Annotated in this window: 58 protein-coding genes, 1 tRNA gene, 1 pseudogene and 1 riboswitch (2 of these 61 running past the window's edge); of the genes and pseudogenes, 30 read left to right on the plus strand and 30 right to left on the minus strand. The window is 53.3% G+C overall.

Annotated elements, in window-relative coordinates; translation table 11 throughout:
* From ETHHA_RS09640 to ETHHA_RS09650, 3 genes are all read left to right on the plus strand, one after another.
* A protein-coding gene (locus tag ETHHA_RS09640) for a type III restriction-modification system endonuclease (protein WP_013485795.1) crosses the window boundary here: on the plus strand, positions 1-337 show its end. It extends 2,792 nt beyond the left edge of the window; only the last 337 of its 3,129 coding nucleotides appear in the window; the start codon falls outside the window, past its left edge; it ends in the stop codon at positions 335-337.
* A gap of 690 nt (positions 338-1,027) precedes the next feature.
* Positions 1,028-1,486 carry a helix-turn-helix domain-containing protein gene (locus tag ETHHA_RS09645; protein WP_013485796.1) on the plus strand — a complete coding sequence of 153 codons (459 nt, stop codon included), beginning with the start codon at positions 1,028-1,030 and terminating at the stop codon, positions 1,484-1,486.
* A gap of 49 nt (positions 1,487-1,535) precedes the next feature.
* Positions 1,536-2,399, plus strand: a complete 864-nt coding sequence (locus ETHHA_RS09650; RefSeq protein WP_013485797.1) for an EamA family transporter — start codon at positions 1,536-1,538, stop codon at positions 2,397-2,399.
* Positions 2,400-2,537: 138 nt separating this feature from the next.
* On the opposite strand, the gene ETHHA_RS09655 is transcribed toward ETHHA_RS09650, so the two are convergent.
* Complete coding sequence (locus ETHHA_RS09655) at positions 2,538-3,323, minus strand: undecaprenyl-diphosphate phosphatase (protein WP_013485798.1); 786 nt, start codon at positions 3,321-3,323, stop codon at positions 2,538-2,540.
* Between the two features lie 14 nt (positions 3,324-3,337).
* Entirely contained in the window at positions 3,338-5,470 is a 2,133-nt protein-coding gene (locus ETHHA_RS09660) for an HAD-IC family P-type ATPase (RefSeq protein WP_242822066.1), read from the minus strand.
* Between the two features lie 449 nt (positions 5,471-5,919).
* Between ETHHA_RS09660 and ETHHA_RS09665 the strand changes: the two genes are divergently transcribed.
* The 7 genes and pseudogenes from ETHHA_RS09665 (at position 5,920) to ETHHA_RS09690 (ending at position 11,862) form a co-directional block, all read left to right on the plus strand.
* Positions 5,920-7,392 (plus strand): sensor histidine kinase, encoded by a 1,473-nt coding sequence (locus ETHHA_RS09665; protein ID WP_013485800.1) that lies wholly within the window; start codon positions 5,920-5,922, stop codon positions 7,390-7,392.
* A 1-nt stretch (position 7,393) separates the two neighbouring features.
* On the plus strand, positions 7,394-8,083 hold the full coding sequence (locus ETHHA_RS09670) for a response regulator transcription factor (protein WP_013485801.1): 690 nt from the start codon (positions 7,394-7,396) through the stop codon (positions 8,081-8,083).
* Between the two features lie 286 nt (positions 8,084-8,369).
* Positions 8,370-8,832 (plus strand): annotated as a pseudogene (locus ETHHA_RS15220) (phosphatase PAP2 family protein).
* Between the two features lie 495 nt (positions 8,833-9,327).
* On the plus strand, positions 9,328-9,753 hold the full coding sequence (locus tag ETHHA_RS09680) for an RNA polymerase sigma factor (protein WP_013485802.1): 426 nt from the start codon (positions 9,328-9,330) through the stop codon (positions 9,751-9,753).
* Between the two features lie 533 nt (positions 9,754-10,286).
* On the plus strand, positions 10,287-10,856 hold the full coding sequence (locus tag ETHHA_RS16135; RefSeq protein ID WP_242822067.1) for a recombinase family protein: 570 nt from the start codon (positions 10,287-10,289) through the stop codon (positions 10,854-10,856).
* 4 nt (positions 10,857-10,860) lie between these two features.
* Positions 10,861-11,193 carry a DUF4368 domain-containing protein gene (locus ETHHA_RS16140; RefSeq protein ID WP_049776596.1) on the plus strand — a complete coding sequence of 111 codons (333 nt, stop codon included), beginning with the start codon at positions 10,861-10,863 and terminating at the stop codon, positions 11,191-11,193.
* 123 nt (positions 11,194-11,316) lie between these two features.
* Positions 11,317-11,862, plus strand: a complete 546-nt coding sequence (locus tag ETHHA_RS09690; RefSeq protein ID WP_083803692.1) for a tyrosine-type recombinase/integrase — start codon at positions 11,317-11,319, stop codon at positions 11,860-11,862.
* A 246-nt stretch (positions 11,863-12,108) separates the two neighbouring features.
* Here the strand turns inward: ETHHA_RS09690 and ETHHA_RS15230 are convergent, their stop codons facing one another.
* Genes ETHHA_RS15230 through ETHHA_RS09715 form a run of 5 tightly spaced genes read right to left on the minus strand, consistent with a single transcriptional unit; the run spans position 12,109 to position 15,192 of the window.
* Positions 12,109-12,327, minus strand: coding sequence for a ferredoxin (locus ETHHA_RS15230; RefSeq protein WP_341349187.1), 219 nt, complete (start codon positions 12,325-12,327; stop codon positions 12,109-12,111).
* Positions 12,320-13,951: a hydroxylamine reductase gene (gene hcp, locus ETHHA_RS09700; protein ID WP_013485804.1), complete on the minus strand. Its 1,632-nt coding sequence runs from the start codon at positions 13,949-13,951 to the stop codon at positions 12,320-12,322. Before hcp ends, ETHHA_RS15230 begins: the two co-directional genes overlap by 8 nt.
* A 21-nt stretch (positions 13,952-13,972) precedes the next feature.
* Positions 13,973-14,137 (minus strand): rubredoxin, encoded by a 165-nt coding sequence (gene rd, locus ETHHA_RS09705; RefSeq protein ID WP_013485805.1) that lies wholly within the window; start codon positions 14,135-14,137, stop codon positions 13,973-13,975.
* 20 nt (positions 14,138-14,157) lie between these two features.
* Positions 14,158-14,472 (minus strand): cupin domain-containing protein, encoded by a 315-nt coding sequence (locus ETHHA_RS09710; RefSeq protein WP_013485806.1) that lies wholly within the window; start codon positions 14,470-14,472, stop codon positions 14,158-14,160.
* Positions 14,473-14,487: 15 nt separating this feature from the next.
* Complete coding sequence (locus ETHHA_RS09715; RefSeq protein WP_013485807.1) at positions 14,488-15,192, minus strand: 4Fe-4S binding protein; 705 nt, start codon at positions 15,190-15,192, stop codon at positions 14,488-14,490.
* Between the two features lie 98 nt (positions 15,193-15,290).
* Between ETHHA_RS09715 and ETHHA_RS09720 the strand changes: the two genes are divergently transcribed.
* Positions 15,291-15,950 carry a Crp/Fnr family transcriptional regulator gene (locus ETHHA_RS09720; RefSeq protein ID WP_013485808.1) on the plus strand — a complete coding sequence of 220 codons (660 nt, stop codon included), beginning with the start codon at positions 15,291-15,293 and terminating at the stop codon, positions 15,948-15,950.
* A gap of 120 nt (positions 15,951-16,070) precedes the next feature.
* Here ETHHA_RS09720 and ETHHA_RS09725 read toward each other — a convergent pair whose 3' ends face one another.
* Positions 16,071-16,754: a Crp/Fnr family transcriptional regulator gene (locus ETHHA_RS09725; protein WP_013485809.1), complete on the minus strand. Its 684-nt coding sequence runs from the start codon at positions 16,752-16,754 to the stop codon at positions 16,071-16,073.
* Positions 16,755-16,784: 30 nt separating this feature from the next.
* Between ETHHA_RS09725 and ETHHA_RS09730 the strand changes: the two genes are divergently transcribed.
* Genes ETHHA_RS09730 through ETHHA_RS09750 form a run of 5 tightly spaced genes read left to right on the plus strand, consistent with a single transcriptional unit; the run spans position 16,785 to position 21,238 of the window.
* On the plus strand, positions 16,785-18,035 hold the full coding sequence (locus tag ETHHA_RS09730; protein ID WP_013485810.1) for a 2-hydroxyacyl-CoA dehydratase family protein: 1,251 nt from the start codon (positions 16,785-16,787) through the stop codon (positions 18,033-18,035).
* A gap of 48 nt (positions 18,036-18,083) precedes the next feature.
* Positions 18,084-18,482, plus strand: a complete 399-nt coding sequence (locus ETHHA_RS09735; protein WP_013485811.1) for a hypothetical protein — start codon at positions 18,084-18,086, stop codon at positions 18,480-18,482.
* Positions 18,479-19,192: a 4Fe-4S binding protein gene (locus ETHHA_RS09740; protein WP_013485812.1), complete on the plus strand. Its 714-nt coding sequence runs from the start codon at positions 18,479-18,481 to the stop codon at positions 19,190-19,192. The genes ETHHA_RS09735 and ETHHA_RS09740 overlap by 4 nt, the downstream gene beginning before the upstream one ends.
* A complete protein-coding gene (locus tag ETHHA_RS09745; protein ID WP_013485813.1) occupies positions 19,192-20,424 on the plus strand; it encodes a 2-hydroxyacyl-CoA dehydratase subunit D in 1,233 nt (410 codons plus the stop codon). The genes ETHHA_RS09740 and ETHHA_RS09745 overlap by 1 nt, the downstream gene beginning before the upstream one ends.
* Positions 20,425-20,428: 4 nt before the next feature.
* The gene (locus ETHHA_RS09750; protein ID WP_013485814.1) at positions 20,429-21,238 is read left to right on the plus strand and encodes an acyl-CoA dehydratase activase; all 810 of its coding nucleotides are present in this window, start codon (positions 20,429-20,431) and stop codon (positions 21,236-21,238) included.
* Between the two features lie 19 nt (positions 21,239-21,257).
* Positions 21,258-21,346, plus strand: a riboswitch (cyclic di-GMP riboswitch).
* A gap of 83 nt (positions 21,347-21,429) precedes the next feature.
* On the opposite strand, the gene tnpC is transcribed toward ETHHA_RS09750, so the two are convergent.
* The 3 genes from tnpC to tnpA form a co-directional block, all read right to left on the minus strand.
* Positions 21,430-22,962 carry an IS66 family transposase gene (gene tnpC / locus ETHHA_RS09755; protein WP_013484564.1) on the minus strand — a complete coding sequence of 511 codons (1,533 nt, stop codon included), beginning with the start codon at positions 22,960-22,962 and terminating at the stop codon, positions 21,430-21,432.
* 65 nt (positions 22,963-23,027) lie between these two features.
* The gene (gene tnpB / locus ETHHA_RS09760) at positions 23,028-23,378 is read right to left on the minus strand and encodes an IS66 family insertion sequence element accessory protein TnpB (RefSeq protein ID WP_013484563.1); all 351 of its coding nucleotides are present in this window, start codon (positions 23,376-23,378) and stop codon (positions 23,028-23,030) included.
* Positions 23,378-23,737: an IS66 family insertion sequence element accessory protein TnpA gene (tnpA, locus tag ETHHA_RS09765; protein WP_013484562.1), complete on the minus strand. Its 360-nt coding sequence runs from the start codon at positions 23,735-23,737 to the stop codon at positions 23,378-23,380. Before tnpA ends, tnpB begins: the two co-directional genes overlap by 1 nt.
* Positions 23,738-23,863: 126 nt before the next feature.
* Between tnpA and ETHHA_RS15235 the strand changes: the two genes are divergently transcribed.
* The gene (locus ETHHA_RS15235; RefSeq protein WP_013485815.1) at positions 23,864-24,055 is read left to right on the plus strand and encodes a cysteine-rich KTR domain-containing protein; all 192 of its coding nucleotides are present in this window, start codon (positions 23,864-23,866) and stop codon (positions 24,053-24,055) included.
* A gap of 84 nt (positions 24,056-24,139) precedes the next feature.
* On the opposite strand, the gene ETHHA_RS09770 is transcribed toward ETHHA_RS15235, so the two are convergent.
* On the minus strand, positions 24,140-24,481 hold the full coding sequence (locus tag ETHHA_RS09770) for a helix-turn-helix transcriptional regulator (RefSeq protein WP_013485816.1): 342 nt from the start codon (positions 24,479-24,481) through the stop codon (positions 24,140-24,142).
* A gap of 556 nt (positions 24,482-25,037) precedes the next feature.
* Between ETHHA_RS09770 and ETHHA_RS09775 the strand changes: the two genes are divergently transcribed.
* From ETHHA_RS09775 to ETHHA_RS16155, 7 genes are all read left to right on the plus strand, one after another.
* On the plus strand, positions 25,038-25,463 hold the full coding sequence (locus ETHHA_RS09775; RefSeq protein WP_013485817.1) for a sigma factor-like helix-turn-helix DNA-binding protein: 426 nt from the start codon (positions 25,038-25,040) through the stop codon (positions 25,461-25,463).
* 537 nt (positions 25,464-26,000) lie between these two features.
* Entirely contained in the window at positions 26,001-26,186 is a 186-nt protein-coding gene (locus ETHHA_RS09780; RefSeq protein ID WP_013485818.1) for a hypothetical protein, read from the plus strand.
* A gap of 125 nt (positions 26,187-26,311) precedes the next feature.
* Positions 26,312-27,976, plus strand: a complete 1,665-nt coding sequence (locus ETHHA_RS09785; RefSeq protein WP_013485819.1) for a recombinase family protein — start codon at positions 26,312-26,314, stop codon at positions 27,974-27,976.
* Complete coding sequence (locus ETHHA_RS09790; protein WP_013485820.1) at positions 27,960-29,618, plus strand: recombinase family protein; 1,659 nt, start codon at positions 27,960-27,962, stop codon at positions 29,616-29,618. Before ETHHA_RS09785 ends, ETHHA_RS09790 begins: the two co-directional genes overlap by 17 nt.
* A 116-nt stretch (positions 29,619-29,734) precedes the next feature.
* Positions 29,735-29,929, plus strand: a complete 195-nt coding sequence (locus ETHHA_RS16145; RefSeq protein ID WP_242822069.1) for a recombinase family protein — start codon at positions 29,735-29,737, stop codon at positions 29,927-29,929.
* Positions 29,930-29,950: 21 nt separating this feature from the next.
* On the plus strand, positions 29,951-30,112 hold the full coding sequence (locus ETHHA_RS16150) for a hypothetical protein (protein ID WP_242822070.1): 162 nt from the start codon (positions 29,951-29,953) through the stop codon (positions 30,110-30,112).
* Positions 30,100-31,320, plus strand: a complete 1,221-nt coding sequence (locus ETHHA_RS16155) for a recombinase family protein (RefSeq protein ID WP_242822071.1) — start codon at positions 30,100-30,102, stop codon at positions 31,318-31,320. The genes ETHHA_RS16150 and ETHHA_RS16155 overlap by 13 nt, the downstream gene beginning before the upstream one ends.
* A 148-nt stretch (positions 31,321-31,468) precedes the next feature.
* Here the strand turns inward: ETHHA_RS16155 and ETHHA_RS09800 are convergent.
* The 3 genes from ETHHA_RS09800 to ETHHA_RS09810 form a co-directional block, all read right to left on the minus strand.
* Positions 31,469-31,544, minus strand: a tRNA-Ala gene (locus ETHHA_RS09800).
* 304 nt (positions 31,545-31,848) lie between these two features.
* Positions 31,849-33,045: a C40 family peptidase gene (locus tag ETHHA_RS09805; RefSeq protein ID WP_013485821.1), complete on the minus strand. Its 1,197-nt coding sequence runs from the start codon at positions 33,043-33,045 to the stop codon at positions 31,849-31,851.
* 393 nt (positions 33,046-33,438) lie between these two features.
* Positions 33,439-35,373 (minus strand): NAD(+) synthase, encoded by a 1,935-nt coding sequence (locus tag ETHHA_RS09810; protein ID WP_013485822.1) that lies wholly within the window; start codon positions 35,371-35,373, stop codon positions 33,439-33,441.
* A gap of 259 nt (positions 35,374-35,632) precedes the next feature.
* On the opposite strand from ETHHA_RS09810, the gene ETHHA_RS09815 reads away from it, so the two are divergent.
* Both ETHHA_RS09815 and ETHHA_RS09820 read left to right on the plus strand, forming a co-directional pair.
* On the plus strand, positions 35,633-36,391 hold the full coding sequence (locus ETHHA_RS09815) for a heparan-alpha-glucosaminide N-acetyltransferase (RefSeq protein WP_013485823.1): 759 nt from the start codon (positions 35,633-35,635) through the stop codon (positions 36,389-36,391).
* Between the two features lie 40 nt (positions 36,392-36,431).
* Positions 36,432-37,214 carry an amidohydrolase family protein gene (locus ETHHA_RS09820; protein WP_013485824.1) on the plus strand — a complete coding sequence of 261 codons (783 nt, stop codon included), beginning with the start codon at positions 36,432-36,434 and terminating at the stop codon, positions 37,212-37,214.
* Between the two features lie 156 nt (positions 37,215-37,370).
* On the opposite strand, the gene ETHHA_RS09825 is transcribed toward ETHHA_RS09820, so the two are convergent.
* Genes ETHHA_RS09825 through ETHHA_RS14655 form a run of 4 tightly spaced genes read right to left on the minus strand, consistent with a single transcriptional unit; the run spans position 37,371 to position 40,332 of the window.
* A complete protein-coding gene (locus tag ETHHA_RS09825) occupies positions 37,371-37,901 on the minus strand; it encodes a hypothetical protein (RefSeq protein WP_013485825.1) in 531 nt (176 codons plus the stop codon).
* Between the two features lie 12 nt (positions 37,902-37,913).
* Positions 37,914-39,449 (minus strand): bifunctional ADP-dependent NAD(P)H-hydrate dehydratase/NAD(P)H-hydrate epimerase, encoded by a 1,536-nt coding sequence (locus ETHHA_RS09830; RefSeq protein WP_013485826.1) that lies wholly within the window; start codon positions 39,447-39,449, stop codon positions 37,914-37,916.
* Positions 39,446-39,820, minus strand: a complete 375-nt coding sequence (acpS, locus tag ETHHA_RS09835) for a holo-ACP synthase (protein WP_013485827.1) — start codon at positions 39,818-39,820, stop codon at positions 39,446-39,448. The genes ETHHA_RS09830 and acpS overlap by 4 nt, the downstream gene beginning before the upstream one ends.
* Positions 39,817-40,332: a hypothetical protein gene (locus ETHHA_RS14655; protein WP_013485828.1), complete on the minus strand. Its 516-nt coding sequence runs from the start codon at positions 40,330-40,332 to the stop codon at positions 39,817-39,819. Before ETHHA_RS14655 ends, acpS begins: the two co-directional genes overlap by 4 nt.
* A gap of 178 nt (positions 40,333-40,510) precedes the next feature.
* Here ETHHA_RS14655 and ETHHA_RS09845 point away from each other — a divergent pair, with 178 nt between their 5' ends.
* Positions 40,511-40,825, plus strand: a complete 315-nt coding sequence (locus ETHHA_RS09845) for a demethoxyubiquinone hydroxylase family protein (protein ID WP_013485829.1) — start codon at positions 40,511-40,513, stop codon at positions 40,823-40,825.
* Positions 40,826-40,978: 153 nt separating this feature from the next.
* On the opposite strand, the gene ETHHA_RS09850 is transcribed toward ETHHA_RS09845, so the two are convergent.
* Positions 40,979-41,497 (minus strand): cob(I)yrinic acid a,c-diamide adenosyltransferase, encoded by a 519-nt coding sequence (locus ETHHA_RS09850; RefSeq protein ID WP_013485830.1) that lies wholly within the window; start codon positions 41,495-41,497, stop codon positions 40,979-40,981.
* Positions 41,498-41,702: 205 nt separating this feature from the next.
* Here ETHHA_RS09850 and ETHHA_RS09855 point away from each other — a divergent pair, with 205 nt between their 5' ends.
* Together ETHHA_RS09855 and ETHHA_RS09860 are read left to right on the plus strand one after the other, a co-directional pair.
* A complete protein-coding gene (locus ETHHA_RS09855) occupies positions 41,703-42,629 on the plus strand; it encodes a hypothetical protein (protein ID WP_013485831.1) in 927 nt (308 codons plus the stop codon).
* A 51-nt stretch (positions 42,630-42,680) separates the two neighbouring features.
* A complete protein-coding gene (locus ETHHA_RS09860) occupies positions 42,681-44,579 on the plus strand; it encodes a fructose-bisphosphatase class III (RefSeq protein ID WP_013485832.1) in 1,899 nt (632 codons plus the stop codon).
* 13 nt (positions 44,580-44,592) lie between these two features.
* On the opposite strand, the gene ETHHA_RS09865 is transcribed toward ETHHA_RS09860, so the two are convergent.
* From ETHHA_RS09865 to ETHHA_RS09895, 7 genes are all read right to left on the minus strand, one after another.
* Complete coding sequence (locus ETHHA_RS09865) at positions 44,593-45,075, minus strand: NUDIX hydrolase (RefSeq protein ID WP_013485833.1); 483 nt, start codon at positions 45,073-45,075, stop codon at positions 44,593-44,595.
* Between the two features lie 142 nt (positions 45,076-45,217).
* Entirely contained in the window at positions 45,218-45,475 is a 258-nt protein-coding gene (locus ETHHA_RS09870) for an IreB family regulatory phosphoprotein (RefSeq protein WP_013485834.1), read from the minus strand.
* Positions 45,476-45,544: 69 nt separating this feature from the next.
* On the minus strand, positions 45,545-47,929 hold the full coding sequence (gene pheT, locus ETHHA_RS09875) for a phenylalanine--tRNA ligase subunit beta (protein ID WP_013485835.1): 2,385 nt from the start codon (positions 47,927-47,929) through the stop codon (positions 45,545-45,547).
* Between the two features lie 15 nt (positions 47,930-47,944).
* Entirely contained in the window at positions 47,945-48,964 is a 1,020-nt protein-coding gene (pheS, locus tag ETHHA_RS09880; RefSeq protein WP_041687492.1) for a phenylalanine--tRNA ligase subunit alpha, read from the minus strand.
* On the minus strand, positions 48,964-49,371 hold the full coding sequence (locus ETHHA_RS09885; protein WP_137143882.1) for a hypothetical protein: 408 nt from the start codon (positions 49,369-49,371) through the stop codon (positions 48,964-48,966). Before ETHHA_RS09885 ends, pheS begins: the two co-directional genes overlap by 1 nt.
* Positions 49,343-50,932 carry a histidine kinase N-terminal 7TM domain-containing diguanylate cyclase gene (locus ETHHA_RS14660; protein WP_083803696.1) on the minus strand — a complete coding sequence of 530 codons (1,590 nt, stop codon included), beginning with the start codon at positions 50,930-50,932 and terminating at the stop codon, positions 49,343-49,345. Before ETHHA_RS14660 ends, ETHHA_RS09885 begins: the two co-directional genes overlap by 29 nt.
* 29 nt (positions 50,933-50,961) lie before the next feature.
* The gene (locus ETHHA_RS09895; RefSeq protein ID WP_013485838.1) at positions 50,962-53,352 is read right to left on the minus strand and encodes an endonuclease MutS2; all 2,391 of its coding nucleotides are present in this window, start codon (positions 53,350-53,352) and stop codon (positions 50,962-50,964) included.
* A 334-nt stretch (positions 53,353-53,686) separates the two neighbouring features.
* Here ETHHA_RS09895 and ETHHA_RS09900 point away from each other — a divergent pair, with 334 nt between their 5' ends.
* Complete coding sequence (locus tag ETHHA_RS09900; RefSeq protein WP_013485839.1) at positions 53,687-54,961, plus strand: adenylosuccinate synthase; 1,275 nt, start codon at positions 53,687-53,689, stop codon at positions 54,959-54,961.
* A 213-nt stretch (positions 54,962-55,174) separates the two neighbouring features.
* On the opposite strand, the gene rbr is transcribed toward ETHHA_RS09900, so the two are convergent.
* The 3 genes from rbr to htpG form a co-directional block, all read right to left on the minus strand.
* Positions 55,175-55,711: a rubrerythrin gene (gene rbr, locus ETHHA_RS09905; protein ID WP_013485840.1), complete on the minus strand. Its 537-nt coding sequence runs from the start codon at positions 55,709-55,711 to the stop codon at positions 55,175-55,177.
* A gap of 62 nt (positions 55,712-55,773) precedes the next feature.
* The gene (locus ETHHA_RS09910) at positions 55,774-56,193 is read right to left on the minus strand and encodes a Fur family transcriptional regulator (protein ID WP_013485841.1); all 420 of its coding nucleotides are present in this window, start codon (positions 56,191-56,193) and stop codon (positions 55,774-55,776) included.
* 171 nt (positions 56,194-56,364) lie between these two features.
* On the minus strand, positions 56,365-56,497 hold the final stretch of the coding sequence (gene htpG, locus ETHHA_RS09915) for a molecular chaperone HtpG (protein ID WP_013485842.1). It continues 1,727 nt past the right edge of the window; only the last 133 of its 1,860 coding nucleotides appear in the window; its start codon lies off the right edge, out of view; the stop codon is at positions 56,365-56,367.

The raw sequence follows: 56,497 nt of genomic DNA on the forward strand, positions 1-56,497 counted from the left end.
CGACTATATTGTCTATGACAGTAGCACTATTGAACGTCCCTTCGCCGTCGCGCTGGACAATGACCCGGATGTAAAGATGTTCTTCAAAATACCTGATCGTTTTAAGATTGAAACACCCATTGGCACCTATAATCCTGACTGGGCAGTGTATCTGACCAAAAATGGCGAAGAGAAATTATACTTTATTTTGGAGACAAAGGGTAGCACCAACTTTATGGATTTGCGGACAAAAGAACAGCTTAAAATTCACTGCGGTAAACAACACTTCAAGGCGTTGGAGGATGGTGTAGAATTGCGGGTTGCTACGAACTGGAATACGCTAAAGTCGACATTGTAAGGTAGCCAACGTTTCATTTTTTATAATGAAAAGAAGTGTTCAAATAAGCGTGAGGGACTGTTGCAAAATAGCTTTGCCGGAAAATAGTGCACAAAAAATGCGTCTTGATTGGGCTTTCAAAACCGTTTCAAGGCGCATTTTCTTGATTTTATGGCTGCTACTTTGTGCAATTTGCTATCACAAATTCATTTTGCAACAGCCCCTTTAGCATCTAAAGCGTCCGCAGGACGCGCAGCCGCACAATTTATTGTGCGATCAGAGGGGATTGGGGGCTTGCCACCAACAAGCAATTTCCCGGTTTTCGCGCAAGCGAAAAATTGGGAAATGGGCATCGTGGGTCCCACGATGCATTGCTTGCCGCTTTTGTTTCGTACCTATTTTGAGGGGTAATAAGTTACCTTTTCTCATAATGGTAAGTACTGAAAACCGCTACGTTTTTTTAAGTTTTTGCCTTGTTGCCCAATATGACCGTCATGGTCGCGCTTATAATTTTCAAGCCCTGCTGATCGCATAAAGACAATATCCGCGCGATTTCATCGGACTTGTTTTCGATCTCAGGAAAAAACCGTATCGGCTGACATTCCCAATGACAAAAAGCCGCTAAATACAGTTAAATGGCATTTAACTACTGCTATAATTGACTTTGTTCTTTATGATGACTATAATAAAAGCATGAAACGAGGTGCTTCTATGGATGAGCATATTTTAAATCTTGAACAGGCCGTTGAATTCATTGGCGTTAGTGAAAAGACTTTGATCAAGCTGCTCCGGGAAGAGCATATCCCCGCCCGTAAAATCGGGCGTGAATGGCGGTTCAGCCGGGATGCCTTGATCGGGTGGCTGGCTTCCGGAGATTCTATGGACTACGTAAACAGTGAGGAACGGTATATCGTCTCGGAAGATACTTCCGGCGTATCCCACGAGTTGTTTGGAAAAATCATGGAGTCCCTGTCAACCATAAAAAAGAATGGCGGTAATATCGCTTCCATATTACAAGGTCTGGAGAAAGACATCACCATTCCCGAAGAATCCACGCTTCGTGTCAGCTATAAGCAGCAAAGGGATGTTGAGAAGCTGGAATTTAAAATTTTCTGGGAAATGCGTGAAGAATCAAAACTGGAACCAAACCAAAAGACAAAAACTCCTTGATCATCTTCTCAACCTTATGCCTGCAAAAAACATAGATGGAGGGATATGAATGTGGCTTCTGTTTGCCTTGGGTTCTGCGCTGTTTGCTGGACTGACCAGTATCTTGGCGAAAATCGGAATTAAAAACACCGATTCAAACCTTGCGACGGCGCTCCGCACCATTATTGTGCTTTTGTTTTCTTGGCTAGTGGTTTTCGTTGTGGGTTCGCAACGTACCATCGACCTGATTTCCACACGCAGCCTTGTGTTTCTGATTCTTTCTGGAGCTGCTACCGGCGCTTCCTGGCTTTGCTATTTCAAAGCGTTGCAGCTCGGCGATGTCAATAAAGTGGCCCCGATTGATAAAAGTAGTACGATTCTAACGATCCTGCTTGCTTTTCTGTTTTTAAGAGAAACTCCCACCTTGTGGATGGGAATCGGGGTTGTGCTACTTGCTGCCGGAACCTATCTTATGATACAGCGTCAGGAAACCAAAACCCCGAATGACAAAGGGAATAAATCGTGGCTTTTTTATGCCGTACTATCCGCCGTTTTTGCTGCCCTGACCTCCATTCTCGGCAAGGTGGGAATTCAAGGAATCGAGTCCAATTTAGGAACAGCTATCCGCACGATCGTGGTATTACTCATGGCTTGGATCATCGTTTTGTTTCAGAAAAAGCTGCCCCTTGTAAAAACGATTGATAAAAAGAGTTGGATATTCATCGCACTTTCCGGCCTTGCGACCGGCCTTTCCTGGCTCTGCTATTACCGCGCACTCCAGGAAGGCAGGGCCAGTCTGGTAGTGCCCATCGATAAACTGAGCATTGTGGTAACAATTGTGTTTTCCCGCATCGTTCTAAAAGAAAGGCTTTCTAAAAAAGGCATGGTTGGCTTGCTTCTTGTGGTAACCGGAACAATGGCCTTGTTGTTTTAACAAGAATCTGATTGCATAGAAAGCAACAGTTTATTTACGAACCGCCTTCTGTTTTCTATTGTTCGTTTCATATGGGACGAAGGTTATACATATCAAGCAGTTCCGATTTAACCCCCTGTAACTGCCAGTAAAATTTTTCTAAGCTCGAATGAAGTACAATGCTATGATAAGCGCACCGAAAACGAAACGATAAATTGTAAAAACAAAAAAGCTCTTGGTTTTCAAATAATTCAAAAGAAACTTAATGCTCAATAGCCCGACAACTGCGGCAGTTACAACGGCGACAACAAAAGGCAGTACATCAATATTGACATGTGCCAAATCCTTCGCGTGAAAAAGTGCGTCGCCAAGAATGATCGGTGTCGAAAGCAGAAAAGTAAACTTTGCAATACTTTCACGGTCAAGCCCGGTGGCACGCCCAACTGACATCGTAATACCAGACCGGGAAACGCCCGGAATAATCGCAAGTACCTGTGTAACGCCAATAAAAATACTACGCTTTAGACCAATCCCATCTAAACTAATGTTATTTCGGCTGACTTTATCGCATACATACAAAACAATACCCATAATGATGAGAAGAATCCCGATTAAAAGCGGATTCGACAGCATTCCCATATATTTGTCCAAAGTAACACCGGCCAATGCTCCGGGGACGGTTGCTATGACAAGAAACCAAAACAACTTTCCGTCCTTTGTTTTTGGTTTGGTTATCCCGGCGCTAACAAGCCGGACCCAATCCTGAAAGAAAAAAGCAATTACAGCAACCGCCGTACCGAAATGCAGGGCAACATCAAAGACATTGCCCGGATTGTTCCACCCAAAAATCCATGGTATAAGCGTTAGGTGCGCGGTGCTTGAAACAGGCAAAAACTCTGTGATTCCCTGGACAATACCATAGAGGATGGCTTGAATAATACTCATACTTTCGACTCCTTTTACCGCTTCTTAACAGAATCCTGCGTCCTGCGTTTTTCTATGCTTCGTTTGATTTGGAAAAGCAGCACGAGGAGAAACGCCAGCACCACAAACGCCGCAAGCAGATAAGACCCCATGGCCGCTGTCAGAGCAGAAACTTCAAACAGCCGCGGGAGCACCCACAGCGCACCGAAAGCACCCAGCACCATTGTCACACAGATAAATGCACGCAGCTTTGTAAATGGGATGCAGCTTTTGATAACCGACAGCATCGACACGAGAATCAAAAGCAGGTACATGACCGTCTGTCTTTGCCGTGTGTCAAACGGCACGGTAAGGCTGATAAAAATGATTCCCGCTGTAATCGTCAGTGCAAACGGCGCCGCATTCTCCAACGCTGTCCTTAAGAAAGAACCCCGGATTCTCCTGGTATCCGATTCAAAGATCGTCAGGAAAGACGGATACGCTTCAATAAAGGCATCGACCAGCGTAATCTGAATGGGAATAAACGGGAAAGGCATGTTCAGCAGCAGGCAGAAGCAGGAAAGCAACAAGGAATAGATCGTCTTAATAAAGAACACGCCCGCTGTCCGAGTCACATTATGGATTACCTTTCTGCCTTCCAGCACCACCTGCGGCAGATTGGCAAAATCCGAATCCAGCAGCACAATCTGCGAAATCTGGCGGCTGGCGTCGCTGCCTTCGGCTATGGCAATGGAACAATCCGCCTCTCTAAGCGCCAACAGGTCATTCACACCGTCGCCGGTCATGGCTACCTGATGCCCACCGCGTTTCATGGCCTGCACAAGCAGTTGCTTTTGTTTTGGTGTCACCCGTGCAAACACGGTGTATTTCTGGCAGAGGCTGTCGTAATCCGCATCCTCCCCAAAGGCAGACAGATCAACTGCGTTTTCCCACGACTTCAGTCCCGTTTTCCGCGCAATCATCGATACCGTTTTGACATGATCGCCGGAAATGATTTTTACATCCACGCCCTCTTTCCGGAAATACTCCAACGTTTTCGCGGCGTTCTTCCGGATGTGATCTGCCAGAATCACAGCGCACAACGGTTCGATCCCGTCCGGCAGTTCCTTGTCGTTCTGCCAGACCCCGTTGTAAAAGCCGATTGCGACGGCACGGTAGCCTTGCGCAATCTGCTGTTCCACAGACTCCGGCAGGTTTTTGATTAACTTCTCCGCCGCGCCGACCAGCACCGTGCCAGATTCGAAGCTGACCGAGCCCCACTTGCGAAGCGAGGAAAAGGGAATCTTGTATACCGGATGATATACAGGGTTCTTTCCAAAATGTTCCTGAAGCGCTTGAAAAGTCGCATTATTATCATCGCTCGCGGCAAGATAGGATTGAATCAGGGACGACAACTTTTGATTTGGACGGTCCGTCAGCGAAAGCACTTCCCTGACCTTCATCCTGCCGTCGGTGATGGTCCCGGTTTTATCCAGACACAAAACATCCACATGCGCGAGTGTTTCCAAAGAATAAATATTCTGCACCAAAATTTTCATTTTTGCCAGACGAATGACCCCGGTCGCAAGCGATACGGCAATCAAAAGTACCAGCCCTTTGGGCAGCATTCCTAAAAGTGCCGCTGCGGAAGATATGACAGCGCCCGCTGGCAATACATGACGGAGTATTATAGCCTCCAAAAACAATAAAATTCCAAGCGGCACAATGAGAAAACTTGTAAACCGGGTTACTCGCTTCATGGAGCCAAGTAATTCGGACGATATCTGCTTTGCTTTTTTGGCTTCTTCCGTGAGCTTGACCGCATAATTTTCATTGCCAACATGCGTTACCTTTGCATAACATTTTCCCGAAACAACAAAGCTTCCGGAGTAAAGTTCGCTACCCGTTGTCTTTAAGACGGCGTCACTTTCACCGGTCAGCAGCGACTCATTGACCTCTGCCATACCATCGAGCACAATCCCGTCATTACAAATTTGGTGTCCACTTTCCAGAACCATCACATCGTCTTTAACAATGTCCTCCATCTCAACGACAAACAATTGATCATCTCTCAGCACTTTTGCCTTGGGCCTGTTTAAGACAGACAGTTCATCCACAAGCTTTTTCGCTTTTAGTTCTTGCGCAATCCCAATTACAATGTTGATCACGATGATGACAATAAAAGCCATGTTGGAATAAGCGCCGACCGCGAACAGCAGCGCCGCGATGACAAAATTGAGAAAATTGAACAGCGTGAAAATGTTTTCTTTCAGTATTTGCCCCTTGGTCTTTGTAATGGAACCCGGCTTATCTCCCGATTCTCCGCGTGCCTTCCGCTCCATTACTTCCTGTGTAGATAAACCTTTTATTGGTGCCTCCATGCTTTGCCTCCGTTAACGACTAAACTTATTTTCTAATGATTCAACCATAGCATCACAACATAAACTCCAGTCAAATAGAAGTTAAACTCTGCTTAAACTGCATAAAAAAACGGCTCTGCCAATGAGACAAAACCGTTTTACCATATGGTATTAGTAAGAACGGAAGCAAGCCTTTCTGATTGTTTATGTACAGTTTAAGATGAACCGAAAAATGTATGATATACTTTAAAATATACATCGACAAGGTGGTGTCCGGTATGAAAATAAAAGACATGCTTACAAAAAAAATGACCGTAAAAAAACGGCTTGTTATTTCCAATATTCTGATGATTCTCGTGCCGGTGGTCATCACCGCGTTCATCGGGCTTGTGTGCATAAGCATCATATGGTTCTCCGTCCAGTACGGCACGGGCCTTGGCTTTAAAGACAGCGAGGACTTTTACAAGGCCAGTCGGGGAATTTCCATGCTTGTTGAGAAATCACTGGAGGAAGGAACTCACGCAAACCTTGCGGGGAATCTATCAGGGATCAGCGGGATACTGGACAAAAGTGCCATGGCTCTATCTGTGGATTACTCCGGCAAAAATCTCTATCAATACGGGCATGCTACCGACGCTGACGAAGCTTTGCTGAAGGCCGTAGTTACATTGGGCGGTCAGGGCTTCGTTTCCAATGGAAACCGGGAACTGTATGTCCAACAAGCCGAAATTAAGGGTGTTGTCTATCGTATTTCTATTTTTTCCAGCCCTTCGCAACTGTCCTTCGGCAGTCTGAAGGTTGCGCTCGTTTTGTCCGCCATCGTTTTGATGTTTGCCATCATTTTTTCCATTTTGCTCACGAACCGTTTCCTGACCAGGTTTGTATTCCAGAAAATCGAACAACCGCTGGAGATCCTTTCGGGCGGAGTACAACAGATCAGTGAGGGAAATTTGGAGCACCGCATCAACTATACCGGTGAGGATGAATTTTCACCCGTCTGCACCGACTTTAATAAAATGGCGGCCCGTCTCAAAGCTTCTGAAGAACGGACACAGCAGCATGAGCAAAGCCGTAAAGAGCTGTTGGTCGGCATCTCCCATGATCTGCGCAGTCCGCTGACCTCGATTCGCGCCTATGTGGAAGGGCTTTTGGACGGCGTTGCCAAAACTCCCGAAGCCCAAAAAGGATACCTGGAAATTGTCAAAAGCAAAGCGGAAGACATAGATCGTATGCTGGCGAAAATCTTCCTGTTCTCCAAAATGGAGTTAGGCGAGTACCCGGACCATCCGGAACTGCTGCGGCTTGACGACGAAGTACGGCAACTTATACGGGCATTGGGTACGGAATACAAGGAAAGAGGTCTGCTTCTAACAACCGATGATCTTGTTCCGGCGACCGTTTCAGCCGACCCGGATCAGCTCCGGTGCGTACTGACCAACATTATGGAAAACAGCGTAAAGTATAAAACAAAGGACATGGGAACCTTGACCATCTCCCTCCGGGAGGAAAACGGAGAGTACCGCCTGTCCCTTTGTGACGACGGTCCCGGCGTTCCTGAGGAAGCGCTGCACCATCTGTTCGAAGTGTTTTACCGCAGTGATCCATCCCGGCAGAATCCTCAGCGCGGAAGTGGCCTTGGACTTGCCATTGCCGCTAATGCAATACAACGGATGAACGGAACGATTGAGGCAAAAGTCGGCGAAAACGGCGGTTTGAAAATTGTGATTTGCCTGCCGAAAGCGGAGGAATAACATGCAGAAAATACTGATAATAGAAGACGATACCGCCATCGCTGCCATTGAGCGGGATTACCTTTTGGTTGAACAGTTCGAGGTGGTGATTTCGCAGGACGGCAGGAGCGGTATGGAAAAAGCGTTACAAGGTAGCTTTGACCTGATCCTACTGGACCTGATGCTTCCCGGTATCGACGGTTTTACCGTCTGCCGCAGGCTGCGGGAATCGCTGGATATTCCCATCCTGATGGTTACGGCCCGGCGGGAGGATATTGATAAAATACGCGGTCTGGGCCTTGGTGCGGACGATTACATTGAGAAGCCCTTCTCACCAAGCGTATTGGTAGCGCGAGTCAAGGCGAATCTGGCGCAGTACGCCAGACTCAGGAAAACGGATAGAACTGCTCCAATACAAATCGCCATAGGCAGTATCCGCATAAACACCGATACCCACAGAGTCTATGTAAACGACACGGAAATTGAGCTGAAAAACAAGGAATATGAGCTTTTGCTGTTTATGGCGCAAAACGCCGATGTGGTGTTAAACCGAGAAACGCTTTACGAGCGTATCTGGGGCATGGACGCCATGGGAGACAACGCCACGGTCGCCGTCCACATCAACCGGCTGCGGGACAAAATTGAGGAAGATCCGGGCAATCCCCGGTATATCCAAACGGTTCGGGGAGCGGGTTATCGTTTTAAGGCGTAGATGATATTTTTGGCCCTATATTTTTTCCGATTGCTTCTGCCGCTTTGTGCCGGAAAGCAAGTGGATCTTTTATTTATAAAGACTCATGATACAGAAAACAAGCAGGGCAGAAGATTTTCTAAAAGTAGTTTATCCTCAGTTTATCTCCAAGAAAACGGTAGTTTAAATGCGGCTGATACAATCGACGCATAAGCTGGTTAAGGATGTGGCCTTCTTGTTATCAGTTGATTTTACGATCTTGAATTTCATCTATAACCACTGCCGAGCACCGTGGCTCGATGTGTTTATGCCCTTGGTCACGAAGCTGGGCAATTTCGGAGCCATTTGGATCGTTTTAGCGCTCTGTCTGCTCGTTAGTCGAAAATATCGAAAAACGGGAATCGCCCTATGCTGCGCACTGGTTCTGACAGTTATCATCTGCAATGGGATATTAAAGCCGTTTGTTGCCCGTATCCGGCCCTGTGATGTAAATAAGACAGTAAAGATGCTGATACCGCGTCCCACGGATTTTTCTTTTCCATCCGGGCATACAGCAATGGCCTTTGCGTCGGTATCCACATTGTTCTTCTGCCGCCGAAAACTGTGGACCCTCATTGGTGCTGGCGGCACTCATCGCCTTTTCACGGCTCTACCTCTATGTACATTATCCATCTGATATATTGGCCGGGATGCTGCTTGGCTGTGTTTTCGGATTTTCAGCATACAAACTGGCTAAACATATTGAATATATCATATATCAACGCCGCTGATTTTTGGGATTTTGTGGCTATTGTTTTCGGCAGGCTTTAACACGATGAATTCAAAAAGAATGCAATACCTGCCCAACAAAAAATGTGAGTTTTGGGGGCTGTTGCGATACCTGAATGATTAATATTGTACCCCTCTAAGCTCACCGTTTGGAGGGGGTACTCTATGCGTATTCGATATAACGTGAACTTCAAGCGACCGCTGCCATGTAGCGGTCGAGCGTGATGAAGCGGATTTTTATCTGGTACATACCTCTCTAATTGGTAGACTTCTCCCCAAAAGTCCGTACTATCTAACAGATAATTACGGGCAACAACAGAAACTGACAAAGTACAAAAACAGGATATATAGAATCCCTATTTGCACTAAGGTCCATTTGGTTTACATCCAAATGGACCTTTTTTGTCGTATAAAAGGAAATTTAGTCGGTTGCCGCTCACCGCCTGCCTCTGTTTCGATTTGCCGTACCCCAAAAAATCGAAACGGAGGAAAGACAAATGACAAGGATCAATCTGCGGGACTACTATCCCGATTTCTATACCACTGACTGCATCATCGAAGTGCCTGACGAAGTTGCGGTGCTCATGGATTCCTATGAACGGGCCGAAGCTGCCTACTACCTGCGGAGATACCGCCATAAGGCGTATTACTCTCTGGATCGCGGAGACAGCATTGAGCGCGACATCCTGTTTGTGTCCCTGTCCCCCTGCGAAATCTATGAGCGCAAAGTGACCATAGAGCAGCTTCACGCTGCCATTGCCGCATTGCCGGACAAGCAGGCCAAACGCATCTATGCTCATTACTTTTTGGGTATGAGCAAGAGTGTCATTGCCAGAGCCGAAGGTGTCAGCAAGACTGTGGTTGGTGAAGCTATCGACCGAGGACTAAAAAATATGGAAAAGTTTTTAAAAAAGTCTCTCTAAGCTCACTTACTTCTGCCCTAAAAATGAAAAGGTTTATGAGGGATATGTTTTTATTCTTCGCTGAACCTTGAAAATCGAATAAAGGACAAGCCGGATACATACCGCAAGCAGCGGCATACAGGGAGCCGGACGGCGGGTGCGCCACGATCTTTCCTTACGCGGGAGAGGGTGACTGATTTCAGCGTGACGGAAAGGGAGCGAAAAACACCAGCGCCGCAGGCAGAGCAGCGTCTTTCAGGCGCAAGGCAGCTCTGCGGCAATTATCTGTATGTAATGAAACTTCCGTTCAGTCACAGTCCGAGCGTGATAAAACCGTCGCAGGCAATGAGAACGGCCCGCCATCATCATGGGGGGAGGTGCGATTCCTATGGTAACAGGTACGCCGCCTGTTCGTCCGGAATGTCTGTAAATATAAAAAGCAAATCGAAACAAGGAACAGCCGCGCCGTAATTGTTTCGCGTTGCCCGTGAGGGCAGTGCCAATATGCAATAAATGGCAAGTGCAAATATGCAAAACTGTGGATGTATGCCACCGTGAAAAACGTCCTGAACAACGAAGCCTATCTCGGAAACCTGATTCAAAATCAAACCGGTTCCCTCTCTTATAAGGACAAAACCACGATACGAAAGCCGGAAACGGATTGGATCTGCCATGAGAATGCCTTTGACGCCATTATTTCACCGGAAGTATGGGACGCGGTTCAGGAAATCAACCGGCTGGCAAAGTTTCGTTCCATAAATAACGCCGCACCGCAGCCACACCTGTTTACCGGCAAGTTGATATGCGCCGACTGCAAGGGGCAGCTTTTGGCAAACAGAGAGACGCAGCATAGAAAAAACGGCGATGTCAGGAAATATGTTTCTTACTTTTGCGGGAGATATGCCAATTCCGGCCGAAGCGCGTGTTCGCGTCACGGTATTTCCGAAATCAAGCTGAAAAAACTCGTCATGGCTGAGATTAAGGCGCGCGCCGAAGCGCTGGAATTTGACGAAACCGCCGTGCTGGACATGCTGAAAAAAAAAGATGTCAGCCGACGACACCCAACGTCAGGAAGATACCCGGCAGGAGGTCGGCAGGCTGCACCGCCGTATTCAGGAGCTTGAGCACATGACTGCGAAGCTCTACGAGGATAAGGTCAGTGGCACGATCAGCGAGGCCAGTTTCACGGTGCTAATACAAAAAAATGAACAGGAGCGGCTTCAAAAGGCGGAACGCCTCGACACGCTTCTTTCCAAAATCAGAAAATCTGAACAGAATGCCGCCAACATTCAGAATTGGGCGGCGGTTATCCGAAAGCATCTGCACTTACAGGAGCTTGACCGTGAGACAGTGGACGAACTGATAGACCATATTGAAGTCGGTGAGCACACAGACGTCAACGGCCAACGCAGCCAGAATATCAGAGTGTTTTACCGCTTCATAGGGTCAATAGAAACTTAATATTGAAGAGAAGTCATTATTATTTGCAGGAGCGCAAACGATTTGCGATTGATTTCTGCCGGTCTGTCATAAAAAAGCGAGAGTGAGAAGCCCCCTTCCTAAACAGCGCATGTTCTTGATGAAATGCTTAATGCGCGGATATGCGATGTGAAAACGGGATCTCCGGCAACGATGCAGTTGTTTGGCAAAGGAAAAAAAACCAGACGTGTTCCGCTGGCGCAGAGAACCGCCAGTCATTTCAAAAAATATCTACAGAGATTTCATCCGGATGAAAACGAATACTCGCAGAAATATATTTTCTACACCATGAGATACGGTGAGCACCACAGGATGACAGCCAACAATGTTCGGGTATTCCTACGAGAATACGGACAAAAAGCAAGGAAATACTGTCCGGAGATTCCTGAGAATGTCCATCCGCATCTGTTTCGCCACAGCCGAGCGATGCATCTGTACCAGAGGGGAATGGATTTGACGCTTGTATCTCAATGGCTTGGGCACGCAAACCTACAGACAACGCTTGTATACGCTCATGCCGATACCGAGCAGAAACGCAGGGCAATTGAGCTTGCAGAAAGTTCAAGCAGTCCGGCGAAAAAGAATCCTTCAACCGGAAAATATACAGTCAGTGACGAGGAAACATTGAAAAAGCTGTACGGGCTTAGGTGAGAACAGCCTTATTGTTATCACCAATTTCCCGATTCCTGGTTTTGCGTGAATAAAAAAGAGCGTTGCCTTTGCATTATTGTTATCACCAATCCGATGCTTAAAAAGCAGGCTGAATCGTTGCTCTACGCAGCTTTTCAACCTGCTGTCACGTCCTTTAGTGATAACAATTTTTTGTTGATAACTACTTTTGTTTCTTTTTTAATCAGCGCCCATCTGAAAGCCTTTCAAATGGGCGCTGATTTATGATTATTCTACCGTGATAACAGAGACGGGACAGTTATCCCGTGCTTCCGTTGCCGTGTCTTCCGCAGATTCAGGAACAGGGTCCGCGCAAACCTCCGCATGCCCGTCATCAGCCATCCGAAATACCTCCGGACAGGTTGATGTGCATAATCCGCAGGAAATACAGCCCTTTCTGTCGATTGTTGCGTTCATATGCCAAATCTCCTTTTTTAAATCAGGCATTCATAAACAGCTTGATGTCATCGTCAACTGTTCCCACGCCTGCGATTCCGAATTTTTCAATCAGGACCTTTGCCACGCTGGGTGACAGGAAACCCGGCAGCGTGGGGCCTAGGTGGATGTTCTTTACGCCCAAGTACAGCAAAGCCAAGAGAACGATGACGGCCTTCTGTTCGTACCAGGCGATATTGAAAGCAATCGGCAGCTTGTTAATATCGTCGAGTCCAAACACCTCTTTGAGTTTCAGGGCGATGACCGCCAGAGAATAGGAGTCGTTGCACTGTCCGGCGTCCAGAACTCTCGGAATACCGCCGATATCGCCCAGCTTCAGTTTATTATAGCGATACTTCGCACAGCCCGCCGTAAGAATTACCGTGTCCTTCGGGAGCTTCTCCGCAAACTCGGTGTAGTATTCCCTGGACTTCATACGTCCGTCACAGCCGGCCATAACAAAGAACTTTTTGATCGCACCGGATTTGACGGCATCGACGATCTTGTCTGCCAGAGCCATCACCTGATTATGGGCAAAGCCGCCGACAATGCTGCCAGTCTCAATCTCATCGGGCGCGGGAAGAGTCTTGGCAAGCGCGATGATCTCGGAAAAGTCCTTTTTGCCGTTCTCATCGGCTTCAATATGCTTGCAGCCGGGATAGCCGGTGGAACCCGTGGTAAAGATTCTGCCCCGGACCTCCTCGCTTCTTGGCGGGACGATGCAGTTGGTAGTAAAGAGGATGGGGCCATGGAAGGAGACAAATTCCTCAAGCTGCTTCCACCATGCATTGCCGTAGTTTCCGGCAAAGTTGTCGTATTTTTTGAAAGCCGGGTAATAATGGGCAGGCAGCATCTCGCTGTGGGTATACACATCCACGCCAGTACCTTTGGTTTGCTCCAGAAGCTGCTCCAGATCGGTCAGGTCGTGACCGGAAATCAGGATCGCAGGATTTTTTCTGACGCCGATATTGACCTCGGTGATTTCAGGATTGCCGAACCGTGACGTGTTGGCCTCGTCCAGTAGCGCCATAACTTTGACGCCGTATTCGCCGGTTTTCAGCGTCAGCGCGACAAGATCGTCGGCGGAGAGGGAGTCGTCCAGTGTTGCCGCCAGTGCCTCATAGATGAAGGCGTTGATGGTCAAATCTTCTTTTCCGATGTTTTTCGCGTGCTCGGCGTAAGCAGCCATACCCTTAAGGCCGTATGTGATCATCTCGCGGAGAGAACGCACGTCCTCGTTTTCGGTTGACAGCACGCCGACGGTAGCGGCCTTTTCCAGCATGGACGCTCTGGAACTTACCATAAACGTGGCCGCATCGTGTAAACCCGCAGAAGCAACGGAATTTCTGAGCTTGTCTCTTACGGCAATCATTTTCATGATCTGTTTTTCAATCGAGCCGTCGTCGAAATTCGCGTTGGTGATGGTCATGAACAGGCTGCTGAGAACTTCATAATTTGTCTCGCCGAGGGTTTTGACGTCCAGCTTTCCTTTGACTACAATTTCGGAAATGCCCTTGAGCGTGTAAATCAGAAGATCCTGGAGTTTTGCCACTTCTTCGTTTTTTCCGCAGACGCCGCGCACCGCGCAGCCCTTTCCTCCGGCAGTTTCCTGACACTGATAGCAAAACATACTCATTTTTGCTTCCTCCTTTAAAATTCAGTCTTCAACAGGTTCAAAATTGTCCTTACCGACAAAACAAATCGGGCACTGCCAATCATCGGGTAAATCTTCAAATGACGTGCCGAGCGCGATGCCGCTGTCAGAATCGCCAAGCGCGGGATCATAGACATACCCGCAGGGAATACATCTGTACTTTTTCATCTGGTTTTCTCCTCGTTTTCTCAGCTTTTTGGGGCGGGCGCTTTTACGACAATTAACTCCATCGTTTCGTCATGAACATTTCTGACATTCATTTTAGTTTGAAACGGGATTTTCACCAGAGTTCCGGCCTCGTACTCATGGATTTCCTGATCATCAAGGCCGATGGAGAGTCTTCCGCGAATGACGGTCATATACACGTTTGAATTGGAAAAGTGCTCCGGCAAACCCTCATTCTTGTTGAACACCATGTGGAGGTAATGAAGGTTTTCGTCAAATATGATCTTTTCTATCGCTTTTTCATTGGTTCTGGACAGCTTATATTCTTTTTCTATCATTGTGCGTACCCCCTTTCAATCAAGTATTCTGCCATCGGTCGAAATCGTGACAACCTGCCAGGGAATCATTTTGCCGCTGTTTTGAAGCGCTCTTTTTACTGCGTTTTCAATCCCGCCGCAGCAGGGAACTTCCATTCTGACGACCGTAACGCTTTTTATATTGTTGTTCCGAATGATTTCTGTGAGTTTGTCGCTGTAATCTCCTTCGTCCAGCTTGGGGCAGCCGATCAGGGTCACTTTGTTTCGGATAAACCTGTTGTGAAAATCTCCGTAAGCATAGGCCGTACAGTCGGCGGCGATCAGGAGGTTGGCGTCCGCGAAATAAGGAGCGTTGACCGGCGCAAGTTTGATTTGGACGGGCCACTGTGACAACTGGCTTTTGTTTTCGCTGATATTGGGATGGACGGCCTCACACTTATTTTCCCGATGGATGGTTTTAGACTGCGTACCGGGGCAGCCGCAGGCCAGCGTTTCTCCCTGTTTGCTCAGCTTGTTTTTCTTCACGGCGGCTTCATCATATTCTTTTGCATCGCGTTCCTCGAAACTGATAGCCCCTGTCGGGCAGGCCGGCAAACAGTCGCCGAGGCCGTCGCAGTAATCGTCGCGGAGAAGCTTGGCCTTTCCGTTTATCATTCCGATTGCCCCTTCGTGACAGGCTTTTGCGCACAGTCCGCAGCCGTTGCATTTCTCTTCATCAATTCTGATAATTTTTCGAATCATGTTCCGTCCCCCACTTTCAAGTTGTTGTTGACTTTATGATTTGAGTTTACTATTCTTAAATTAATAAGTCGGTTGGAATTCCAACGAAAGAGGATTTTATGAAAGATTATTTGGATGTGCTGAAGACAGTACGATTATTCAAAGGCATTGAAGAATCAGATTTACTGTCGCTTTTGTCTTGCCTTACCGCAAAATCGGTTCATTACGAAAAAGGGCAAACGGTATTTTCCAGCGGCGAAAGCATTGAAAAATTCGGCATCGTTTTATCGGGGCAGGTTCAGGTCGTGCAGGACGACTATTACGGGAACAGAAGCATTCTTGGAAAAATTGACATTGGAAATTTGTTTGGGGAATCCTTTGCCTGTGCGGAAATAAAAACGCTTCCGGTCAGTGTAATCACAACGACCGAAAGCGATCTTCTCTTTATCGACTGTCACAGACTTGCCGTTCCGTGCGCCAAGGCGTGCGGATTTCACAGCAGGCTAATTCAGAATATGTTGAATATCGTATCCATGAAAAATATATTGCTGACGCAGAAAATTGAATTCACCTCGAAACGCACCACCCGTGAAAAGCTTATGGCCTACCTTTCGGTTGAGGCCAAGAAATCGGGAAGCAGCAGCTTCAATATCCCATTCAATCGGCAGGAACTCGCGGATTACCTTTCCGTCGAACGCAGCGCCATGTCGGCTGAGCTTTCAAAGCTCAGGGACGATGGCGTTTTGAGCTACCACAAAAATCAATTCAAGCTGTTATAAGAAACCAGCGCGGTAGTCAGTCTCAACGATACCTCTGACGTTAATGATAAAATAAACCATATTTCTTGCCGCAAAGAATGACATAATTATGGCACTGTTTGCTTCAACATAATAATATTTTTAGGAATCAATGTGCAGTTTGTTCAGCAAATCAACATCCGTGATGGTAATCTGTTTTGAATCATAGATAATAAGACCATCTTTTCTCATTTTATTTAGCTCTCTTGATAAGGAAGGCCTTTGAACTCCTATTTTTTCAGCCAACTCTTTTTTTGTCATATCCAATTTAATGGTTGTAGACTTTTGAACGCGATACTCGTAAAGTAAAAACTCAATGATGCACTGCCTGATAGTTTTCAATGCCAAAGTCTTGATTTTCCCCATTAAAATCAATGTTTTGTCTGATGCAGACTGGAGAAAACCATTTAAGAACTTCATGTTTTCCTGGCACAGCTTTATAATTAATTCCTTCTTGATTTGGAGAATTTCCGTATCACACTTTGCTGTGATCGTCATGGGATAAAAATTTCTATGTGAAAAAAGAAGATTTTCTCCCATAGCCTCACCAGCCGAAAAACTGCAAATCGTGAGCAGATCCCCATCCGAATCAATTTTTTGTACTAAGACAGTCCCGCTCAAAATGATGTCAAGGCTTTCACATTTTTCGTTCTGAAGATGTACTATGGAATCTTTGAAGTAAGTGCTGGTACGGTAAAGATTATTTTGAAACAATTTATCCAGTTCATTATTCGAGAAGCACTTAAACAGATTTACCGTTTCTAGAAAAGAAATAAAATTATCCAAAATATCGCACCTCTCTTCAAAGGAGTAACCATGGTTACTCCTTTCACTTTTGTTTTTGATTATAATACAAAAGTATCAAAGATGAAAGGGGCCTTAAATGTTTTGGATAAAAAATATGAGGATCAAATCCTGAAATCGATGGATGCCGTGCGCGAAAAAGCACCAGATATCCCGCTGGATTATTTTTTCGATATCTGGAAGGGATTCTGGTTTGGGGAACAAAAGACAGAAATGCCGTCCATAGCGGTATTGGGAACCGGTATTCCTGAATTATATATCCGGGCTGCCGGTGCAAACCCGCAATTTCTGTTTGGTGGTAATTACTTTACGGATCAATACGCAGAACAGGTGTTTCCGCAGATTTCGGACCCTGTGCTCAAATCCGCAAGCAGCATTCTCTTTTCCGGACAGCTCTCCTGCATAAGGGATATCACCGGGATGGTTGTGCCGGTAAGCAACACAGATACGCGTAAAGTTGTGCCTTATTTAAAAGACCTAGGGCATCCGGTGATCGTGATGGAGGAGGAGCCATTTCTGGATTCAAAAGCCACATCACGGTTTCGGTCGTCACAGATGGATTTAGTTATGGAGCTGCAAAAGCTCACACACCGACCGATCACCGCCAAGAGCATCCGAACTGCCGCGAAGCAAATCACCAGCGCACATGATGCCATCCGGCGCCTTAAGACTATGGATATTCCGCAAATCGCAAAGGATTTTATCAAGCAGACCTATTATCTTGCTCCTGACATTCAGGAATGGACCGACCGCGTGAATGGATTCGCCGAGGAAAACCTGAAGCCGATGCCCGAAAACCGGTCCCATCTGCTGCTGATCGGGTCACCGATCTTTTTCCCGAATGTCAAAATCCTGACTGTATTACATAATGTCGGCATCCAAGATTATGAGAATCACTGCGGAGTCCCTGATCCGGAGGATTACACAGAGCTTATGGAGCATGATCCTTTCTCGCTGAATTCCATGTTCAGGGATCTGAATGAAATTCATTACAGATCGGCACAAAACGATATTGCTCGCGCACTGTGTTCTGATACTTCTTTCCTGCAAAACGCCAGCGGTGTCATATACCATCTGCTCAAGGGACAACTCATGTATGCTTATGAAGCGAATCGGATTGAAAAGGCCGCCATCAGGGCGGGGATTCCGTTCGTCTGCATTGAAACAGATTATACGAATGCCGATACCGAGCAGATCAAAATCCGCCTGGAAGCATTTTCAGAACTGCTGACGCAGACCGGAAAACTGCCTGCGGCAGTATAAAAATAAATATTTATCAGCTTAAAACTCAAAGCGATTAAGGAGGAACTTATGCCATTCAGCTTTCTTTTACAAGAACTGCATCAAAAGGCTGCGGAAAAGATAAAAGCGGCAAAAGCGCATCGTAGGATTATTGCCGTCGTGATTGTAGCTGCTCTTGTCACGATCGCCTTTTTCACCGTCAAAACGAATCTTGCGCGGAGCTCAGAGGTTGGAAACTCAGCACCCGCAAGCAATATAATGCAAAGCGCAGGGAACGCAGCCCAGCCAAACGGTGGCAATCAAACCGAAACCGCTATGCAGGCCAAAACACTTAAGCGCATTGAAAATGTTGCCTCTATTTTAGGTATTGCCGTATTGACATCGGGAGGCATGATAATCTATTACCAAAAAAAGAAAAAACGCGTTGCACCGCTTCCGGTACTGCGGAGTGAGGAGGAGACACATTGAAGCAGCGTAAAATTACGGCTTTCCGTATCATGTGTCTACTGATTGCCGTTGCTGTACTCGTTTTTCTGGGAAGCGGATACCGGATTATTATTTTGTTGCTCAGCATCTTCAGCGCTCTGGTTTTTGGGCGTCTCTGGTGCGGCTATGTCTGCCCGCTGGGCTTTTATCAGGAACTGCTTTCAATGCTTCGGAAAAAACTGCATATTCCGACGTTCCACGTGTCATTAAAGGTGAAATCCTATTTGCGTCCGCTGAAATGGATCATACTTGTATATTTTCTGGCCAGCGTTTTGTTTTTTGGGCTGCGCCCAGTTATGTATATACGGCCCGACCTTTCCTTCAGCAGCGCAGATATGAGTATCTATAAAATCATTATTGTCGGTATTGTAACGGGAATTTGTTTTCTGAAAGAAAGGGCGTTCTGTAAATACTGTCCGCTAGGGACACTCCGGGGCTTTGTCAATAAAATCAGCTTCGGAAAAATTAAAAAGGACGGCACCGCGTGTACACACTGCCGCGCTTGTCTTGAATGTTGTCCAATGGATATCCGCTCCATTTATGAAGAACGCAACAAATCCGATATCACTCACTCGGATTGTATCTACTGTATGAAATGCATTGAGGCATGCCCGGAGCAGGATGTGCTTTCCTTTACCCTGTTTGGGAAAAAGGTATTGTCATCCAAACGTAATAGTAAGCAGGTGAAATAATGGAAGAGCGTACATTAGAACGTTATAAGCGAAATATTTCGCGCGTTTCGGCTGGTTCACTGAAACAGTTGACATCCATAGGAGATGTTCCCAAGGGGCTTGAATATTTTACGAATGTTCTTAAAAGAACATTCGTCGATTTTGAAAAGGATGACAACGAGTACATAGGTAGCTACTGCGTGATGGTGCCGGATGAAATGATATACGCATTCGGCTACAGGCCGCTGCGCTTATGCGCTGGGCACAGCGTTGCGGCGATGATCGGGGATGAGATCGTCCCGCGTGATGCCTGCCCAGTCCTGAAGGCAACTGCCGGTTTTCACGCAATGCGCGTCATGCCGATCTATCAGCAGTGCAGGCTGGCAGTGCTGCCGATGACCTGCGATGGCAAGCGAAAAAGCGCTGCGCTTTTGTCGCAGTACCTTCCGGTTATTCCCTTGCCGATTGAAATGGATAAGTCGGAGGAACGCTTTGCGCAGAACCTGCAAAACATGCATGCTCTCATGAAAAGTATTTCCAAAGAAACGGGCCGCAGGTTCTCCAACCGGAAACTGATTGAATCCTGCAAAAGCATTAATGCGGCACAGCAGGAAGCATATAAACTATACGGCTTGCTCTCATCCGACAATCCGCCTGTCACGGGTTCACAGGTTATGGCTGTGCTGAACAGCTATTGCTATGATACGCCGGAAAGCTGGGCGCAGCACGCGAAAATACTAAATGCCGGACTTTCCCAAAAAGCAGCTGCCATGCAGCCTTTGAAAAGGAAAAAGCCGCGTATCTTTATCGCAGGCTCTCCCATTACATTTCCAAACTATAAACTGCCGTTTTTGATGGAAGGTCTGGGGGCACAGATTGTCGGAGACGAGACGTGTATGGCGGGGAGGCTTTTATATGACCCCGTTGTTCCTGATGAGTACAGTACAGACGGCATCTTACGTGCGCTTACGGCGCGATATGTCTGCGCATGTACGTGTCCGGTATTCGAGCAGACGGACGATCGCCTCAGCAGTCTCACAGAAAAACTGCGTCAGACGAAAGCGGAGGGCGTTATTTATCATATCCTGCGCGGCTGCACGCCTTACGACTTCGAATTGTCCATGGTGGAACAGCTGGCAGATAAGCTTGATATTCCGGTTCTGCGTGTGGAAACAGATTTCTCCGCCGAGGATGCAGAACAGGTAAAAATCCGTCTGGAAGCGTTTGTTGAATTGATAGAACAAAGGAGATAAATACATGGGAAACTATTATGTGGGGCTGGATGCCGGTTCGACATACCTGAAAGCGGCATTGATAAAGGATAACTGTGTTTTAGGCGCTGAACTTCTTCCAACAGGCATCGACTGTGAGGAAACTGCGGCCAAATTGCTGGAAAAGATCTATGCGAGCCAAAGTATCACACGCAATGATATCGCCGTAATCACCGCAACCGGATACAGCAGGCGCAGTATCGGCCTCGCAGATGCCACAATTTCAGAAATCACCGCTCATGCCTGCGGTGTACAATTGACAGCCCCTGAAAACGTGCATCCGCGCTTGATCATTGATATCGGAGGCCAAGACAGCAAGATCATCAGCCTTGGCCCCGATGGACATATCGTTAATTTTACAATGAATGATAAATGCGCCGCTGGAACAGGAAAGTTCTTGGAGGTCGTGGCTGATCTTCTGGAAACTACCATTGATCAGATTGCTTCGCTTGCGAAAGAGAGTACAGACCCCTGTCAAATCAACAGCACCTGCGCCGTTTTCGCCCAGACGGAAGTGATCTCTCTTCTTGCTCAAAAGAAAAGCCGAAGTGATATCCTTGCAGGTATGCATATAGCCATGGCAAACCGTATCGCCAAAATGGCGCGTAAATATAAGTCGGATGGCGATGTGATGATGACCGGAGGCGGCGCTAACAATGATGCTCTTCGATCTGCGTTGGAAGATGAACTGATGTGCGATATTTACAAGGCAAATTATCCGCAGTTCAACGGCGCAATCGGAGCTGCTTTAATTGGCAGGCATAACACTGAAAAAATGCAGGTCCAAATTTCTTAATTTAGCATATAAAATTAAATATCAGAAAAGGCAAACTGACCGAAAGGCAGGGGCATAAAGCCAAGAGTCTAAGGTAAATAAACGTACTATGATAGTCTGGTTGCAAAAAACATATCTTGACTCTGCCACTCCGGATAGAGTCAAGATATGTTTTGATTATGAATGATAAAACTATGACAGGAGTGTAACCGTCAAATCAACGGGCACGCCCCCCAAGGCATGAGGTTTTCAACATCCGCGCCATTGGGCGCTTCGGTGAAAATCTTTGTGAGGTACTCAAAAGGCACAAGACCATTCTCCCTGGCAGAGACGATCAAGCTGTAATAGATTGCGCTGGCTTTTGCACCGTTTGGCGTGTTGGAAAACAGCCAGTTCTTCCGTCCCATTACAAAAGGTCGAATGGCGTTTTCCGCGCGATTGTTACTGATTTCCAGCCGTCCGTCCAACAGATACCGCACAAGATACATGCGCTGTGACTGTGCATAATGGATTGCTTTACCCATCAGGGTTTTAGGCAGTTCCCGGAGCGATCCGACCCAGGCGTAGAACGCCTCAACCACCGGTTTACTTTGCTGTTCGCGTTCCTTCAAACGATCTTCCGGGGTCAGCAAAGTGAACTGTTTCTCCAAATGAAACAGCCTGTCACAGTAAGCAATCCCCTTTGCGGCGTCAGACGATTTCCGTTTATCCTTCGGCAGTGTTTGCAGCGCTTCGTCAAATTTCCGACGCAGATGCGCCCAACAGCCCACCACGGTGATTCGGTCAGGCAGCTTGTGGTATCCGTCATAACCATCTGCATGGAGAAAACCTGAAAAATCCTCTAAGAAGTCTTTCGGACGGATATGCTTTCGATCCCGCTGGTAGTCATACAGCACAATCTGGCGCTTAGCCTCGCCGCTTGTACGATAAAGCCACATGTAACTTTTACTCTGGGCGGGCTTGCCGTCCTCATGCAGCACCTGAAGGGTGGTTTCGTCTGCGTGAAGGACTTGATGATTGCATAGCTGTCGCTTCATTTCCTGATAAATTGGCTCCAGCCAATCTTCACAGGCTCTGATGAGCCAGTTGGACATGGTTTGACGTGAGAGCAGAATGCCGCTTTGCGCCCACTCCTGCTCTTGCCGATAAAGCGGGCTGCCCATCACAAATTTTTGCACGGCGATATGGGCGACGGATTCGGGTGATGCGAACCCTCCCTTGATGACGGGTTTTGGCATCTCCGCCTTGACAATCGGCACACGATCAGAGGACTCCTCGCAGTGGCGGCAGGCATAGACGTGCCGTACATGGCGTACAATCACGGCTTTTGCCGGGATGATTTTCAGTTCCTCACGGATGTCTTCCCCCATTTTGTGCAGAGGACAACCGCAGTCCGGACAGATACGCGCCTCGATCGGCAGCTCGTGTTCAATGGTCTCAACAGGTAAATCTTCCGGCAACTTGTCGGTGGTCAGGCGCGTCTTTCTGCGGTAATGCGCCTTGACCTCGGTGGTTTCCGGCTCTGGCACGGTCAAATCGGCGGTTTGCTCTGCTTCGTTAAACAGACATAATTGTTCGTTGTCCGTCTGTTCACTGGACGCGCCGAATTGCTTACGTTTGGCCAGGCGGAATTGCTCCATCAGCCACTGAATCTGCTGTTTTAGCTCGGCAATCTGCTCCGCCTGTTTGAGAAAATTCTCGTAAACAGAAAGCGGTATTTCAATTGTTTTTTCTTGTTTTTCCATTCTCTAATTATACCGGAAAAACCGCATAGAATCAAGAAAAAACGGCATTTTCGTATCCCGATGTGTTACGAAATATTGTGTTCAAGAACTTCGCTGCGGCGAAGCTTTTTCTCCAGCCTTGCGCCATCGATCAGACAAGACAGTTCCTCACTGTTCAGCGTCATTGTGGTTTCCTCGTCTGACGACGGCCAGCGGAAATGTCCGCGTTCCAGCCGTTTGAAATACAGCCAAAAGCCATCGCCGTCCCACTCCAGTATTTTCAGGCGGTCACGGCTTCGGTTGCAGAACACGAACAGCGCGTCGACAAAAGGGTCGAGAGAAAAACTGTGCTGCACAAGCGTCATTAGCCCGTTGATCGATTTCCTCATATCCGTGCACCCACAGCAAAGATACACAGGTTTTTCTCCGAACTGCATCACAGCGATCTCAGGATGCGGCAGACTCTCGCCAGCAATTCCAGGTCGGTTTGGGCATTTGCAAGGATATGGCAGCCGGCGATTTCAATGTCTAGGGTGCCTTCGCCGGCAGTAACAGATTTTGCTTCCGTAAGCTGCGTCCAGCCGTCCGGCACAAGCCCGGTTCCGCGCTTTTGTTTCTCCATAAGCTCCATGCAGGCAGCTTCCCGTACTTTTTTCTGCCTGTAGTAATAGGTGGCCTTGCTGATGTTTTTTTCTTCGCAAAATGCGTCCACGCTCTGCCCGCCAGCTATTCGCTCCTTTACCGCCTCGCCCCACTCTGATAGCCGGAACTCCCTCGCGATTTTTTGCGTATCCATTTTATTCACTCCAATTTGGTCCAAAACACTCCATTACATGTTTTGAACCCTTTTGAAGTTCATTGTACCTTCCCCGACACCATGCTTACAAGGTGCGCGCGGTCTTGACGGTTACACAGGAGTGATATTACGACGGAAATCAAATGGGTATTATGCCCTGTTTGTAATAACAAGACACGTCTAAAAATCCGTGAGGATACAATCCTTAAAAACTTTCCGCTATTTTGTCCTAAGTGCAAACATGAGACACTAATAAATGTACGACATCTGAAAATATCAGTTATCAAAGAGCCAGCCGCTGAGACGCAGAGCCGATAACATGTGAGATTAATCACAGTTATCGGCTCTCCTTGTACATGATCTATAAAGTTGATTGTACTTGTGGTTAAGTTAGTTCAAATACTATCCCTTGTTTTCATGGCGGAGTTCTTTCCAAATACCTCTTGCTGATGCAATAGCAATTTGCTGTTCTTGCTCGTTAGCATCCCGGAACTCCCGAATAAATTGTTCCTGCTCTGGCGTACCAGTTACATCCTCGGGACGAAAAATAAGATCAGCTGGAATACTTAATTCTTGAATGATTTTATAAAGGACCTCAAATGTTGGATTTCGTTTTCCAGTTTCAATGGCAATGATGGTTCTTAAAGAAACTTCTATTTTGTCAGCAAGCGCTGTTTGTGTCATTCCGCGCGATATACGGGCTCCTTGAATGATAGTACCCATTCGCTTCATGTCATAGTGCATTATGTATCACCTCTTATCTAAGTTTAGTAGAAAAAAGATGATTACATAATGTGATTGTGCGTCATATTTACATGCAACATATTTCACAAAAAACAACAGCCGGACAAGGCAAGAAAAAAAAGACTGCTTTGGCGGGTTATATTAATGCATCCAAAATCAAATGAGTCACCTGCCAAAGCAAACTGAAAGGAGCTTTGGCAGATGCTGTTTTTACTACCAAAATACCACTTTTATAGAAAGGTGGCAGTTTAGCAGATGGCCTGAATATTCTATGGGCAACCTTCCAAGGTAATCGCTTAAAAAAAGTTATTGCTTCATAAGGATAAATTCTAACCTTGCATATGCAAACTATGACATAATAGTATGTAATTTGTATCAATTTCGACGTACCATGCGGAGGATATTCTGCTTTGGTACGTTTTTTATCTTCTTTTCTCTGGATAAATATTTCTGGTATGTTATATCGACGCGGTGTGATATAAAGCCCCTCTGCCGCTCCCCTCCATCCTCTGTTTCGATTTGCCCAAGCCTAAAAATCGAAACGGAGGAAAAGAAAATGGTCAAGATCAATCTGCGGGACTATTATCCCGATTTTTATACCACCGACTGCATCATTGCGGTACCGGACGAGGTTGCGGCACTCATGGATTCCTATGAACACGCCGAAGCCGCCTACTATCTGCGGAGATACCGTCATAAGTCGTATTACTCTCTGGATCGCGGCGACGGCATCGAGCGTGACATCCTGTTCGTGTCCCTGTCCCCCTGCGAAATCTATGAGTGCAAAGTGACGGGTGAGCAGATTCACGCTGCCATCGCCGCCTTGCCGGATAAGCAGGCCAAACGCATCTATGCTCATTACTTCTTGGGAATGAGCAAAAGTGCCATTGCTAAGGCAGAAGGGGTAAATAAAAGTCAAATCTCACGTTCTATCAATAAGGCGCTGAAAAATATGGAGGCAGTTCTCAAAAATTTCATTTAAGGGAGCAACTTTTGCCCTGAAAATGAAAAGGTTTATGAGGGATATGTTTTTATTCTTCGCTGAACCTTGAAAATTGAATAAGGGACAAGCCGGATACATACCGCGAGCAGCGGCATACAGGGAGCCGGGCGGCGGGTGCGCCACGATCTTTCCTTACGCGGGAGAGGGTGATTGATTTCAGCGTAACGGGAAGGGAGCGAAAAACACCAGCGCCGCAGGCAGAGCAGCGTCTTTCAGACGCAAGGCAGCTCTGCGGCAATTATCTGTATGTAATGAAACTTCCGTTCAGTCACAGTCCGAGCGTGATAAAACCGTCGCAGGCAATGAGAACGGCCCGCCATCATCATGGGGGGAGGTGCAATTCCTATGGTAACAGGTACGCCGCCTGTTCGTCCGGAATGTCTGTAAACATAAAAAGCAAATCGAAACAAAGGGACAACCGCGCCGAAATGCGACAGTCGTATGGCTGCTCTAGCCTGAAATCGGCGCGGCTGTCATCTTTTATATGGGTATGGTTTGGAATGGAGGTGTCTCTTTATGGAGCAAGCCACACCATGCGGAAAAGCAAATACCTCTTACAAGGAAGTCAAGATCGGGAATACGCTGTATCGCGTGACCAGCGTGTTTTCCGGTGAGAAGGACCTGGGGCATACGCTGGAACAGCTCGCCGTCCGGCGTGCCATGACAGAGCTTACACCGCCCCGCGTCCCTTCTGCTTCTTAACGATAAAACCCTCTCGGCCAGCCGCATCCTTGCGCGGCGAAAGCTCCCGCGTTATCCTGATGATGTTCGAGAGCCATAAAACCGCACGGGGTATGATGCTGAGATGATCGGGAGGTAAAATATAGATGATCGAAAAAACATACAACGTGGGCATCTACTGCCGACTGTCCAACGACGATGAGCGCGACGGCGAATCCGCCAGCATTGAAAATCAAAAGTTGCTGCTCCAACGGTATGTCCGTGAGCGCGGCTGGAATGAAATCGACGTATATACCGATGACGGATACTCCGGAACAAACTTCGACCGTCCCGGCGTCCAGCGGCTGATTGAGGATGCAAAAACAAAGCGCATCAACGTGATTTTGGTCAAGGATCTGTCGCGTTTCGGCAGAAACTACATTGAATTTGGACAATACACAGATTATCTGTTTCCTTCTATCGGGTGCCGCTTCATTGCGCTGAACAACGGCATTGACACGGAAAGCACCAACGGCAGCACCGATGTCATGTGCTTTTTGAACTTATTTAACGAGTTCTACAGCCGGGATACCAGCAAGAAGGTCAAGGCCGTCAAGAAAGCGTGTGCGGAGGATGGCAAGTTTCTTGGAACTTACCCCGCTTATGGCTACAAGCGCGATCCTGCGGATAAGCACCACCTTGTAATCGACGAGGAAACCGCGCCGATTGTGCGCCGGATCTTCGCCATGCGCTGTCAGGGCATGGGCTTTTGGTCCATTGCCGTCGCGCTCAACGAGGAAGGAATTCAGCCGCCCGGAGTGCTGTACTATCAGCGCAAGGGGCGAAATGATCCGCGCAAGGTCAACCACCAGTGGGCCAATACCACCGTTCAGGTTATCCTCCGAAATGAGGTCTACATCGGTAATATGGTACAGGGCAAGCACGGGACGCTCTCGTATAAATCCCGCAAGCTCATTGTAAAACCGGAGGATGAATGGATACGGGTTGAAAACACGCATGAAGCAATCATTCCCCGCGACGTGTGGGATACGGTTGTCAGCATCGACCAAAAGAAGGTGCGGAAATCTCCCGCCGCAGAAGGCAGAAAAAGCATCTTTACCGGTCTTGTCTACTGCGCCGACTGCGGTTTCAAAATGCGGTCCCACAATGAGACGCGCAAATACAGCGACGGCCACACGCAGGTGTTTCACTCCTTCATCTGCGGCAACTACAGCCGCAGCGGTAAAACCGCCTGCACCATCCACATGATTTATGAGGATGTGCTAAGTAAACTCGTGCTGGCGGACATCCGGGAAAAGGCGCAGTATGCGGAGTATGACCGGGATCGGCTCATAGCGCAGATTACCCGGCTGAAGGATAAGGAAAACCGCAGCCGCCTGTCCTCTTATGAGCAGGAGCTGAAAACGGCCACCACCCGTATCTCGGAGTTGGAAAAGCTGATGCAGAATCTTTACGAGGACAAATGCAAAGGCATCATCCCGCAGACCGTGTTCCAGACCCTGATGCAGAAATATGAATCCGAGCGCGCGGAAAAAGCCGCCGCAGTCCCTGAATTGGAACAGAAAGTCAAGACGCAGCTTGGAAACAAGCAGGACGCAGACCGTTGGACGGATATTATCCGGCGCTATACAGAAATCACAGAGCTGGATGAAACCATCCTGTTTGAGCTGGTTGACCGCATTGAGGTGGGCGAAACCAAAAAGCAGGGCGATCTTCGCATCTGCGACATCAAGGTGCATTACCGTTATGTCGGAAATGTGGATGAGGCGCTGACGCAGGAGAAGAGGGAGCGTTATGAAAAAGCTGTATAAGGTCGGCATCTACTGCCGCTTGAGCATAGACGACGCTTCCAATTCCGCGAAAGCGAAAAGCTACATTCCCGCCGACGAATCCGTCAGCATTGAAAATCAGCGGGAAATCCTCTCCAAATTTGTGATGCTGAACGGCTGGACCGAAGTGAAAACCTACGCCGACGACGGTTACAGCGGCGGCAACTTCCAGCGCCCCGGTTTTCTGGAGATGCTGGAGGACGCCCGAAAAGGCGTTATCAACCTGATCCTCGTCAAAGACCTGTCACGTTTGGGTCGCGACTTTGTAGAGGTGGGCCGGTACACAGACGTTGTGTTTCCTTCCCTTGGGTGCCGCTTCGTTTCCGTGCTGGATTGTCTGGACACCGAGGGCGACAACACCGATATGCTCCACTTCCGCAGCCTGATGAACGACTACCATTTGAAGGATTTGAGCAACAAAATCAAATCCGTGCGGTACGCCAAAATGAAAAGCGGGCAGTTCCTTTCCGCTTACGCCCCTTACGGCTACCGCAAAAGCGAGGACGATAAGCACAAACTGGTCATCGACGAATACGCCGCCGCTGTGGTCCACAGGGCCTTTTCCATGCGGCGGGACGGCGCGGCCTACGGCAAGATTGCCGCCGCTTTCAATCTGGACGGCATCCTCTCTCCGCGCGGATACTGGCACAGCCTGTACGGAACCGGCGAATGCCGGTATTCTCAGCTCTGGACCTGCGCAACCGTAAAAAACCTTCTGAACAGCGAGGTCTATCTTGGAAATCTGCTTATGAACTACACCGGCTCCCGTTCTTATAAGGATGGCACGATGATTTATAAGCCGGAATCCGAGTGGATACGGTGTGAGGCAACCCACGAGGCAATCATTGTTCCGGAAGAATGGGATGCCGTGCAGAAAATCAATCAGGCTGCAAAGCGACGCGTTGAGAATAACCGAAAGCCGACCCGAAGCCTTTTTTCTGGCAAACTGGTCTGCGCCGATTGTAAAGGTCCGCTTGGCGCAAGCACAGAGACGCAGCATCGTAAAAACGGCACCGTAAAACGCTATGTTTCCTACTGCTGTGAGAGATACATCCAGTCGGGTCGGAGCGTTTGTTCCTGGCACCGTATCTATGAAATGACGTTAGCGCGGATTGTGATGGCTGAAATTAAAGCGGACGCTGAGGCCGTCATTCTGGATGAGGCCGGTGCGGTGGAGAAGCTCAAACGCCGGATGGCACAGTATGATGAACAGTGCATGGCAAATACCCGTCAGGAAATCGGCAAACTGCGACGCCGCTTGCAGGAGTTGGAGAGCATGACCGCAAAGCTCTATGAGGACAAGGTTAGCGGAGCGGTCAGCGAAAGTACCTTCTCGGTGCTGATAGCGAAAAACGAACAGGAGCGCCTTGCCAAAGCGGAACGCCTTGACGTGCTTCTGTCCGAAGTTAAAAAATCCGATCAGGATGCCGCCGACATTCAGAGTTGGGCGGCGACGATCCGCAAATATCTGAACTTACAGGAACTTGACCGGGAAACCATCGATGAGCTGATAGACCACATTGAAATTGGTGAACGCACTGTTGTTGACGGAAAGCGTAGGCAGGATGTGAAGGTGTTCTATCGTTTTGTCGGGCAGGTCAACCGGGAACTTGATATGCAATGAAAATAGGCCGTCTTACAGGTTTTGAGAGTCTTTTAGCACGACGTTCTCCAATAACGTACGCTCTTGAACACATGTATTGCAGGTACTTCCCGCTGGACAACGGGAAAGGATCTATCATGCCTGAGAAGAAAAAAGTCTATTGTCTGTATCGCGTTTCCACAAAAGGCCAGGTCGAAAAAGATGATATTCCCATGCAGAAAGATTACTGCCGGGATTTTGCCAAAGAGCAGGGCTGGGAAATCATCGAAGAATTATCCGAAAAGGGTGTTTCGGGCTTTAAGGTTTCCGCCAAAGACCGGGATGCCATTTAGGAGATTCAGAAAGATGCCGCTTTGCACAAGTTCGACGTGTTGCTCGTCTTTATGTTCGACCGGCTGGGACGCCGCGAGGACGAGACACCCTTTGTCGTGGAGTGGTTCGTAAAGAACGGCATTGAGGTCTGGAGCGCCAAAGAAGGGCAGCAACGCTTTGATATACCCATGTGGACAAGCTGACCAATTACATACGCTACTGGCAGGCGTCCGGCGAAAGCATCAAGACCTCCATCCGCACCAAAACCCGCCTTGCACAAATTGTACAGGAAGGGCGTTTCCGGGGCGGAAAAGCGCCATTTGGCTATCAACTGGAAAAGAAGGGCCGCATAAACAAAAAGAGCCATGAAGTCTATGAGATCGCGGTCAACGAGCAGGAGGCCGAAGTGGTGCGGCTCATCTTTCAGAAATATGTCCGGGAGGGCTACGGCGCACAGCGGTTGGCCCACTATCTTTCTGATGAGGGAATCCACACCCGCCAAGGTGAAGGCTTTGTCAACACCAGCATTAACACGATCCTGAAAAACATCATCTACGTCGGCATCCTGCGCAGCGGCGAATCGCAATCTGAAATCTTCCCGGAGCTGCAAATAATCGACGAGGATACATTTCAGCAGGCGCAGGAGATCATGAAACAGCGCACACAGGAACATTCCTCCGTGCCCCGCAACAACAAAAGCCGGGCGCTGGTGTCCGGCCTGATCTATTGCGGCCACTGCGGGCACAAGATGGTACTCTCCACCAGCGGCAAAAACTACAAGCGCGCAGACGGCACCGTCGTTGAGAACGTGCGGTTGCGGTATCAGTGCCACAATCAGGTTCGACATCCCGATCTATGCGACGGGCAGAACACCTATCGCACTGAGCGGGTAAACGCGCTGGTGGCGGAATCCATCCGCAGGCTGTTCGTCTACATCAAGACCATCTCTGAAAAAGAGGTGATTCAGGCGCAGATACACCGGCAAGAACTGTTCTGCCGGTCGCAGTTGGAGCAGGCCAACCGGTTGTTGGACAGCAAGAGCAAGGAGTTGAGCGACTACCAATCCGAGGTGCTCAAAGTGATCCGGGGCGAAAGCCCGCTGAAAATGGACATCATCAACGGATTGGTGGAGCAGGCCGAGGAGGCGCTCAAGCAGGCAAAGGCCGACGTGGCCCGTTGGCAGGAGGAATTGTCGAACGTTCAGACAAAAGGCGCGGAGATTCATAAATTTTATGGTCGCGTTGTAAACTGGTCGGAACTGTTCGATAAGTGCAGCATCGCGGAGAAAAAGATGATCGTCTCCCAGCTTATCCAAAAAGTGTCCATCCACAAGGATTATTCGCTGGACATCGACTTCAACATCTCCGTCCACCAGATATTGGACTACAACAAGCCATCCAAGAGCGCATAAAAACGCGCAGATTTTCTCATTAATATGCGAAATTTCGATGTAGCAACATCGGGGTCGATTCCCCCGAAGGAGGCGGTTCCCGTTATGACGTAGCTACTTGCTTTTAGGCATAAAAAATCCAGCAACCCGCATGGGCGCTGGATTTATGTGGTGGAGATGAGGAGGATCGAACTCCTGACCTTACGGATGCGAACCGTACGCTCTCCCAGCTGAGCTACACCCCCACGTATGTATGGATATGCATCTGGGTCGCTATGAAGTTTTGAGGACAGGCTCATGGGACGAAAACTGAACCGTTTGCGCTCCCATCTGAGCCACACCCCATAAGTGTCTTGAAAGGGGACGTGTAACAGGCAACCCCTTCAAAAGACCGCTTTACTATTCTACACGCATAAAGTACTTTTGTCAAGCATTTTTCAGAACAAATTAAATAGAAACTCCCATACAGAACATTATGCATAAATAAAAGGCAAAGGCCTGCGGCCTTTGCCTTTTGCAATACCATCTACCGGTTTAGAGTGCTTACAATCAGTTCAGAATCCGCCGCGCACAATCAAACTTGGACGCCCAATAACCGGAATTGATGTTATCAGTCACCACACCGACACCCGGTTTCTCGGCATTGACCATTTGTCCACCGCCGACATAGATGCCCACATGGTCAATTGAGCCGCCGCTTACATGAAAGAAGACCAAGTCACCCGGCTGAAGCGCGCTTTTAGAAACAGCCGTGCCATAACCAGCCTGTCCGGCCGCGGAATGCGGCAGACCAATATGAGCCGCATGCTGGTAAACATACATGACCAGACCGGAGCAGTCAAAACTGGTCGGACCGGCTGCATTCATTACATAGGAGCAACCGACAAACTGCTCGGCATACGAAACCAGCGCGGTAGCGTTGCCCAAAGCGGCCCCGGTCAGCTGCATTGTGTTGCTCGCCGTAGCCGTTGCGGTCAGTTGGGTCGCAGCCGCCTGTGCTGCAACCGCCGCGTTGATCTGGTCATTCGTCTGGGAAGCCTGCGCGTTCAAAGAATTGGCCTGCTGCTGCAGACTTTGCGAGCCTGCCTGCACCTGAGCCACAACCTGCGCCTGCTGTGCCAGTTGGGCGTTCAGAATGTCCTGCTTGGCGGCCGCCGCCCCCTGCACCTGCAACAGACTCTGCTTGGACTGATCCAGCGCCGTACGGTCGGCTTTCAGCTGGCTTTCATCCTGCTTCAGGCTCTGGATGATCTCGTTGTCGTGATCGGAAACCGCACGTACCACCGCCACACGTGTCAGGAAATCGCTGATGTCGTTTGAATTGAGCAGTACGGTCAGGAACGTATCGTCTCCGGACATATACAGAGCACGCAAACGTTGCTTGAGCAATTCGGTATTCTGCTGGACACGCTGCTCGGTCGTCTGGATCTCATCTTCCTTGTTTGCAATCTGTGCGTTTACATTTTCGATCTGCTGTCTCAAAACAGCAAGCTGCCCTTGAATGATGGAAACCTCCTGATTGAGCGCCGCCTGTTTCGCTTTTTCGGTCTTCAGCTGACTACTCTGCGCGTTCAGCTTGCCCTGCACCTGCTGGAGTTGCTGCTGCAGGGAAGCATATTGCTGCTTCCAATCGGAAATACTATCTGCCGAGGCTTGGAACGGCACCAGCAGCATGCCTGCAGACAGAACGACCGTGCCGGCCAATATACGTAAATTCCATCGTTGTTTTTTCTCTGGTAAGTACACTGTTCAATCTCCCCCGCATGCATATCGGATCTCTTTCTAGACGTACTTTTTCGTTTCAACGTGGCGCTTTGCTCGATTACCCAAAGGATGAATGCCGTTGCCCACGCAAGCGCGCAGACAGGTAACGGTCTTTTTATGCTTTTGTAACTAAAATGTAACAACTGCTTATCATTATAACACATCCCATGCATTTGCAAAAGGGAAAATCCCTGTTTATACGAAAAACATCGCAATATTTTTTGATTTTTTTTGTATAATTTGTATAGCTGTCGTAGAGCGCGTTTCCCAAAAGTACAAAAACAAGACCCAAAGGCGCTTTTTACGACCGACAAAGCGCCTTTGGGCAAACCGACTTTACGGGTTGTTATCAAATTGTGACCGATTTGTCATGCGTCAAACGGCGGGTCCCGGCGCATCCGCACCGGCATTTTCCAGTCTATTGAGCCACGCGCGTGCAACGGCATCGCTCGGCATGCGCCAATCACCGCGGGGCGAGAGCGCCACGCTGCCCACTTTGGGCCCGTCCGGCAGGCAGGAGCGCTTGAATTGTGCAGCAAAAAAGCGGCGCAGGAAATCCGCCAGACGCTGCCGGATTTCCGTTTCCTCGTAAGCATCCGCAAACGCAAGGAAAGCCAGCCGCAAGATCTTTTCGGGCGAAAATCCGAAACGGAGAAAATAATACAGAAAGAAATCATGCAGTTCATACGGGCCGAGAATCTGCTCCGTTTTCTGCGGGATATCCCCATCTTTGGCGGGCAGCAACTCCGGGCTGACCGGCGTATCGAGGATGTCGTAGAGCGTATCGCGCAGCAGCGTGTTCTCCGCGTTCTCATCGGCTACATACCGGATGAGGTGCCGCACCAGCGTTTTCGGCACGCCCGCATTGACGCCGTACATGCTCATGTGGTCGCCGTTGTAGGTGGTGAACCCGAGCGCCAGTTCCGACATATCGCCCGTGCCCACCACGATGCCGCCTTCCATATTGGAAACATCCATAGCGATCTGCATCCGTTCGCGCGCCTGCGCGTTTTCAAAGGCGGTGTCCGGCGAACCGTCATGGCCGATGTCCGCCAGATGCCCCTCCACAGCTCCGGAAATGGGGATGACTTTCAGCGTGGCGCCGATGCTCCGGCACAGCGCGTCCGCATTGCCGCGCGTGCGGCCGGAGGTACCCGGCCCCGGCATGGTGATGGCCGTGATGGCGCAGGACAGCCCTGCGTTCTCGATCGCCCGGTGCGCCACCAACAGAGCCAGCGTGGAATCCAGTCCGCCCGATACCGCTACCACAGCGGTTTTGGCCCGTGTGTGCGCCAGCCGCTTGGCCAGCCCGGCGGTCTGGATATCCAGCACCTCTTTGCAGCGCTCGCGGTAGCGTTCGCCTTCGGGCGGCACGAACGGATGCCGGCCCACCAGCCGCAGGAGCGGCGCATACCGCACCGGTGTGAGCCGGAACGGCACCCGCCGGCAGCCGCCCGCTTCGCCCTCCGCGCCAAACGAGGTGGTGCGGCGACGTTCCTCGGCCAGCAGCTGCATGTCCAGATCAGCGGCGAGCATACCTTCTCCTCCCTCGCGTTCTTCGAGGATGCGCCCGTTTTCCGCCACGATGAGATGCCCGCTGAACACCAGGTCGGTGGAGGACTCGCCCTCGCCGCTGCCGGCATACAGATACCCGCTGATGCACCGCCCGGACTGTGTGCCCACGATGCCGCGCAGGTAGGCCGCCTTGCCCGCCACCTGCGTGCTGGCCGAGAGATTGGCGATCACCGTGGCGCCCGCCAGTGCCAACCGGCAGGATGGCGGCACCGGAACCCACACGTCCTCGCAGATTTCCACGCCGAACACGAAATCCGGCAGGTTTTCACACGCAAACAGCAGGTCGGTGCCAAACGGTGCCTCCTGCCCCGCCAGTGTGACGGTGCCGCCTGCGCGCACGCCGGATGTGAAATGACGCTGCTCGTAAAATTCCGCATAATTGGGCAGATAGGTTTTGGGCACGACCCCGAGCAGGCGGCCGCGGTGCAGCACGGCCGCGCAGTTGTACAGCTTGGTTCGGCGCACCGGCAGCCCCACCACCATCACCGCGTCGAAACCCCGGCTTTCCTTCAGAAGTGTTTCCAGCGCCGATTCCGCCGCGTCCAGCAGCGTCTGGTGCAGGAAAAGATCGCCGCAGGTATAGCCCGTGAGACAAAGCTCGGGGAAAACGACCAGGCCCGCTTGTTTTCCCTCCGCCTGCTCCATCCACCGGCCGATCACACGCGCGTTCTCCGCGCAATCCGCCACCGTAATGCGCGGAGAAACTACTGCGGCTCGAATATATCCGTCTTTCATTGAAACGCCCCTATCCGGCAAAGCACCGTTTTCTGTATCCGTTGATTGTTCTTGCGCAGTCTGTCATACATAGTACTATTGTAAAAGCCTGCGCGCAAAAGTCAATCGCTTTTTCCGCAGAACCTCATATTTTGCGCATTCCCCGCAAACATGCTATAATGAAAAAACTTGCTGTTGCTTTTTGCGCGGACGCGTACGCGGTGAACCGCAAACGCGCCGCGCGGGCATGAACGTTCACATCCATACAGGCAGGTGCTGCATGGAACTCATCGTTAAAAAACACGCCCGCATTGATCTGCTGGACGCGGTGCGCGGCGTTGCCATCCTGGCCATGGTCTTTTACCATGCGCTGTTCGACCTCACTGCCATTTTCGGCGTGCGCATTCCCCTGTTCGCCTGGCTGACGCCGCTGGAACCGCCGTTTGCGGGCGCGTTCATCCTGCTGGCCGGCTTGTCCTGCCGCTTTTCACACAACAATGTGCGGCGGGCGCTGCGTGTGCTGGCCATCGCCGCGGCCGTGACCATCGGCACGGTGCTGTTTCTGCCGGATGAAGCCATCTGGTTCGGCATCCTGCATTTCATGGGCGTCGCCATCCTGCTCTATATCCCCTGCCGCCCGCTGCTGGACCGGACACCCATGGCCGTCTCGCTGACGGTGCTGGGGGCGCTGTTCGTGCTGACGTACACCCTGCCGTCCTCCGGCCTGCTCGGCATCCCCGGCCTGTTCGGCTTCGTGCTGCCGACAGACTGGTTTTCCACACCGTATCTGTTCTGGCTGGGGCTGCCCGACCCGTCGTTCGCGTCCGCCGATTATTTTCCGCTGCTGCCGTGGCTGTTTCTGTTCCTCATCGGCGCGGTGCTGGGCACTCCGGTGAAAGAACGGCGCCTGCCGGAGTGGTTTTACACCGCGCGCATGCCGGTGCTGGCCGCTGCGGGGCGGAACACGCTGCTGATCTACGCGTTGCACCAGCCCGTCCTGTACGGCGTGATGTACCTGATCTTTTCCATTATAAAGTAATATTTCCACAGCGCCAAGACATCCCCAGGAGGCCCTTGTTATGCAATTTTTCGATTTTCACACACACATTTATCCCGAACACATTGCCGCGCGCTCGGTGGAGGGCATGCGCGCCCACTATCACCTCGCCGCAAGCGGCACCGGGCTGGTCGAAAATCTGCTCGCCTGTGCGGAGAAGGCCGGAGGCGGCTATCTGATGGCGCTTGCCGTCGCGTCCAAGCCCGGGCAGGTCGCCACCATCAACAAATGGCTCTCGCGGCATCTGTCGGACCGCCTGTTCGGTTTCGGCGGCCTGCACCCGCACTCCAAGCACCTGGAACAAGACGCGGAGCAGCTGCTGGCACTGGGGCTGCGCGGCATCAAGCTGCACCCGGATTATCAGCATGTGGCGGCGGACGACCCGTCGATGGACGCCGTCTACGACCTGGCGGTACAGCATCATCTGCCGGTGCTCATCCATGCGGGCGACGTGCGTACCCCCTATTCCTCCCCGGTGCGCATCGCGCATGTGCTGGAGCGCTTTCCGCAGATGACGGTGATCGTCCCGCACCTGGGCGGATACTCCGAATGGGACGAGGCCGAGCGGCACATCATCGGCAAAAACTGTTACATCGACACTTCCAGCTCCCTTTGGGCCCTGCCGCCCGAAAAAGCGGCGGAACTCATCCGCAAACACGGCGTGGAGCGTGTCCTGTTCGGCACCGACTACCCCCTCACCACCCAGGCGGAGGAACTGGAACGTTTTGACCGTCTGGGTTTCACCGAGGAAGAACGGCGCCTCATCCTGCTCGAAAACGCAAAGCGCTTTCTGGGTCTATCCTAACAGACTGCCTCCGATACGGATACTGCGGAATTGCAGGAAAACTCCGCAGTACCGCCGGCCGGAATCCTGTGCGGACGTGGCTTGAACAGCGAAAGACGGCGTCTCTTTTCCCATCCGGGATAAGAGGCGCCGTCTTGCTGTATGACGAATTCTGTATTACGATGCGGTGAAATCGTGGATGGTGGCGGCCAGGTTCAGCCGGGGTATCTGTAGCGACTGCGGGCGGTTCTGTCCGTCCAGCACCAGTGTGAACGGCCCCGCCGCCGACTGCCCTTTCAGCACCGTGCTGACGCCCTGATGCGCGGCGGAGCCGCTCTTGGCCGCCGTTTCAAACGCGCCGAGCAGCGCGCTGCACACCGAGGACTGCGGCACCGAAGCCGGGTCCAGCTTCGCCTGCATGGCGCCGAACCGCACGCTCATCCCATCCTTATTGGAAAGAAAGGAAAGTTGCGAAAGCTCGGCGGGCCGCACGAACTGCACCGTGCTGCCGCCGTCGGCCAGGCGGACGATGTCCACGGTGTAATCGTGCCCGCTGAGCGTAACGTCCGCCGTACAGCTAAACGCACCCGACAAAGCCGAAGCCGCCTGTTTGCCAGCCGCCGCGTCTTTTGCGCGGCAGGACACAAACGCCGTGACAAACAAAAGCGCCGTGAGCACAAAGAGCAAAATCTCCACGGTTTTGCGCATGGAAAGACCCCTCTAACGCGACAGATCGCGGAATATTTGCGGGATCTCCGAAAACAGATCGGTGGGCAGCATGGCATATTGGGACTGCTTTTCCGCGCAGCGGTCGGCGGCAAGGCCGTGGATGTGCACAGCCGCGCAGGCCGCCAGGACCGGGTCGATACCTTGTGCGGCAAGGCCGGACGTCATGCCCGCCAGAATATCGCCGCTGCCGCCTTTGGCCAGCCCCGGATTGCCGGTGTTGTTTTGGAACAAACGGCCGTCCGCCGCCGCGATGAGCGTGCCCGCACCCTTGAGCACCAGCGTCACGCCGTTTTCGCGCGCGAAAGAGACGGCGCAGCCTTCCCTGTCCGCCTGCACCTCCGCCGCCGTTTTGCCGCAAAGCCTGCCCATCTCGCCGGGATGCGGCGTGAGCACGAGGTCTGCCCGGGATGCCCGCAATACATCTATATGCCCCGCGCAGGCATTTATGCCGTCCGCGTCCAGCACCACGGTGCCCCGCAGGCGGAGCAGCAGTTCGCGCACCAGCGCGGCGGTCTCGCTCTCCGGCGAAAGGCCGCAGCCGATAAGTACGCAGCTGCATTTCTCCGCGAACGCGAGGACTTCATCCAGCGCGGCCAGCGACAGCCCGCCCGCAGCGGTCTGCGGCAGCGGAAGAACCATCACTTCACTCATCCGCGCGGCCAGCACACCCCAGAGGACTTCCGGGACGCCCACCGTGACCAGCCCCGCCCCGCAGCGCGCCGCAGCCATGCCGGACATATACGCCGCGCCGGGATAGCGCCTGCTTCCGCACAGACAAAGCAGATGCCCGTAGCTGCCCTTGTTGCTGTCCGCCGTGCGCACCGGCAGGGCGCGGTCGAGCAGGGCGCGGTCGAGCAACTCGGTGGCATCCCGCGGCAGGCCCTCGTCCGGGATACCGATCTCCGCCAGCAGCAGCCTGCCGCAGTGCACGGAGGCCGGGGCTTTCATCTGCCCCTGTTTTGCCGCCGCGAACGTGATGGTAGCCGCCGCGCATACGGCGTGCGCGGCCGTCTCGCCGGTATCCGCATTTGCACCGCTGGGCATATCCAGCGCAAAAATGGGCCGGCCGCTCGCATTCATGGCGTCAAACAGCTCTGCACACGCCCCTTCCACCTCACCGTGGAAACCGGTGCCGAACACCGCATCCACCAGCATGCTGCTGCCGGTGAACGCCCGGCCGTACTCCGCGGAATCTTCCGTGTACCGCAGAACCGTCACCCCTTTTGGCAGTTTCCGAAACATGGCGACGGCCTCCTCGGTACGCGGCTCCCCGGCGGCCAGCACCACGGTGACCGTATGGCCCGCTTCGTGCAACCGGCGCGCCACCACAAAACCGTCCCCGCCGTTGTTGCCCGCGCCGCAGACCACGGCGCACACGGTTTTCTGCGCGAACGCTTCCAATACAATTTCCGCTATGATGCCCGCAGCCGCCGTTCCCGCGTTTTCCATGAGCCGGAGGGCGGAGATGCCATGCTCGATGGCATAACACTCTGCGGCCTTCATCTGTGCGACGCTGATGATCTTCATCGCTGCGTCCTCCTTTCCGCCACGGCAAACGCCATGGCGTGGGTCTGATCGTGCGTGATACTGACATGCAGCACCAGTCCCAGTTTCTCCGCAAGCGCGCGCGCCCGTCCGGAAAGTGCATAATAGGGTTTACCGGCGCCGTCCCGCAGCAATTCCACCTCATGCAGGGCGAAACCGCGCACCCCCGTGCCCAGCGCTTTCGCAAACGCTTCTTTTGCACAGAAATGCGCGGCATACGAACCCAGACTGTTTTTTTGCAGAAGGAGCGCCTGTTCCCGTTCTCCATACACGCGGGAAAGATCGCGGTGCCTCCCGAGCAAACGGCGTATCCGCTCCAGTTCCACCGTGTCTGCCCCCACGCCGTAAATCACAGCACGGCCCGCGGATTGGCCGCCCGCACGGCCTTTTGGATGCGCTCGTCGGGACTGAACAGCAGCAGGGTCCTGCCACCGCTCTTGCTGTCAACGATCAGATACCAGGTTCCGTCCTTGTCATGGGCGGACGCATCCACACGCTTGCGCACCTCGGCTTCGCCCAACTGCCGGCGGTGCGCCTCGTCGAAGGGAGCAAAGTGCTCAATGGCGCGCAGGTCGAGGGAAAGCAGACGGCGGCGCTTTTTCTGCGCGATGATCACGTCGATATCCAGATCAAAATTGGTTAAGATATATTCATATTCCAGTTCAAACCGCCGCAGGATCATCCAGCCGCCCCAAATGCAGAGCAACAGCGCCAAAATGCCGAACGTCGCCAGCAGTTGTGTGGCCACGCAGATGAAAAACAGCCCCAGCCCCAGCGCAATGGACGCCAGAACCACACCGATCTTCAGCGCGAGCGTGACACGGTCCGTCCGGCGTTTCACCAGGCATTCCACATACGTATCCAATAAAAGCCCTCCGATATGGTATCATTCTACAAAAACAGTATAGCATACCCGTTTTTTTTTTACAACCTGCGACATACTCCCCCGCCGATTTTCAAACGGCCTTGTATCCATTGCAAAGTCGTGCTATATTGTAAGCAGATTTCAGTCTGTCTACGCGATGCGGAAAGGATGTTGACGTATGCCAGATTTTGCAAACCCGTTTCAGGGGAATGTGGATCGCAAACTGACCAGGGACGAGCTGATCCAGGCCATCCGGTTGGACATTGCCGGCGAGCTGGAAGCCATCTATGTATACGATGCGCATGTGCAGGCGACCGACAGCCCCGAAGCCCGCGCCGTGCTCAGCGACATCCGCGACGAGGAAAGAACGCATGTGGGCGAGCTCATCACGCTGCTCCGGCACCTCGACCCGAAAGAAGCCAAGCTGTTCCTCAACGGCGAAACCGAGGTCAAGAAACTGCTGGAAGGGCTCGACAAGTCCGCCGGAGACTGAGGATCGTCCCGGTTTCCGCAAGCGCCCGCACCGTTTTCAAACAGAACAACAAAAAGCCATGCACGGGCCTTTGCAAAGGCCGGGTGCATGGCTTTTTTGTATGCGGGGACGGGCATACGGACGCCGCCGCTCCGCCAAGGCGCGAACCGGCTCTCAGAACTCGATCCCTCTGCGCGCCTGGATGCCCCGGTCATACGGATGCTTGACGCAGCGGATCTCCGAAACATAGTCCGCGCAGTCGATCAGCGCCTGGGGCGCGTCCCGCCCGGTGAGCACCAGTTCGACCCCCTTGGGCCTGCCGCGCACGCAGGCAAGCAGGGCCGCCGGGTCGAGCATGCCCGCGGAGGCCGCACCGATGGCTTCGTCCAGCACCACCAGGTCGTATTGGGGCAGCGCGGCGCACGCCTCCCGGAAGCAACGCTCCTGCCCTTCCCGGCAGACCGCCCGCTCTGCTTCATCCATGTAGGGGATAAATTTTTTCACATCGGTGCGCAATACACGGATGCCCAGCCTGCGCAGGGAATACAGTTCTCCGGTATCTCGCCCCTTGAGGAACTGCACGACCAGCACGCGCAGCCCCGCGCCCGCAGCCCGGCAGGCCAGCCCCATTGCCGCCGTGGTCTTGCCCTTCCCGTCGCCGGTATAGATATGCACCAGTCCCGTTTCCGCCATGCTTTGCTCCTCCCTGTTTTCCACCGAAGCGGATGCGTTGTTCCATCCAGTATACACCGCGCCGGACATATGGTAAATGCCCCGCCGGGGCGGCGGCGTTCTTCCCTCCGGGCGGTTGACGAACCGCGGCAATGCGTCTACAATGAAACTGGTTTCTTTCCCGGCCGCGGGGCCGCTATCCCGACATTTAAAAGAGGTAACACTGATGAACGAATACACATTCGACGACCTGCGCACGCCCGAAGGCGCCACCATTTTTACCGACGGCATCGGCGCGAACATTATGACCCGCATCCTGATCGAATCCAAAGCCCAAAAGGTCTGGGATATGGCCGAGGTAAAAAACCTGCCCTCGCTCAGCACCTTTGAGATACGGAAAATCATCACGCGGGTATTCGACAACTCCCTGGCCAAAAAAGGATACTTTGGCGCCGACGGCGGGGACGCGCTCAAGCTCAGCCATAACATCCGCAAAAAACTGATCTACGATTTTCTGGAACAGCGGCTTCATCCCAGCATTTTCCGCCTGTTCCACTCCGCTGTGCACGAACTGGAAAACCTGTCCTCCGGCCAGACGCTGTACCTCATCGCGCCGTTCGCCTACTGCCCCGTGGGCATCGGCTATTCCAAAGTGTATGCCAAGGCGTTCAGCCTGCTTTTGCAGTCGTCCATCCTGCTCGCCGCGTTCCGACGCTGCATCGACACCAATTTCAGGATTGACGACCCGCTCAGTGAGCTTTTATTCCGCCGACGCCTCTATACCATCAAGGCCGGCTGCGACTTCATCCCCATGGACAAAGTGGAGAACGCCTACCTGTACCGCGCAAGAATCGCCAAATGGAACTGGCTGCTGCGCAACCAGTATACCGATATCCTGCTGGAAAAACGACTGCCCCGCCACATGGGGGAAGCGGGCTTTTTCCGTCCGCGCATCTTTGCCGCCGTGCGCGACAAGCGGTACGGCCTTCCAACGGACACGTGGTACAGCGCGGATGTCGATGGACTACGCTGGGAAAACGGCGGCACCACCCTTTTCGTCACGCTGTATGATGTTGAGCGGCCCGACCGCGTCGTCGGCTCGGTCGATCTGGCCGACGTCATCTTTACCCTTATCGCCCAAGACGAGACATAAGCCTTTTGGCGCGGATCAATACGATATCGCCTAAACAGAGGAGTCCTGCCGATGGATCAAACGGATGCAAAAACCAAGTATTTTCACCTTCTTGCCGCCCAATACCCCTCGGTGCAGGATGTCTGCACCGAGATCATCAACCTGCAGGCCATCCTCAACCTGCCCAAGGGCACCGAGCATTTCATGAGCGACCTGCACGGGGAGTATGAGGCGTTTTACCACATCCTGAACAACTGCTCGGGCGTGGTGCGCGAAAAAGTGGACCTGCTGTTTGCCTCCACCATGTCGGAATCCGAGCGTTCCGAACTCTGCACACTCATCTATTATCCCCGCGAAAAGCTCAAGATGACCCGGGTGGACGGCAAAAACTCGCCCGCGTGGTACCGCTTCACGCTGCAGTGCATGATTGAGCTGGCCAAGATGCTTTCTTCCAAATACACGCGCTCCAAGGTCCGCAAGGCCATGCCGAAAGCATACGCCTACATTCTGGATGAGCTGCTGCACGCGCAGCCCGACGAGGACAACAACCAGCTGGTCTACCACGACAAGATCATCGACACCCTCATCGGGCTGGGCGGCGGCGACGCGTTCATTGAGGCGCTGGCCGTGCTCATCAAGCGGCTGGCGGTGGATCACCTGCACATCGTGGGCGACATCTTCGACCGCGGCCCCCGCCCCGACACCATTATTGAGTTCCTGATGGGCCACCACTCGTTCGACATCGAGTGGGGCAACCACGACATCCTCTGGATGGGCGCGGCGGCGGGCAGCGAAGCCTGCGTGGCCACCGTGGTGCGCAACAGCGTATCCCACCACAACATGGATGTGCTCGAGCGGGGCTATGCCATCAGCCTGCGTCCGCTCACCCTGTTCGCGCAGCGGGTCTACAGCGCGTATGACGACCCGAACGAAGCCGCCCTCCAGGCGATCTCGGTGATCCTGTTCAAGATTGAGGGACAGATCATCAAGCGGCACCCGGAATACCACATGGAAGACCGCCTGCTGCTGGACAAGATCCATTACGAAGCCAAGACCGTGCACGCCTACGGCAAAGACTGGCCGATGCGCACGGTGGATTTCCCCACGGTGGACCCCAAAGACCCCTATACGCTCACACCGGAGGAACAGGCCGTGCTTGCCGATCTGAAAAACGCGTTTCTGGAAAGTGAGCGGCTTGCCCGGCACATCCGCTTCCTGTATGAAACCGGCAGCGTCTACCTCTGCTTCAACCAGAACCTGCTGTTTCACGGCTGCATCCCGATGAACGAGCACGGGCAATTCGAAACGCTGTTCGTGGACGGCAACGCCTGCAAGGGCAAGGCGTATATGGACGCCACCGAGCGGGTGGCGCGCCGCGCCTATTTCGGCGACCGGGATCAGAGCAGTCTGGACTTCATGTGGTACCTGTGGTGCGGCAGCAAATCCCCGCTCTGCGGGCGCATCGTCAAAACATTCGAGCGCATGTGGGTCACCGACCGCGAAGCCTGGGTGGAACCACAAAACGATTATTATGTATACTGCCAGCAGAAAGCCTCCTGCCGTATGGTACTGCGCGAATTCGGTCTGTTCGGGGATTTCTGCCACATCATCAACGGCCACCTGCCCGTCAAGGTCATCCGCGGCGAGCGGCCGGTTAAGGGTGGCGGCGCGCTCATCACCATCGACGGCGGCTTTTGCCGCGCCTATCAGAAAACCACCGGCATCGCAGGCTATACCCTCATCTTCAACTCACACGGTCTGCGCCTGATGTCGCACCAGCCCTTCAAGGGAAAAGAGCATGTCCTGCACGAAAACGGCGACATGCAGTCCCAGTCGGAGGTGATTGCCACCGCGCCCAAACGGGTGCTGGTGATGGACGCCGACAACGGCCACGCCATCCGCGAACGCATCGCCGACCTGAAAGAACTGATGCGCATCTACCAGACCGAAGACCTGGACGGGCGCGTGTGATGGACGGCGGAGGTTACAGCGCGTGCCCGATCACATGTTCGATCTGGGTGGGCAGATGCAGCAGGCGGGCTTTCATGAAATCCGGCCGGAGCGGCAGCACGTCTACCCGAGCGAAATCGACCCACACAAACTCCAGATGCGGCGTGCCGTCCTTCTCCAGCTCTTTGGAAAAAAAGGTGCCGTCGGCGGGAATGGCGGGTTCCCCGTCGAACTCCACCAAATAATAGAATCCCAACTCGTGGAACGTTTTTCCTCTGTTGCGGAAAAAGTTTTCATGCACCACCAGCAGCCGGTCGATTTTGACCGGCTGCCCCATTTCCTCCTGAAATTCACGGCACAGCGCCTGCTCCGAATCCTCAAACGGCTCCACCCGGCCGCCCGGGAAGGCATAATAACCATCCTTTTCACTCCGGTGCAGCAGCACTTTCCCTTGCCGGCACAGCACACCGGCCACACGAAAATGAAAGATACCGCCCGGTATTTCAAAACGGATCATACGGCTCATCTCCTTTACATTTTGGATAGATTCACACAAAATACACGTCGAGTAAAGCAACGCGCCCGTGCGCAGGCAGGCAAATCGCCTCCTTGCGCACGGGCGCCCGAATGTTTGAAAAAATGCCGCGCAAACCCGCAGCTCAGGAATCGATATAAGACTGAATAAGCGTGTGCAGCAATTCGTCGCGGTCAAGCTTGCGTATGAGCGCCCGCGCATTGTTGTGCGTGGTGATATAGGTCGGGTCCTCGGAAAGCAGATAGCCCACGATCTGGTTGACGGGGTTGTATCCTTTTTCTTTCAGGGCGGCATACACAGCCGTGAGGATTGTTTTCATTTCCTTGCCTTTGTCCTCATGGATCGAGAAAATCATAGTCGGTTCATTTGGCTGCTCGTGCATAACAGCACCCCCTGTTAGAATTAGGATACCCTATACCGGACCAATTTGCAAGACCCAATCCAAAACATTTTACACGCGCAGGACCGCGCCAGCCTGCTCCAGCGCCGCGAGCATCTTCTGCACCGCCGCGTCAGCCTCCCTGTCGGTGAGGGTGTGGTCGGCCACGCGCAGCGTGACGGAGAACGCCACACTCTTTTTGCCCGCCTCGATCTGCTGCCCCTGATAGACATCGAACAGGTGAATGCTTTCCAGCTTATCTTTTGCCGCGCCGCGCATCGCTTTTTCCAGCGTGAGCACGGGGACGGACGCGTCGCAGAGCACGGCAATGTCCCGCGTGGTGGCCGGAAATTTCGGCAGCGGGTGGTATTCCGCGCTCGTGCGCGCATGGGCAAACAGTGTGGCAAAGTCGATCTCCGCCGCATAGGCCCGCACGCCGATCTCGTAGTTTTCCAGCACCTGCGGATGCACTTCGCCAAGCAGCGCCAGTTCCTCGCCGCCCGCCAGAATGCGCGCGCACCGACCGGGATGATAGTACGGCAGGTCGGTCACGCGCTCCACGTCGAACGCGTCGATGCCCGCACCCGCGAGGATGGCTTCCACCGCGCCCTTGAGCGTGAAGTAGTCCGTGCCCTCGCCATACAGGCCGATCTCGATCTTTTGGCGTTCATCCGGAAGTTCCTGCCCGACTTCGGGCAGGTAGACGGTGCCGGCCTCATACAGCGCCGCCTCCAAATTGCGGGCCGCGTAGTTGCGCGCCAGCACATCCAGCATGGAAGGCAGCAGCGTGGTGCGCAGGATGCTGGTTTCTTCCCCCAACGGGTTGGAAATACGCACGCTGTTGCGCATCGGGTCGCCCGCCGGCAGGCGGATGAGGTCGCAGGCGCGCGGGCTGAGGAACGAATAGGTCTCGATCCCGCTCAGCCCGGCCGCGCGGGCCACCTCGCCCATCCGTTTTTCAAAGCGCTGCTTGGCGTTCAGCCCGCCCTGCGTGGTGGCTCCCAATGTGACCGTGACGGGGATCTGGTTGTAGCCGTAGATGCGTGCCACTTCCTCGGCCACATCGGCCTTGTGCTCCACGTCCGCACGGAACGACGGCACATGCACCACCCCGTCCCGCACGGTGAATTCCAGTCGTTTGAGCGCGTCTTCCATGAACACCGGCGAAAGCGACGTGCCCAGAAACGCATTGATCCAATTCGGATCAAGCGCCACGGTCGTTTCCGTTTTGGCGCTGCGGTCGATATCCAGAGCGTCGTCGCAGACGACGCCCGCGTCGAGCAGCTCCACCAGTTCGCAGGCACGCGCGAGGGCAACCGGCGTGGCGGCGGCATTCAGCCCTTTTTCAAACCGTGCGGAGGCTTCGGTGCGCAGGCCCAGCTTCTTGGCGGCCAGACGCACATCCGGCCCGCTGAACATGGCCGATTCGAACACGATGGTATGGGTATCCGGCAGAATGCCGCTGCATTCACCGCCCATCACGCCCGCCACGGCCACCGGTTTCTCCGTATCCGCAATGACACAAATGGACGGGTCAAGCGCATGCTCCACGCCGTCGAGCGTGGTGATGCGCTCACCCTCCTCCGCCCGCCGCACCCGGATCGCGCCGCCCGCGATGGAGCGCACATCGAACGCATGGAGCGGCTGGCCGTATTCAAGCATGACATAGTTGGTGATGTCCACAATGTTGTTGATGGGGCGCACGCCCGCCGCGCGCAGGCGCTCCCGCATCCAGCGCGGCGACGGCTTGATGCACACCTGCTTCACCGCGCGCGCGCAGTACCGCGTGCAGAGCTCCGGTGCGTCGATCTGCGCGGAGAGCAGATCGGAGGTTTTGCCCGCGCCGCCGCGCACGGCCGGAACATGCACCCGGCGGAGCTTGCGGTATGTGGCGGCCGCCTCGCGCGCCAGCCCGATGACCGACAGGCAATCCGGGCGATTGGGCGTGATCTCAAATTCCACGACCACATCGTCCAGCCCGACGGCCTTGCGGATGTCCTCGCCGGGCGCGCAGTCCTCCCGCAGGATGAAGATGCCGTCTTCGGCCGCGTAAGGGAAATCCGCCTGTGAAAGCCCCAGTTCTCCCAGCGAGCACAGCATGCCGTCGGACATCACGCCCCGCAGCTTGCCGCTGTTGATCCGCTTGCCGCCCGGCAGCAGCGCACCATCCAGCGCGGCGGGCACCAGCGCGCCCACGAACACGTTCTGCGCGCCGGTGACGATCTGCACCGACACCGGCCCGCCGGCATCCACCCGGCAGATAAGCAGATGATCGGAATCCGGATGCTTTTCTATTGAAAGAATGGAGGCCACCACGACACCGCGGATCTCTTCACCCAGGGTCTCATAGCCTTCCACCTTCTGCCCGGTCATGGTCATATCTTCGGAAAACTGCCGCGGGGTGACGCCTTCCGGCACATCCACATGCTCCGCGAGCCATTTCATCGACAATTTCATCGTGTACCCTCCCCCTTAAAACTGATTTAGAAAACGCAGGTCGTTTTCATAGAACAGCCGCATGTCGTCGATGCCGTAGCGGCGCATGACCAGCCGCTCCAGCCCCATGCCGAATGCGAACCCGCTGTACTCCTCGGGATCGACGCCGCCGTTTTGCAGCACTTTCGGGTGCACCATGCCTGCGCCGAGCAGCTCGATCCAGCCCTCGCCTTTGCAGAGACGGCAGCCCTCGCCGTGGCAGGCGAAGCACATCGTGTCCATCTCGCAGGACGGCTCGGTGAACTGGAAATGATGCGGCCGGAAGCGCAGCACCGCGTCCTGCCCATACAGAGTTTTGGCAAACGTGACCAGCGTACCCTTGAGGTCGGCCATGGTAATGCCTTTGTCCACCACCAGCCCCTCGATCTGGTGGAACAGCGGGGAATGGGTGGCGTCGATGGCGTCGGAGCGGTAGACGCGGCCCGGTGCAATGATGCGAATGGGCGGTTTCTGCTTTTCCATCACGCGGATCTGCACCGGCGAGGTCTGGGAGCGCAGCAGGACATTCTCCGTGATATAGAATGTGTCCTGCGTGTCACGCGCGGGGTGGTTTTTGGGGATATTGAGCGCCTCGAAATTGTAGTAATCCAGTTCCACCTCGGGGCCTTCCGCAACGGAAAAGCCCATGCCGATGAAAATGTCCTGAATCTCATCCAGCACCAGCGAGAGCGGGTGCTGCGTGCCGATGGGGCGGCGCTTGCCGGGCATAGTCACATCAAGGGTCTCTTGAGCGATCTGCTCCTGCATCTGCCGCTCGCGCAGGGCGGCCGCGGCAGCCGCGATCTTGTCCTCGATGGACGCGCGCACCTCGTTGGCCAGCGCCCCGATCACCGGGCGCTCCTCCGCCGAAAGCTTGCCCATCTGCTTGAGAATGGCCGTCAGCTCCCCTTTTTTGCCCAGGAACCGCACACGCAGGGCTTCCAGCTCGCTGCTTTCCCGCACATCGGCGAACGCCTGCGCGGCCACCTGCGCGATGGTCTCCAACTGTTCTTTTATCAACCCGATCTACCTCCTGTGTAATCTTCATCCTGCAAAACGGCAAAATAAAAACGCCCCGCCCCTCCAAAGGGACGAAGGCGCGATTTTCCTCCGCGATACCACCCTGCTTTTTGCCATAGAGCAAACACTCCTGCGGCGGATAACGGCGCCTGCCGTCGCCGCCTACTGAGGAAAAAAGCCCTTTCCCGTTGAGCGGCGCCGCTCCAAAGCGAAACCCGGAAAGCCGGTGCCGCAAGGCCGCTTTCAGCCGCGGCGGCCTCTCTCTGTGCAGAACCATTGGCTTTCCGAAACTTTTTCACTGCGTTTCCAATGCAAGCATTAGGATAGCACAGTTTGCGCCCGATTACAAGCGCAAAACGGTAAAACCCCGGATTTTCAGCCTTCTTGGCCATACTCTGCACCATCTTCCTCGCTCCACACGCGTACGCAGTTGCGGCCTTCGCTTTTAGCCTGATACAGCATCTGGTCCGCATAGCGGTAATAATCGTCAAACGTGAGAGTGTATGCCGTGACCACACCCACGCTGATAGTAACCGGCACGATCACGCCCTCATGGACGAACATATGCCCTTCCACTTCCTTGCGCATGGCTTCCGCGAGCAGGCGCGCCTCTTTTGCCGTATATCCCCGCAAAAACACCATGAACTCTTCGCCGCCGGCCCGGCAGAACAGGGTCTTTTCCCCGATGACGGCGGCCACACAGGTGCAGGTCTCGCACAGCACCTGGTCACCGAATATATGCCCGCAGGTATCATTGATCCGTTTGAAATAATCCATGTCGAAATACAGCACCGACCACGGCCCGGCTCCCTGGCGCAGCTGCTGTTCGGCCAGCCGGGTGAACGTCTGCCGGTTGTAGATGCCTGTCAGTCCATCCCGTTCCGCCTGCTCCTGCAGAATCTGCGTCTGGTCATGTTCGGTGGTCATGTCCCGGATTACCGCAATGGAGCCGACCACCTTATAAGCCTGGTTGTGGAACGGGTATATCCGGCAGTGGTAATAACGGTTCTGACATTTTGCCTTCAGACGCACGTCAAATTGGTGGTTTCCGAAACCGTCCTTTCCCCGCCAATTCGGAAAACGTTCTTCGATCAGGCGCTGCATCCGCCGCCGTCCTTTCCGGTCGTTTTGAATCACATCGTTGACATGGAGAGCAAAGATGTCCTGCATAGCGCGGTTGAAATTAAGCACCTCCCCGCTCTCCAGAAAAATGATCACGCCCTCATCGATAATCTGAAACACCTCTTGATAGGCGATCGGCACCAGCGAAGTCAGATCATACTGCCAGATGCCGAACAGCCCGATCAGGGCGCTGATGAAAAACATAAACGGAATCGGCGGGAGCACGTTCCGTCCCGAAGGGAGGATTGCGTGGACAAACGCATACAGGATAAACACGGATGCCGCCAGCATGATGGTGCGCGCCCGCGTACGCACGCCGCCCTGCGCGCGGCTCCAGAAAAAGACGATGATGCTGACGGAAATGATGTTGACCGCATAATTGAGCAGCATGGCAAAGTTGCCCAGGGTGGTCAGCTGCATGAGCAACTCTCCGAACCGGTCGGATTTCAGCTCCGCGGCTTTCCAGATGAGGTGATGGAACGGATTGGTGAACACCAGCGCCAGAACGAAGGTTTCCCATACATAGAGCGCCGCCAGCACTCGTTTGAGCAGCGGCCTGTAGAACCCGGTGTAATACAAAACATAACTGAAAAATGCCGGAACGACGTAGAGCGCGCCGATCTGCGACAACGTCAAGCAAATCAGTTTCTGCCAGCCGACAAACATCGGTGTGCATTCAAGCCAGACACACAGCAGCCATACGAACGTCGCGCAGCATGTCAACAGTAATTGCGAGCAACTGGTCACAGCGCGGTTCTTCCACGCAAAATACGCAATGAAAGAAATTAAAAGAACAGAAAGCAGGCCAAAAAACAATTCCAGCGGGCCCAGCAATCCCAACACCCTTTCTACACACCGGCTTTTTACATCGTTCAGGTCAGTTCCACAATCGTCACGCCGCTCTCGCCCTCGCCATACCGTCCCAGACGAAACGATTTGACCGAACGGTTGCCTTTCAAGTGCTGCTGCACGGCGGTGCGCAGCGCGCCGGTGCCTTTTCCATGGATGATCGACACCTGGCTCAGCGATGCAAGCCGTGCGTCGTCAATGAATTTATCCACCGCTTCCAGCGCTTCCTGCACCGTCTGCCCGCGCAGGTCGATCTCGGTTTGCGCGGCGGTGTGTGTGCCGCGCAGCGTGCGCGCCAGGCGTGCGCCGCCGGCGCGCGCCTGCACCGTCACCCGCTCGTTTTCCAATAGCCGCAGATCGCTTTCGGGCACGCGGGTCTTGATGATGCCCGCCTGCACTTCCACCATGCCGGACGCATCCGCAGTGGAAAGCACCGTACCTTTCTGGTCGATGTCGTGGATGAGCACCCGGTCGCCCGAACGCAGCCTGCGCGGCAGACGGTAGGGCTGCGCCTGCTTTTTGCGCACCGGATCGGCCGTTTTTTCCAACGCGTCCAGCCGGGCGCCCACCGTGCTTTTGGCCAGTTCGCGCAGCGCCTCCGCCTTTTCGGCGGCTTCCATTTTACGCAGCTCGTCGATGTCCGTCAGCAGAGCCTGCGCTTCGGCGCGCGCACGGCCCACCATCGCCTGCGCCTGCACCCGCGCGCGCTCCAATTCTTTTTCCCGCGCGTTTTCCATCTGGTCACGCAGGTGCGCTGCGGCTTCTCTGTCCTGCTCGGCCTGCCGACGGAGCGCTTCAGCCTCCGTGCGCGCGGCTTCCAACGCCAGGCGGTTCTTTTCCAAACCCTCCACCACCTGCTCGAAGCGGGTATCCTCGTTGGAAAGCAGGGCCTTTGCCCGCACGATGATGCTCTCATACAGCCCCAGCCTGGCCGAAATGGCAAACGCGTTCGACCGGCCAGGCACGCCGATGAGCAGCCGGTAGGTAGGCCGCAGGGTGGCCACGTCGAATTCGCAGGAGCCGTTTTCCACACCCGGTGTTTCCAGCGCATAGAGCTTCAGCTCCGCATAGTGGGTGGTGGCCGCCACTTTTGCCCCACGCAGCCGCAAATGCTCCAGGATGGCGACCGCCAGCGCCGCACCCTCGGTCGGGTCGGTGCCGGAACCGAGTTCGTCGAGCAGCACCAGGCTGCGTGTCCCGCAGGTATGCAGGATGCCGATGATATTGGTCATGTGGGCCGAAAAGGTGGACAGCGACTGCTCGATGCTCTGCTCGTCCCCGATATCCGCCAGCACCTGCTCGAAAAACGACAGCTTGGAATCGTCCGCCACCGGCACCGCCAACCCGGACATCGCCATCAGCGTGATGAGGCCGAGCGTTTTGAGCGCCACCGTCTTGCCGCCGGTGTTCGGCCCGGTGATGACCAGCGTATCGAATGGCTCGCCCAGCCGGATGTCGATGGGCACGGCTTGGTCAGGTGGAAGCAGCGGGTGGCGCGCCCGGTGCAGGTCGATGATGCCGTCGTCCGCAAGATGGGGCACGCCCGCTTTCATGGCAAACGACAATCTGGCCCGCGCAAAGACGAAATCCAGCTTTTCCGCGGTGCGAACATCCTGGGCGATTACGTCCGCAAAGGTGGACACCTCGGCGGAAAGCGCTGCGAGGATGCGCTCGATCTCCTTTTCCTCTTTGACATACAGCACTTTCAGCTCGTTGTCGGCTTCCACCACCGCCATCGGCTCGATGAACAGCGTGGCGCCCGAGGCGGAGGTGTCGTGCACCAGTCCGGGCACTTCCGAACGATATTCGGCCCGCACGGGGATGACGAACCGCCCACCGCGCTGGGTCACAATGGCCTCCTGCAAAAATTTGGCATAGCGCTGGGAATGCACCATCTTGTCCAACTGCTCGCGCACGCGCTGCCCGGCACGGCGGATATTCCGGCGAATGTCGGCCAGCTCGGCGCTGGCGGTATCCGCCATCTCCTCCTCGGGCAGAATGGCCGCGGTGATCTTTTCTTCCAGATATTTATTCGGGGCCAGCGCGTCGAAAAAATCATCCAGACAGGTCGTTTCCTGCTCTGCGCCGTCCCGCCAGCGCACCAGCGCGCGAATGACGGAAAGCACCCGCGCCACCCGCAGCAGGTCGCCCATCTGCAGCGACGCGCCGATTTTGGCGCGCTGCAGTGCGTCCGATACATCCTGCACACCGCCAAACGGCGGATCGCCAAACCGCGTGCTCAGGCGGACGGCATCCGCCGTCTGCGCCAACTGTTCGCGCGCATCCTCCAGCGAGCCGGAGGGCGTGAGCGCCCGTGCGTGCCGCGCGCCGCCCGGACAAACGCAGGCTTTAGCAAGCCGGTCACGTACACGATCGTACTCCAGCACCATATAAGAACGTTCGATTGACTCCATGTTCTCCCATCCAGTTGCGGCTCGAAGCCGCGGGTTATCCATATTCCAACAGGCGGAAAGGCTTTTCATCGCAGGCAGGCTCGCCCTGTTCCGCCCAAATTCAGTGCACAAGCAGCATTAGTATACCATGTTTGGAGAAAAAATTCGACGGGAAATTTGTAAAATGTGGAACAACGGTTGCCCCGCGCCTGATTTCACCCCGGTTTTACATTGAACATCCTGCCGCAATCTGGTATAATACATACGGTCTGTTCACCTGTCATGCAACCGCATGAAACGATCGTGCGGGCGCTTCGCCGCCCGTAGACTATATAATAGGAAAGAGGTCTTCGTCTTGCCTTCCAAAGTCGTAGTTGGCGCCCAGTGGGGCGACGAGGGAAAAGGAAAAATCATCGACATCCTCGCATCGCGCGCCGATGTGGTGGTGCGTTCGCAGGGGGGCAACAACGCCGGCCATACCGTCAAAAGCGGCGGAGAGGTGTACAAGCTGCACCTCATCCCCTCCGGCATCCTCTACAGCACCACCCCGTGCCTGATCGGCTGTGGCGTGGTGGTTGACCCCAAAGTGCTGCTGGGCGAGATCGACGGGCTGGAAAAACGCGGCATCTCCTGCGGTAACCTGCGCATCGACCCGCGCGCCCATGTCATCATGCCCTGGCACATCGCGCTGGACGGCCTCTCCGAGCAGGCGCGCGGCGCGTCCGATATCGGCACCACCAAATGCGGCATCGGTCCGAGTTATATGGATAAGGCCGAGCGCTGCGGTCTGCGCATCTACGACCTGGTGCACCCGGAAGTCTTTACCAAAAAAGCCGCCTCGGTCGCCGCACTGAAAAACAAGATCATCACGCAGGTCTACGGCGGAAACGCGCTGGATGCGGACACCATCATTCAGGAATACATCGCCTACGGCAAGCGCCTCGCCAAATATGTGGACGATGTGTCGGTGCTGGCCTACGAGTCGGTGAAGGCGGGCAAAAACGTCCTGTTCGAGGGGGCGCAGGGCGCGCTGCTCGACATCGACCTCGGCACCTACCCGTATGTCACCTCCTCGCATCCCACGGCGGGCGGCTTCTGCACCGGCACCGGCGTGGGTCCCACGCTGCTGCAGGATATCATCGGAGTGGCGAAAGCCTACACCACCCGCGTGGGCAAAGGCCCGTTCCCGACCGAGCTCTCCGACGAAACGGGCGACACCATCCGCAACCGCGGCAATGAATTCGGCACCACCACCGGCCGCCCGCGCCGCACCGGCTGGTTCGACGCCGTGATCGTCCGCCACGCGGTGCGCATCAACGGCCTGACCGCGCTGGCGCTGAATAAGCTGGACACGCTGGCCGACCTGCCCGCCCTAAAGATCTGCACAGCATACAAACTGCCGGACGGCAGCACCACCGAGCACTTCCCCCCCACACTGGAGGAACTGGAGGGCTGCGAACCGGTGTATACGGAGTTACCGGGCTTCTCCGGCGACCTGAGCGCCTGTAAGAGCTTTGACGACCTGCCCGAAAACGCCAAAAACTACGTGCACACCATTGAAAAACTGGTGGACTGCCGCGTATCCATGGTGGGCGTCGGTCCCGACCGCGCACAAAATCTGGAACGGTAATTTTTCCTGGCGTTTCCGCCACCCGGCGAAGCAAAACAGAACCGGCAACCATAGCAAAGCCCCCGAAACAATGTTTCGGGGGCTTTGCTGCGCCATACAAAACCGGGCGGCATATCTGCCGCCCGGTTGTACACAAAAAACACAGCAGACCGCACCCTCTGTTGCCGCATGAGGAGCAGGACCTGTGCCGGCCTAACTGCCGCAGTCGTACTCTTAATAGTTTTCCGCTTTGACTTCAAAAAACGCCTTGGGATGTTTGCACACCGGGCAGATCTCCGGCGGGTTTTTGCCCACATGGATATGGCCGCATACCCGGCATTTCCAGACCACGGTACCGTCTTTCAGGAATATTTTTCCTTCTTTGAGGTTCTCAAGCAATTTATTATACCGTTCTTCATGGGTTTTTTCGATGTTGGCCACCAACGCGAATTTCGCGGCAATCTCATCAAACCCTTCCGCTTTGGCTTCTTCAGCAAAGGTCTTGTACATATCGGTCCACTCGTAGTGCTCGCCCGCCGCGGCCGATTTCAGATTGGCTTCCGTATCGCTGATGCCGCCCAGATATTCAAACCACAGCTTGGCATGCATGCGCTCGTTGCCCGCCGTCTCCTCGAAAATGGCGCCGATCTGCTGATAACCCTCTTTGGCCGCAACCTGCGAGAAATATGTATATTTGTTGCGCGCCTGGGATTCGCCGGAAAAAGCGGTCTGCAGGTTCTGCTCCGTCTTCGTGCCCTTCAGATCTTTCATGTATCAAACACTCCTTCATTTCCACACAAAATCCATCCGTCGCTGGAAAGACCCGCGCAGACTTATTTGGAATTCTCAAGGCATTTGCTGCAAACGCCCTGAAAAAACACATCTTGAGTTTCCACCGTGCAACCATCCAGCCCCTGTACGGCCAGTTGCCCGATCTCCACTGGAAAATCCATAACCGCGCCGCAGCGGGTGCAGCGGAAATGCCCGTGCACCGAGGTATCACCGTCATAACGCGCCTCACCGTCCTCGATGGAGAGCTGGCGCGCCAAATGCTCCCGTACAAACAGGCCCAAGGTGTTGTATACGGTCGTTTTGGAAAGCGACGGATTGTCCGGCAACAGCGCTTTAAACACATCGTCCGCAGTGGGATGGCTCTTGGATTCCCTCAGATATTCAAAAATGCGCAGCCGCTGCATGGAAGGACGAATCCCATGCCGCACCAGTTCGGCCGCCAAATCCGTGGTCTGGACCACTCTGCACCCCCCCCCTGCGATCGTTATGCTGTAATGATTACAATATTATTGTACCGCACTCACAGCCGTTTGTCAAGACACGAAACGGGAATTTTTTTCCATCCTTCGACAAACATACCTCGGCTATGGCGCTTTCCGGTGAAATTCTGCACAAACAGACCCGCTCCGCTGTTATTCCTTTTCGGGCGCCGCGGTTCCGGACGTTTCGCTCTGCCCGGCCGCAAGTGCCAGCAGCTTCGCGCTGCGCTCCATAAAACCGGACATTTCCTCCGCCGTCAGCGGCTTCTGCCCCAGCTGTGCCAGA

Source organism: Ethanoligenens harbinense YUAN-3 (assembly GCF_000178115.2).
In the GTDB taxonomy this organism is placed as follows: Bacteria; Bacillota; Clostridia; order Oscillospirales; family Ethanoligenentaceae; genus Ethanoligenens; species Ethanoligenens harbinense.

Excerpts from the sequence above, each read along its gene's own strand:
- ETHHA_RS09815 (WP_013485823.1), top strand. The coding sequence starts at position 35,633 with ATGGAACTCATCGTTAAAAAACACGCCCGCATTGATCTGCTGGACGCG.
- ETHHA_RS09825 (WP_013485825.1), bottom strand. The coding sequence starts at position 37,901 with ATGCGCAAAACCGTGGAGATTTTGCTCTTTGTGCTCACGGCGCTTTTG.
- ETHHA_RS09820 (WP_013485824.1), top strand. The coding sequence starts at position 36,432 with ATGCAATTTTTCGATTTTCACACACACATTTATCCCGAACACATTGCC.
- ETHHA_RS09645 (WP_013485796.1), top strand. The coding sequence starts at position 1,028 with ATGGATGAGCATATTTTAAATCTTGAACAGGCCGTTGAATTCATTGGC.
- tnpC (WP_013484564.1), bottom strand. The coding sequence starts at position 22,962 with ATGGAAAAACAAGAAAAAACAATTGAAATACCGCTTTCTGTTTACGAG.
- ETHHA_RS16145 (WP_242822069.1), top strand. The coding sequence starts at position 29,735 with ATGCCTGAGAAGAAAAAAGTCTATTGTCTGTATCGCGTTTCCACAAAA.
- ETHHA_RS09770 (WP_013485816.1), bottom strand. The coding sequence starts at position 24,481 with ATGCACTATGACATGAAGCGAATGGGTACTATCATTCAAGGAGCCCGT.
- ETHHA_RS09715 (WP_013485807.1), bottom strand. The coding sequence starts at position 15,192 with ATGATTCGAAAAATTATCAGAATTGATGAAGAGAAATGCAACGGCTGC.
- tnpB (WP_013484563.1), bottom strand. The coding sequence starts at position 23,378 with ATGCAGTTCGGAGAAAAACCTGTGTATCTTTGCTGTGGGTGCACGGAT.
- ETHHA_RS09845 (WP_013485829.1), top strand. The coding sequence starts at position 40,511 with ATGCCAGATTTTGCAAACCCGTTTCAGGGGAATGTGGATCGCAAACTG.
- ETHHA_RS09735 (WP_013485811.1), top strand. The coding sequence starts at position 18,084 with ATGCCATTCAGCTTTCTTTTACAAGAACTGCATCAAAAGGCTGCGGAA.
- ETHHA_RS09860 (WP_013485832.1), top strand. The coding sequence starts at position 42,681 with ATGGATCAAACGGATGCAAAAACCAAGTATTTTCACCTTCTTGCCGCC.
- ETHHA_RS09745 (WP_013485813.1), top strand. The coding sequence starts at position 19,192 with ATGGAAGAGCGTACATTAGAACGTTATAAGCGAAATATTTCGCGCGTT.
- ETHHA_RS09785 (WP_013485819.1), top strand. The coding sequence starts at position 26,312 with ATGATCGAAAAAACATACAACGTGGGCATCTACTGCCGACTGTCCAAC.
- ETHHA_RS09655 (WP_013485798.1), bottom strand. The coding sequence starts at position 3,323 with ATGAGTATTATTCAAGCCATCCTCTATGGTATTGTCCAGGGAATCACA.
- ETHHA_RS09730 (WP_013485810.1), top strand. The coding sequence starts at position 16,785 with ATGGTTACTCCTTTCACTTTTGTTTTTGATTATAATACAAAAGTATCA.
- ETHHA_RS09895 (WP_013485838.1), bottom strand. The coding sequence starts at position 53,352 with ATGGAGTCAATCGAACGTTCTTATATGGTGCTGGAGTACGATCGTGTA.
- ETHHA_RS09710 (WP_013485806.1), bottom strand. The coding sequence starts at position 14,472 with ATGATAGAAAAAGAATATAAGCTGTCCAGAACCAATGAAAAAGCGATA.
- tnpA (WP_013484562.1), bottom strand. The coding sequence starts at position 23,737 with ATGGATACGCAAAAAATCGCGAGGGAGTTCCGGCTATCAGAGTGGGGC.
- ETHHA_RS09865 (WP_013485833.1), bottom strand. The coding sequence starts at position 45,075 with ATGATCCGTTTTGAAATACCGGGCGGTATCTTTCATTTTCGTGTGGCC.
- ETHHA_RS09750 (WP_013485814.1), top strand. The coding sequence starts at position 20,429 with ATGGGAAACTATTATGTGGGGCTGGATGCCGGTTCGACATACCTGAAA.
- ETHHA_RS09670 (WP_013485801.1), top strand. The coding sequence starts at position 7,394 with ATGCAGAAAATACTGATAATAGAAGACGATACCGCCATCGCTGCCATT.
- ETHHA_RS09870 (WP_013485834.1), bottom strand. The coding sequence starts at position 45,475 with ATGCACGAGCAGCCAAATGAACCGACTATGATTTTCTCGATCCATGAG.
- hcp (WP_013485804.1), bottom strand. The coding sequence starts at position 13,951 with ATGAGTATGTTTTGCTATCAGTGTCAGGAAACTGCCGGAGGAAAGGGC.
- ETHHA_RS09790 (WP_013485820.1), top strand. The coding sequence starts at position 27,960 with ATGAAAAAGCTGTATAAGGTCGGCATCTACTGCCGCTTGAGCATAGAC.
- ETHHA_RS09650 (WP_013485797.1), top strand. The coding sequence starts at position 1,536 with ATGTGGCTTCTGTTTGCCTTGGGTTCTGCGCTGTTTGCTGGACTGACC.
- rd (WP_013485805.1), bottom strand. The coding sequence starts at position 14,137 with ATGAAAAAGTACAGATGTATTCCCTGCGGGTATGTCTATGATCCCGCG.
- ETHHA_RS16140 (WP_049776596.1), top strand. The coding sequence starts at position 10,861 with ATGACTGCGAAGCTCTACGAGGATAAGGTCAGTGGCACGATCAGCGAG.
- ETHHA_RS09720 (WP_013485808.1), top strand. The coding sequence starts at position 15,291 with ATGAAAGATTATTTGGATGTGCTGAAGACAGTACGATTATTCAAAGGC.
- ETHHA_RS09780 (WP_013485818.1), top strand. The coding sequence starts at position 26,001 with ATGGAGCAAGCCACACCATGCGGAAAAGCAAATACCTCTTACAAGGAA.
- ETHHA_RS09855 (WP_013485831.1), top strand. The coding sequence starts at position 41,703 with ATGAACGAATACACATTCGACGACCTGCGCACGCCCGAAGGCGCCACC.
- ETHHA_RS09850 (WP_013485830.1), bottom strand. The coding sequence starts at position 41,497 with ATGGCGGAAACGGGACTGGTGCATATCTATACCGGCGACGGGAAGGGC.
- ETHHA_RS09665 (WP_013485800.1), top strand. The coding sequence starts at position 5,920 with ATGAAAATAAAAGACATGCTTACAAAAAAAATGACCGTAAAAAAACGG.
- ETHHA_RS09775 (WP_013485817.1), top strand. The coding sequence starts at position 25,038 with ATGGTCAAGATCAATCTGCGGGACTATTATCCCGATTTTTATACCACC.
- ETHHA_RS09885 (WP_137143882.1), bottom strand. The coding sequence starts at position 49,371 with ATGGTGCAGAGTATGGCCAAGAAGGCTGAAAATCCGGGGTTTTACCGT.
- ETHHA_RS09660 (WP_242822066.1), bottom strand. The coding sequence starts at position 5,470 with ATGGCTTTTATTGTCATCATCGTGATCAACATTGTAATTGGGATTGCG.
- ETHHA_RS09810 (WP_013485822.1), bottom strand. The coding sequence starts at position 35,373 with ATGAAAGACGGATATATTCGAGCCGCAGTAGTTTCTCCGCGCATTACG.
- ETHHA_RS09680 (WP_013485802.1), top strand. The coding sequence starts at position 9,328 with ATGACAAGGATCAATCTGCGGGACTACTATCCCGATTTCTATACCACT.
- rbr (WP_013485840.1), bottom strand. The coding sequence starts at position 55,711 with ATGAAAGATCTGAAGGGCACGAAGACGGAGCAGAACCTGCAGACCGCT.
- ETHHA_RS09830 (WP_013485826.1), bottom strand. The coding sequence starts at position 39,449 with ATGAAGATCATCAGCGTCGCACAGATGAAGGCCGCAGAGTGTTATGCC.
- ETHHA_RS09690 (WP_083803692.1), top strand. The coding sequence starts at position 11,317 with ATGCTTAATGCGCGGATATGCGATGTGAAAACGGGATCTCCGGCAACG.
- pheT (WP_013485835.1), bottom strand. The coding sequence starts at position 47,929 with ATGAAATTGTCGATGAAATGGCTCGCGGAGCATGTGGATGTGCCGGAA.
- ETHHA_RS15230 (WP_341349187.1), bottom strand. The coding sequence starts at position 12,327 with ATGCCTGATTTAAAAAAGGAGATTTGGCATATGAACGCAACAATCGAC.